The sequence below is a fragment of the Lysobacter fragariae genome (assembly GCF_054779775.1).
On sequence record NZ_BAAGXP010000002.1, the window covers coordinates 280,462 to 338,132 of the forward strand.

The 57,671-nt window shown below is 67.2% G+C and carries 48 protein-coding genes and 1 pseudogene (1 of these 49 running past the window's edge); 23 read left to right on the forward strand and 26 right to left on the reverse strand.

The features are described 5' to 3' along the window. The 12 genes from groL to glnE form a co-directional block, all read left to right on the forward strand. Positions 1 to 1,007 carry the 3' portion of a chaperonin GroEL gene (groL, locus tag ACYVD7_RS03905; RefSeq protein WP_460759302.1) on the forward strand. Its footprint begins 634 nt before the window's first position, so the window shows 1,007 of its 1,641 coding nt (coding positions 635-1,641); its start codon lies beyond the left edge, outside the window; the stop codon is at positions 1,005 to 1,007. Positions 1,008 to 1,594: 587 nt separating this feature from the next. Beyond that, complete coding sequence (locus ACYVD7_RS03910; RefSeq protein WP_460759305.1) at positions 1,595 to 1,855, forward strand: hypothetical protein; 261 nt, start codon at positions 1,595 to 1,597, stop codon at positions 1,853 to 1,855. 324 nt (positions 1,856 to 2,179) lie between these two features. Continuing rightward, positions 2,180 to 2,497, forward strand: a complete 318-nt coding sequence (locus ACYVD7_RS03915; protein ID WP_460759308.1) for a hypothetical protein — start codon at positions 2,180 to 2,182, stop codon at positions 2,495 to 2,497. Positions 2,498 to 2,969: 472 nt separating this feature from the next. After that, on the forward strand, positions 2,970 to 4,574 hold the full coding sequence (locus ACYVD7_RS03920; protein WP_460759311.1) for a flavin monoamine oxidase family protein: 1,605 nt from the start codon (positions 2,970 to 2,972) through the stop codon (positions 4,572 to 4,574). Between the two features lie 578 nt (positions 4,575 to 5,152). Next, positions 5,153 to 5,854 carry an HAD family hydrolase gene (locus tag ACYVD7_RS03925; protein WP_460759313.1) on the forward strand — a complete coding sequence of 234 codons (702 nt, stop codon included), beginning with the start codon at positions 5,153 to 5,155 and terminating at the stop codon, positions 5,852 to 5,854. 51 nt (positions 5,855 to 5,905) lie between these two features. Next, positions 5,906 to 7,198, forward strand: coding sequence for a hypothetical protein (locus tag ACYVD7_RS03930; RefSeq protein ID WP_460759316.1), 1,293 nt, complete (start codon positions 5,906 to 5,908; stop codon positions 7,196 to 7,198). Positions 7,199 to 7,238: 40 nt separating this feature from the next. Then, positions 7,239 to 7,808, forward strand: a complete 570-nt coding sequence (locus ACYVD7_RS03935; protein ID WP_460759318.1) for a uracil phosphoribosyltransferase — start codon at positions 7,239 to 7,241, stop codon at positions 7,806 to 7,808. An 80-nt stretch (positions 7,809 to 7,888) separates the two neighbouring features. Next, positions 7,889 to 8,599, forward strand: coding sequence for a nucleotidyltransferase family protein (locus tag ACYVD7_RS03940; RefSeq protein WP_460759321.1), 711 nt, complete (start codon positions 7,889 to 7,891; stop codon positions 8,597 to 8,599). Then, positions 8,583 to 9,719, forward strand: a complete 1,137-nt coding sequence (locus ACYVD7_RS03945) for an HlyD family secretion protein (protein ID WP_460759323.1) — start codon at positions 8,583 to 8,585, stop codon at positions 9,717 to 9,719. Before ACYVD7_RS03940 ends, ACYVD7_RS03945 begins: the two co-directional genes overlap by 17 nt. A gap of 12 nt (positions 9,720 to 9,731) precedes the next feature. Next, positions 9,732 to 11,330, forward strand: coding sequence for a DHA2 family efflux MFS transporter permease subunit (locus ACYVD7_RS03950; protein ID WP_460759326.1), 1,599 nt, complete (start codon positions 9,732 to 9,734; stop codon positions 11,328 to 11,330). 561 nt (positions 11,331 to 11,891) lie between these two features. Then, on the forward strand, positions 11,892 to 13,313 hold the full coding sequence (locus tag ACYVD7_RS03955) for a S8 family peptidase (RefSeq protein ID WP_460759328.1): 1,422 nt from the start codon (positions 11,892 to 11,894) through the stop codon (positions 13,311 to 13,313). Positions 13,314 to 13,396: 83 nt separating this feature from the next. After that, positions 13,397 to 16,225 (forward strand): bifunctional [glutamate--ammonia ligase]-adenylyl-L-tyrosine phosphorylase/[glutamate--ammonia-ligase] adenylyltransferase, encoded by a 2,829-nt coding sequence (gene glnE / locus ACYVD7_RS03960; RefSeq protein WP_460759331.1) that lies wholly within the window; start codon positions 13,397 to 13,399, stop codon positions 16,223 to 16,225. 65 nt (positions 16,226 to 16,290) lie between these two features. On the opposite strand, the gene ACYVD7_RS03965 is transcribed toward glnE, so the two are convergent. The 3 genes from ACYVD7_RS03965 to ACYVD7_RS03975 all read right to left on the reverse strand — a co-directional run bounded on the left by ACYVD7_RS03965 (position 16,291) and on the right by ACYVD7_RS03975 (position 18,698). Then, entirely contained in the window at positions 16,291 to 17,232 is a 942-nt protein-coding gene (locus tag ACYVD7_RS03965) for a hypothetical protein (RefSeq protein ID WP_460759333.1), read from the reverse strand. Further along, a complete protein-coding gene (locus ACYVD7_RS03970) occupies positions 17,229 to 17,555 on the reverse strand; it encodes a hypothetical protein (RefSeq protein ID WP_460759336.1) in 327 nt (108 codons plus the stop codon). Before ACYVD7_RS03970 ends, ACYVD7_RS03965 begins: the two co-directional genes overlap by 4 nt. 168 nt (positions 17,556 to 17,723) lie before the next feature. Next, entirely contained in the window at positions 17,724 to 18,698 is a 975-nt protein-coding gene (locus tag ACYVD7_RS03975; protein WP_460759339.1) for a mitochondrial fission ELM1 family protein, read from the reverse strand. Positions 18,699 to 18,796: 98 nt separating this feature from the next. Between ACYVD7_RS03975 and ACYVD7_RS03980 the strand changes: the two genes are divergently transcribed. The 7 genes from ACYVD7_RS03980 to ACYVD7_RS04010 all read left to right on the forward strand — a co-directional run bounded on the left by ACYVD7_RS03980 (position 18,797) and on the right by ACYVD7_RS04010 (position 24,677). Then, the gene (locus tag ACYVD7_RS03980) at positions 18,797 to 19,387 is read left to right on the forward strand and encodes a malonic semialdehyde reductase (RefSeq protein ID WP_460759342.1); all 591 of its coding nucleotides are present in this window, start codon (positions 18,797 to 18,799) and stop codon (positions 19,385 to 19,387) included. A gap of 99 nt (positions 19,388 to 19,486) precedes the next feature. Next, a complete protein-coding gene (locus tag ACYVD7_RS03985; protein WP_460759344.1) occupies positions 19,487 to 20,083 on the forward strand; it encodes a YceI family protein in 597 nt (198 codons plus the stop codon). Between the two features lie 36 nt (positions 20,084 to 20,119). Then, positions 20,120 to 20,818, forward strand: coding sequence for a pirin family protein (locus ACYVD7_RS03990; RefSeq protein ID WP_460759347.1), 699 nt, complete (start codon positions 20,120 to 20,122; stop codon positions 20,816 to 20,818). A gap of 271 nt (positions 20,819 to 21,089) precedes the next feature. Further along, a complete protein-coding gene (locus tag ACYVD7_RS03995; protein WP_460759350.1) occupies positions 21,090 to 21,287 on the forward strand; it encodes a zinc-finger domain-containing protein in 198 nt (65 codons plus the stop codon). 90 nt (positions 21,288 to 21,377) lie between these two features. Then, complete coding sequence (locus ACYVD7_RS04000; protein ID WP_460759352.1) at positions 21,378 to 22,490, forward strand: glycosyltransferase; 1,113 nt, start codon at positions 21,378 to 21,380, stop codon at positions 22,488 to 22,490. Beyond that, entirely contained in the window at positions 22,462 to 23,775 is a 1,314-nt protein-coding gene (locus tag ACYVD7_RS04005; protein WP_460759355.1) for an O-antigen ligase family protein, read from the forward strand. The genes ACYVD7_RS04000 and ACYVD7_RS04005 overlap by 29 nt, the downstream gene beginning before the upstream one ends. Continuing rightward, positions 23,772 to 24,677: a lysophospholipid acyltransferase family protein gene (locus tag ACYVD7_RS04010; RefSeq protein ID WP_460759357.1), complete on the forward strand. Its 906-nt coding sequence runs from the start codon at positions 23,772 to 23,774 to the stop codon at positions 24,675 to 24,677. The genes ACYVD7_RS04005 and ACYVD7_RS04010 overlap by 4 nt, the downstream gene beginning before the upstream one ends. 182 nt (positions 24,678 to 24,859) lie before the next feature. Here the strand turns inward: ACYVD7_RS04010 and lpxL are convergent, their stop codons facing one another. Further along, positions 24,860 to 25,804 (reverse strand): LpxL/LpxP family Kdo(2)-lipid IV(A) lauroyl/palmitoleoyl acyltransferase, encoded by a 945-nt coding sequence (gene lpxL, locus ACYVD7_RS04015; RefSeq protein ID WP_460759360.1) that lies wholly within the window; start codon positions 25,802 to 25,804, stop codon positions 24,860 to 24,862. Positions 25,805 to 26,151: 347 nt separating this feature from the next. Here lpxL and waaA point away from each other — a divergent pair, with 347 nt between their 5' ends. Continuing rightward, positions 26,152 to 27,450, forward strand: coding sequence for a lipid IV(A) 3-deoxy-D-manno-octulosonic acid transferase (gene waaA / locus ACYVD7_RS04020; protein ID WP_460759362.1), 1,299 nt, complete (start codon positions 26,152 to 26,154; stop codon positions 27,448 to 27,450). A 120-nt stretch (positions 27,451 to 27,570) separates the two neighbouring features. Here the strand turns inward: waaA and ACYVD7_RS04025 are convergent, their stop codons facing one another. The 3 genes from ACYVD7_RS04025 to ACYVD7_RS04035 all read right to left on the reverse strand — a co-directional run bounded on the left by ACYVD7_RS04025 (position 27,571) and on the right by ACYVD7_RS04035 (position 30,548). Further along, the gene (locus ACYVD7_RS04025; protein ID WP_460759365.1) at positions 27,571 to 28,998 is read right to left on the reverse strand and encodes a TolC family outer membrane protein; all 1,428 of its coding nucleotides are present in this window, start codon (positions 28,996 to 28,998) and stop codon (positions 27,571 to 27,573) included. A gap of 19 nt (positions 28,999 to 29,017) precedes the next feature. Further along, on the reverse strand, positions 29,018 to 29,704 hold the full coding sequence (locus ACYVD7_RS04030) for a protein-L-isoaspartate O-methyltransferase family protein (RefSeq protein WP_460759367.1): 687 nt from the start codon (positions 29,702 to 29,704) through the stop codon (positions 29,018 to 29,020). Between the two features lie 172 nt (positions 29,705 to 29,876). After that, positions 29,877 to 30,548 (reverse strand): TetR/AcrR family transcriptional regulator, encoded by a 672-nt coding sequence (locus tag ACYVD7_RS04035; protein ID WP_460759370.1) that lies wholly within the window; start codon positions 30,546 to 30,548, stop codon positions 29,877 to 29,879. A gap of 114 nt (positions 30,549 to 30,662) precedes the next feature. Here ACYVD7_RS04035 and ACYVD7_RS04040 point away from each other — a divergent pair, with 114 nt between their 5' ends. Then, entirely contained in the window at positions 30,663 to 31,793 is a 1,131-nt protein-coding gene (locus ACYVD7_RS04040; protein ID WP_460759372.1) for an efflux RND transporter periplasmic adaptor subunit, read from the forward strand. Positions 31,794 to 31,812: 19 nt separating this feature from the next. Further along, positions 31,813 to 35,028 (forward strand): efflux RND transporter permease subunit, encoded by a 3,216-nt coding sequence (locus ACYVD7_RS04045; protein WP_460759375.1) that lies wholly within the window; start codon positions 31,813 to 31,815, stop codon positions 35,026 to 35,028. Positions 35,029 to 35,195: 167 nt separating this feature from the next. Here ACYVD7_RS04045 and thrC read toward each other — a convergent pair whose 3' ends face one another. The 3 genes from thrC to thrA form a co-directional block, all read right to left on the reverse strand. Then, a complete protein-coding gene (gene thrC / locus ACYVD7_RS04050) occupies positions 35,196 to 36,479 on the reverse strand; it encodes a threonine synthase (protein ID WP_460759377.1) in 1,284 nt (427 codons plus the stop codon). A gap of 236 nt (positions 36,480 to 36,715) precedes the next feature. Continuing rightward, complete coding sequence (locus ACYVD7_RS04055) at positions 36,716 to 37,651, reverse strand: homoserine kinase (RefSeq protein ID WP_460759380.1); 936 nt, start codon at positions 37,649 to 37,651, stop codon at positions 36,716 to 36,718. Positions 37,652 to 37,749: 98 nt separating this feature from the next. Continuing rightward, the gene (gene thrA / locus ACYVD7_RS04060; RefSeq protein ID WP_460759382.1) at positions 37,750 to 40,278 is read right to left on the reverse strand and encodes a bifunctional aspartate kinase/homoserine dehydrogenase I; all 2,529 of its coding nucleotides are present in this window, start codon (positions 40,276 to 40,278) and stop codon (positions 37,750 to 37,752) included. 73 nt (positions 40,279 to 40,351) lie between these two features. On the opposite strand from thrA, the gene ACYVD7_RS04065 reads away from it, so the two are divergent. Beyond that, on the forward strand, positions 40,352 to 40,498 hold the full coding sequence (locus ACYVD7_RS04065) for a hypothetical protein (RefSeq protein ID WP_460759385.1): 147 nt from the start codon (positions 40,352 to 40,354) through the stop codon (positions 40,496 to 40,498). A 313-nt stretch (positions 40,499 to 40,811) separates the two neighbouring features. Here ACYVD7_RS04065 and leuB read toward each other — a convergent pair whose 3' ends face one another. The 16 genes and pseudogenes from leuB to ACYVD7_RS04145 form a co-directional block, all read right to left on the reverse strand. Beyond that, positions 40,812 to 41,915, reverse strand: coding sequence for a 3-isopropylmalate dehydrogenase (gene leuB / locus ACYVD7_RS04070; RefSeq protein ID WP_460759388.1), 1,104 nt, complete (start codon positions 41,913 to 41,915; stop codon positions 40,812 to 40,814). After that, positions 41,905 to 42,564 carry a 3-isopropylmalate dehydratase small subunit gene (gene leuD / locus ACYVD7_RS04075; protein ID WP_460759390.1) on the reverse strand — a complete coding sequence of 220 codons (660 nt, stop codon included), beginning with the start codon at positions 42,562 to 42,564 and terminating at the stop codon, positions 41,905 to 41,907. The genes leuB and leuD overlap by 11 nt, the downstream gene beginning before the upstream one ends. Further along, a complete protein-coding gene (leuC, locus tag ACYVD7_RS04080; protein ID WP_460759802.1) occupies positions 42,564 to 44,009 on the reverse strand; it encodes a 3-isopropylmalate dehydratase large subunit in 1,446 nt (481 codons plus the stop codon). The genes leuD and leuC overlap by 1 nt, the downstream gene beginning before the upstream one ends. 83 nt (positions 44,010 to 44,092) lie before the next feature. Next, entirely contained in the window at positions 44,093 to 45,643 is a 1,551-nt protein-coding gene (locus ACYVD7_RS04085) for a 2-isopropylmalate synthase (RefSeq protein WP_460759804.1), read from the reverse strand. A 35-nt stretch (positions 45,644 to 45,678) separates the two neighbouring features. Continuing rightward, positions 45,679 to 46,827 (reverse strand): threonine dehydratase, encoded by a 1,149-nt coding sequence (locus tag ACYVD7_RS04090; RefSeq protein WP_460759807.1) that lies wholly within the window; start codon positions 46,825 to 46,827, stop codon positions 45,679 to 45,681. Between the two features lie 27 nt (positions 46,828 to 46,854). Then, on the reverse strand, positions 46,855 to 47,799 hold the full coding sequence (locus ACYVD7_RS04095) for an aminotransferase class IV (RefSeq protein ID WP_460759393.1): 945 nt from the start codon (positions 47,797 to 47,799) through the stop codon (positions 46,855 to 46,857). Then, a complete protein-coding gene (locus ACYVD7_RS04100) occupies positions 47,790 to 48,026 on the reverse strand; it encodes an ACT domain-containing protein (RefSeq protein ID WP_460759395.1) in 237 nt (78 codons plus the stop codon). The genes ACYVD7_RS04095 and ACYVD7_RS04100 overlap by 10 nt, the downstream gene beginning before the upstream one ends. A 148-nt stretch (positions 48,027 to 48,174) precedes the next feature. After that, positions 48,175 to 49,845, reverse strand: a pseudogene (gene ilvG, locus ACYVD7_RS04105) (acetolactate synthase 2 catalytic subunit); the annotation flags it as partial. Beyond that, the gene (gene ilvC, locus ACYVD7_RS04110; protein WP_460759397.1) at positions 49,845 to 50,864 is read right to left on the reverse strand and encodes a ketol-acid reductoisomerase; all 1,020 of its coding nucleotides are present in this window, start codon (positions 50,862 to 50,864) and stop codon (positions 49,845 to 49,847) included. The pseudogene ilvG and the gene ilvC, both read right to left, overlap by 1 nt. A gap of 108 nt (positions 50,865 to 50,972) precedes the next feature. Continuing rightward, complete coding sequence (gene ilvD / locus ACYVD7_RS04115) at positions 50,973 to 52,760, reverse strand: dihydroxy-acid dehydratase (protein WP_460759400.1); 1,788 nt, start codon at positions 52,758 to 52,760, stop codon at positions 50,973 to 50,975. A 103-nt stretch (positions 52,761 to 52,863) separates the two neighbouring features. Next, positions 52,864 to 53,022: a hypothetical protein gene (locus ACYVD7_RS04120; RefSeq protein WP_460759402.1), complete on the reverse strand. Its 159-nt coding sequence runs from the start codon at positions 53,020 to 53,022 to the stop codon at positions 52,864 to 52,866. A 208-nt stretch (positions 53,023 to 53,230) separates the two neighbouring features. Further along, complete coding sequence (locus tag ACYVD7_RS04125) at positions 53,231 to 54,625, reverse strand: leucyl aminopeptidase family protein (protein WP_460759405.1); 1,395 nt, start codon at positions 54,623 to 54,625, stop codon at positions 53,231 to 53,233. Next, a complete protein-coding gene (locus ACYVD7_RS04130; protein ID WP_460759408.1) occupies positions 54,622 to 55,350 on the reverse strand; it encodes an HAD family hydrolase in 729 nt (242 codons plus the stop codon). The genes ACYVD7_RS04125 and ACYVD7_RS04130 overlap by 4 nt, the downstream gene beginning before the upstream one ends. Positions 55,351 to 55,565: 215 nt before the next feature. Then, positions 55,566 to 56,561, reverse strand: a complete 996-nt coding sequence (locus ACYVD7_RS04135) for an AI-2E family transporter (RefSeq protein WP_460759809.1) — start codon at positions 56,559 to 56,561, stop codon at positions 55,566 to 55,568. Between the two features lie 144 nt (positions 56,562 to 56,705). Further along, positions 56,706 to 57,116: a hypothetical protein gene (locus tag ACYVD7_RS04140; RefSeq protein ID WP_460759410.1), complete on the reverse strand. Its 411-nt coding sequence runs from the start codon at positions 57,114 to 57,116 to the stop codon at positions 56,706 to 56,708. Continuing rightward, positions 57,113 to 57,643, reverse strand: a complete 531-nt coding sequence (locus tag ACYVD7_RS04145; protein WP_460759413.1) for a phage holin family protein — start codon at positions 57,641 to 57,643, stop codon at positions 57,113 to 57,115. The genes ACYVD7_RS04140 and ACYVD7_RS04145 overlap by 4 nt, the downstream gene beginning before the upstream one ends. Positions 57,644 to 57,671 lie beyond the last annotated feature (28 nt).

A 57,671-nucleotide genomic window follows, 5' to 3' on the forward strand; every position in this document is an offset into this window, starting at 1 on the left:
AGGCCGAGCTGGATGATCCCTTCATCCTGCTGCACGACAAGAAGATCTCCAACGTGCGCGAGCTGCTGCCCGTGCTCGAAGGCGTCGCCAAGGCCGGCAAGCCGCTGCTGATCGTCGCCGAGGAAGTCGAAGGCGAAGCCCTCGCCACGCTCGTCGTCAACACCATCCGCGGCATCGTCAAGGTCTGCGCAGTGAAGGCTCCGGGCTTCGGCGATCGTCGCAAGGCGATGCTGGAAGACATGGCCGTCCTCACCGGCGGCACCGTGATCTCCGAAGAAGTCGGCCTGCAGCTCGAGAAGGCCACGATCAAGGATCTGGGCCGCGCCAAGAAGATCCAGGTCTCGAAGGAGAACACCACGATCATCGACGGCGCCGGCGAACACACCGGCATCGAAGCACGCATCAAGCAGATCAAGGCGCAGATCGAAGAGACCTCTTCGGACTACGACCGCGAGAAGCTGCAGGAGCGCGTGGCCAAGCTCGCTGGCGGCGTTGCCGTCATCAAGGTCGGTGCCGCTACCGAAGTCGAGATGAAGGAAAAGAAGGCACGCGTTGAAGACGCGCTGCACGCCACCCGCGCTGCCGTCGAAGAAGGCATCGTCCCGGGCGGCGGCGTCGCGTTGATCCGCGCCAAGGCCGCGATCACGGGCCTGAAGGGCATCAACGAAGACCAGAACCACGGCATCGCGATCGCGCTGCGTGCGATGGAAGCCCCGCTGCGCGAGATTGTCACCAACGCCGGCGAAGAACCCTCCGTCATCCTCAACAAGGTGATCGAAGGCAAGGGCGCGTTCGGCTACAACGCCGCTACTGGCGAATACGTCGACATGCTCGAAGCCGGCATCCTGGATCCGACCAAGGTCACGCGTACCGCGCTGCAGAACGCCGCGTCGATCGCCGGCCTGATGATCACGACCGAAGCGATGGTCGCCGAGCTGCCGAAGAAGGACGAGCCGGCGATGCCGGGCGGTGGCGGCATGGGTGGCATGGGCGGCATGGATTTCTGATTGCCGTATCACCCCGTTGCGGTGCCGGGTTCGAGCGACCCTGCGTCGTTCAATCCGGCGCCGTCAACAACAAGGATCCCCGCGAAAGCGGGGATCTTTTTTTGTGGCGCGAACGCACAGCGGCACGCTCGCCAGATCTTCAAGCCGCCCGCACCAGCGCCGGTGTTGTCATCGCGTCATCAACGGTGCCGCGGATTGGCCAGTGGCATGGAATGGCGGTCGTCGGATTCGCGGTTAGGCGCACGCACGGGTTAACCCGTTTCTGCGGCGACCGATGGCCTAGGGTGCATGGCGCCGGGGCCTCGGCCGCCAATCCGCAAACACGCAGGATTCCAGGCAAGGCGCTGCGCATGATCCTGCTTGTGGACGCCCCCCTAGGTAGCGGCGCGGTGGTGAAAATTCTTCAGGGCGGAAATTCCTTCGAGATCCCGATCGAGGATTCGGAGACGATCCAATTCGATGTCATGTGACCGATAAATCCGTGTGTGTCGGGCGGCAGCCCGGGTAAGCGCGGCGCCTCGGGAGTTGGCACGCGGCGGCGGCGCACAGTGACGCGTTGAGCCGTTCGCGACCGGAGGGAGGCCGCGGTGCTGCCTTCAGCCTGGCCACTGCATCGCTACACGCGCAACAGGAAAAGCCCCGCAGTGATGCGGGACGTTCTGTTCGCAGGCAGTACGTTGTTGGCGGCACGCCATGCGCGCATTGCCTTCAAGGATTCCGCCATCCTTTGCAAATTCGGATGCGATACGGAAGGTCGGTTGCCCGCGCTGCATGAATTGGCGCGACGCCATGCACGCGTTGCCTTGCAGGCGCTGAATACGCACAAGTCCTGCCATGCGATGCCATGACGACGTCGTGCGTTGCACCGTCTGTCGGAAGCGCAACGCGCAGTGACGTTAGTCACACCACTTCCGGCACTGTAATCGCGACCGCCAGAAGTGGAATAACAACATTGCCGACGCAGCGCGTTGGCGGTCCGCAGGGGATGGTCCCTTACGGGTCGTTCCAGGAGTGCATGGCGAACCGCGCGAGCCCCTTCCCCTTGTTCCACGGCAGCATGCAGGCGTTGAAGTTGAACGCGTCCATGCCGCCATCGCCGTCAATCGCGTATCAACGTCGTGCATCGGTTTGATCGAGGGCGTCCTCCGGGCGCCGCAAACGAGGACACCGAGATGAAACGCAAGTTGATGACAACCCTGCTGCTCGCGCTGGTCGCGGGCGCCGCATCCGGCGCGGCCTCCGCCGGTACCCCGCCGGGTGCTTCGCTGGCCCGCGCCGTTGGCATCACCGAGCACGAAGTCCGTGCGCTGATGGGCTGGTCGCCGCTGACCTACTACGAGTTCCGCCAGGATCATTCCCGCACCGCGGCCAAGATCATCCGCAAGCTGGGCCAGGAACGTTATGACGCGCTGATGGCCGGAAAGCCGGTCCTGATCGAAGGTGAAGAGAACGGACGCCGCGTGGCATACGAAGTTCAGCTGGAACGTTGAAGTCCAGTTGGAAGTTGAACCCGGCATTTTGCGTGGCGGCCCACGCCACGCAATGGAGGTTGCCGGTGATGGTCGGTCAATCGGGGCGGCACTGAGTCGTGACGACTTCACGTCGAAGCGGCTCTTGCCGTCCCTCGTGTGTTGCCGGCCCGATGAGTTGAAAAACCAGGGCGGGCGTAGGTGGCGTGCAGGGCGCCACGCCCACGTTCGTTGACTGCATTGCTTGCTGGCACCGTTACCAGCGGGCGTGTTCGCGCCGAAGCAGCTTTTGGGGAACGGGCCCCTCGCACCCCCGTGTTGCCGGCTGTCCCCGATATCGCCGGATTGGCGTTTTCCGTTATGGCGAAAGTAGATGGCGCTGCCTTGGGGCATGGCGCTACGGGATGTCCGCGTTGGGGCAATCCGCGCCGTTGTTGCTTGCTGCGGGCGTTTTGCCGGCAAAAGGCTTGACCTCACGGATGGAAGGGGACGGATGGCACGCACTCAGCTTTTCGCGCTGCTGCAGCGCGCCGCGCGCATCGCACGCGCATCCACGCATGCGGACGCGCCGCTGGATGAATTCCTTGAGCAGGGCCGCGCCCTCCGCGTCGATGACACGCGCCGGCGCCTGCTGCAAGGCGCGGGAGCGGGGCTGGTGCTCGGCGGTTGCGCGCAGCTGCCACGTCCGATGACGCCAGCGGGCGAGGAAGTCGTAATCGTCGGCGCCGGCATCGCCGGACTCACTGCTGCGTGGCGCCTGCGCCAGGCGGGTGTGCGCGTGCAGGTGTACGAAGCGCAAGGGCGGGTGGGCGGGCGCATGCCCAGCCTGCCCGGACACTTCCCCGGACAGCAGGCGATCGAGCTGGGCGGCGAGCTGATCGACACCGACCACACCCGCATCCGCACGCTGGCGACCGAGCTGGGACTGGTGCTCGACGACCTGCTCGAAGGCGATGGCGACATCGATACCTGGTATTTCGACGGCCGCGCCGTGGGCGAACGCGAGATCGTCGAAGCGTTCGTTCCGGTCGCCAGGGCGATCATCCGGGATGTCGAATCGCTCGGCGATGGCGACCTGGACCAAAGCGATGCGAACCCAGCCTTCGTCGCGCTGGACAAGTTATCGATCGCGCAGTGGCTGGGTCGCAACGGTGTCGACGGCTGGCTGCGCAAGCTGCTGGATGTTGCCTACACCACCGAAATGGGCCTGGAGATCGACCAGCAGTCCGCACTCAACCTGCTCACCTTCATCGGCACCGACGATCCGGATGCGTTCCGCATCTTCGGCGTCAGCGACGAACGCTTCCACGTACGCGGCGGCAACGACCTGATCCCGCATGGCCTGGGCGATCGACTGTCCGACGCGATCCACGGCGGCCACGCGCTGGAAGCCATCAGCGCGCGCGGCAGCGGCTATGCGTTGTCGTTCCGCAAGGACGGTGCTTCCAGCGAAGTGCGGGCCCGCCACGTCATCCTCGCGCTGCCCTTCACCCTGTTGCGCGACGTGCGCATCGATGCCGACCTGCCCGATCGCAAGCGCAGCGCCATTGCGAACCTCGCCTACGGCACCAACGCCAAGCTGATGATCGGCTTCGACAGCCGGGTGTGGCGCACCCATGGTGCGAATGGCGCGTCGATGAGCGACCTCGCCTTCCAGACGACGTGGGAAACCACGCGCAAGCAGGCCGGAACCGGCGGCGTGCTGACCAATTTCACTGGCGGTCGCCACGGCGTCGAACTGGGCGAAGGCACCGCGAAGCAGCAGGCCGATGCCGCGGTCGCCGCGCTTGACCGCGTGTTCCCCGGCGCCGCCGCCGCGCGCACCGGTGCACGTGAAGCGCGCATGCACTGGCCATCGCAGCCGTGGGTGCGGGGCAGCTACGCCTGCTTCCGCCCGGGTGACTGGTCGACCCTGCGCGGCGTGATGGGCGAGGCTGTCGGTGGCCTGCACTTCGCCGGGGAACACTGCGCGCTGGACACCCAGGGGTTCATGGAGGGTGGCTGCGAATCGGGCGAGACCGCGGCGCGTGAGGTTCTGGCGCAGTTGGGTCTCGTTGCCCGGGCGTTTCCGCGACTGATCCGGGCCCGCGCGACCTGATCGTGAACCTTGGGCCCAAGCCCACGGTTTGTGGGCAGCAGTGAACGGCAGCAGCCTCGCGCCCTCAGTAAGGACTCGATCCGCGAGCCAACCGGCCCCGCGTATGAGCAGCGCCAACCTGTCGGCCCGGACTGCGGCTGGAGGGTGATGTCTCGCGTCTTGCTCAGCGACGACCAGGTCCTCATCCACGACGTGGCCGAGCGCTGCCCTAACTCATTGCCGCGCAATGAATTCGAGAGGCGCTTGCGGTTCTCTTCTCCGAGTTGCCGCAGCCGGCGAAGCTCGACACGCCCCTGAGCAACTTCACTTGGTAGGGCTAGGTGGAAGCGGGTTCACCACGACCTGATTGCATTGGATCTCGACAAACAGAGATCGCACCGGCGAAAATATCCCGACGCGGCGGGACGTTGCTTTGCGGTCGCGGATATCAGCATGCTGCTTTGCCTCCTTGTGGTTGGTTCAACCACACATGTTGAAGCGGGTGGTCTCTCGTTACACAGGACTGGATGCAGTGCTTGCCACTGCACGCGGAATGCTGTCGTCCGCCCAGATCCACTTTGTCAAAAGGAACATGACTCATGAAAAAACCCCTTTTCATCTTCGACTACGACGGCACGCTTTGTGACACGCTCGAGGCGATTTCGGGTTCACTGCTTTCGACATTCGCGGAATTCTCCAGCTCCGTGCCGGCGCAGGACGACATTTCGCGACTGATCGGAACCGGAAAGACGCTCCAGGAAACGATCAACGAGCTGCGTAGTACCGAAGAAGGTGCGTTGGATGACGATGCGCTCAAGCAGTGGGTCGGCTTCTATCGACAGCGTTACGCCGAACACGGCGAATCCAAGGTGACGCTCTTCGACGGCGCGAAAGAAACGCTTTCCAGCCTGCGTGAAGTGGGCGATCTCGTACTGCTCAGCAACAAGGGAATCGAGGCCGTGGAAGGTTCCCTCAAGCGCTTCGACATCCGCAGCTACTTCAGCCTGGTGCTCGCGGAAGAGCCGGGACAGCCCAAGAAGCCCGACCCCGCGGTTTTTGCCAATCGCATTGCGCCGGTGTTCGTCGGCGTTCGCGCCGAAGACTGCATTGTCATCGGCGACACCTCCGCGGATCTCGAGTTCGCTCGCAACATCGGCGCCACGGCGTGCTTCGCCGAATACGGGTTCGGCGAACGGTCTTCCTGCGATGCCGTCGGATACCAGTTTGCGTTTTCGCACCTGAGTCAGCTCGCCGACCGCTACGTCGAGGAGCACCCGTTCGAATTGGTCGAGGCCGACTAAGCGAGGACACAGGGACGGGTCACACGGATACGACATGGCAAGGAAGCTGAAATGAATGCCCACGCGAAAACGGGGCGCGATGTTCCATTGCAGTCGGGAGCTGCCGCACCGCGGCTTCCGGTCTTGCATGCCGTGGGCGGAGCAATCGGAACCGGCAGGGCGGAATGGCTGAAACCAGAGCCGCCCTTCCTGCCGCAGCTGTCCAACCTGTCCCGCGTGTTTCCGGTGGTCGATGCGTTTCGGGCAGAGTTCAATGAGTGCGTCGATGCGGCATTCGAGCACTTGTTCCACTCGCGTCCCTTCCTGCGATCGCTGGCGCCCGCCCCACTCTGGCGGTTGGCGCTGAGTGCGCAGCGCTACGGCGCGATCTACTTCCTGGGCCGCCGCGATGCGGCGGGCGCCGCCGAGATGGCGCGCGATTGTCCGGAGTTGCTTGATGCGCTGGGGCGGGAACTCTCGACCGATCAGCTGACCAATCGGCTATTCAACTTCGCGATCTGCGCTTGGATCCATGGCCGCGCCGACCGCAGGCGTTACTCCCCGATCAGACTCCCGCGCAACGGCATGATGGCCCGGGACCGCAACGCGGTTTTCGTGAACCGGAGGAACTTCGATGGCATTACGCCCGCCGATGTCTTCGACTGCGGCGACGCGCTGTACGACCTCCACGACTTCGTCCATTACCTGTGCGCCTGCATCTCTCCGGAGTTGTACGGATGCAAGTACTTCGGCCCGTTTTCCAAGCTGGAGCGGGATCTGCAGGCGCTGATTCGCGACCACCGTCATCAGGATGAAGCCCCGACGTTGTTTGGCGACAGCCTGATGTTCCGACAGCTATCGCTGGGGCTCTTCGATGCTCTCCAGCACAAGGGCGAATCCGACCGGCAACTCGTAGAAGCGATCAGCCTGGAACTCGCACGCTATCTGCGTGCCGAAACCGGACTGTTGCAGCCGGCAACCGGGCGGGTGGTGCATGCGCCGCATCCCCTGGACGTGCGTTCGCTGGCCGCCCTGAGCCAGAACAAGGCCTACGAGCACACGGCATCGGAGTGCGAGGAGCTCGTGTTCGTACGCGGCGCGCCTTCTGCGCCCGACACGCTGTCGCCGCATGGCACCGCCGAGCGCATCGCATTGATGACGCGGCTACCGATGCAATATCACGAGCGCAGGAACTACTTGCGACACCGTGCACACAAGCGCGCCTATCTGCTCCACGCCCGTCACCTCAGACAGTCCTGTGCCGACGACACGCTGGACGCGGGAATACTCGACATGGTCATCAACAACCTGACTTTCGCCGACTACCTCGCAGGTTCGCGCCTCGACCTGTTCGAGCAGCTTTAGGTAATCCACGGGCGCGACGCCCCAGCACGGAAAGATCACGATGCATATTCATCTGGTGGATATCCCCGAAATCGCGACGACTCTGGAGGAGTTCAGCTCCCCGGACTGCAATCAGTTGAACGCACAGCGACTCATCGCCGACATGGGTTCCACCCTGGGCCAGCGGATCAGAAGCCAATCGGTCGCGTTTGATTACCTGTGCCCCATCCTCAGGGCCGGATTGCCGCTGGCGGTGGGGATCAGCCGGCATTTTCCCGAAGTTGCCGTGGCGCCGATCCATGCCAAGCGGCTGACCAATGCCCAGACGATCGCGGTGGAGCGGATCGCCGCGATCCGCGACGACAGCACGTTGCTGCTCGTGGACACCATTGCGGCAACCGGCGGTACGCTGGCGACGCTCGGTCGCCTGCTGAAGGAAGAATGGGAAGGGTTGCGATTGCTGGCTGCCGTTGGCTACGCGTCGCCTGAAGCGCTGGGCAGGCTGGAGGGAAGCGGTGTGTTCGACACGATCTGGGTCGGACGCGTCGCCGATGGCGTCGATGCCCAGGGGTATCTGTTTCCCGCCACCAACGGAGATGCGGGCGACAAGATGTTCAGAGGCATGTTCTGAACATGGAGAGGCGCTCGCTGCACGCACTGACGGACTGGCCGGTTGCCGGTTCGAACGGTGCGCAAGTCACCGTCGGCGCATTGCTGGATGCGTTCGCCTCCGCCGGACACGAGGCCTACGTCTGCGGCGGTGCGGTGCGCGATGCGCTTGCAGGAGACGACATCAACGATGTCGATATCGCCGTCGGTGCGGCGTTGCCGCGGATCCGCGAGGTCACCGCACAGTTATTGGGCGAAGACAGCACCAGCGCGTATCTGCCGCGTTTTGGCGTGCTGAAAGTCGGACCCGACGGTCACGGAATAGACATCGCCATGCTGCGCACGCCGGACGACGTGTCGGATGCGCGAACGTTGTCCGAGGTCGTCTATTCGCGCATTGGCACGCTGGAGCAGGATGCGCGCAATCGGGATCTGACGATCAACTGCGGCTTCTGGAGCCATCGCCACGGCTTTATTGATCCTCTGGGATGCACGGAAAGACACATCCTGGAGCGCGAGTTCGAGATTTCTGCCGACACGAGAAAAGTAGCGATCGATCCGCGCCTGAGCTTCCGCTGCCTGCTGTTCCAGGCGCGCGGATATCGGATGCGGCCGGATGCACGACGTCACATCACCGCGCGGCTGGGCCCGGACATGCTCTCGTTCGCCGACGGACTCCACGACTACCTGCACACCCTGGTCCGAGGATCGACGGACACGGCCGCTGCTATCTGTCGCGCGGCAGACGGGCTGGTCGAACCGGAGGTCGCCGCACAACTGGCCGAGGCGTGCGCACATGTCGGACGGAAGTAGCACCCCTGGTGCCCGCGCGGAACCGCGCATCGATTCGATTTCCAACGCGCGGCGCAAGCGGCAGGCCACACTCGTCCTCAGCGCAACCGCGATCGTCGCGATCGCTGCCTGGATGTATGGGAGGTACACCAATCTCGTCCTGGATGACGCGCGATTCATGGGCTTGCCAGCCCTGCTTGCCAGCCCCTGCGATTGCAGCGTTTCCGCCGTGCTGGCCACGGAAGCGTCCAGGTCCACTGCCGGCACCACGGTCGTGGTTCTGGATTCGGAAGAACTGGAGTACTCGCTGGTTGAAGCGCAGGCCCGGGTTGACGCCGCGCAGGCGACGGTTGCGCGCCTGACGCAGGAAATAGTCGCGCTCAAGGGCGAGGTTCGGCGCGAAGCGCTCAGCATTTCCGCCGACGCAGCGAGTGCCGGCGAGGCACTGGACATCAGCGCCGAGACGCTGGAACTGAGCGAACACAAACTGACGCGCGCGCGTCAGCTGCTGGCCGATCAGCTGGTGTCGCGCAGCGACTTCGAACGCACAGAGGCGGAATTGCTGGAGGCACGCCGGGCCCACAACTCTGCCAGCATCCATGCGCGTCAATCGCTCATCGAGCGCGGACGCGCCAGCGAGAGTGCGGCGCTCATCGCGGCCCGGGGGATGGAACTTCAGGAGCGTCGAGCCGAGCTGCGTGCCCTCGGGGCGCGGGTATCGCAGATCCGATCGCAGCTCGCGCGGCGTCGTGTCAGATTGCCCTTTGATGCGACGGTCGACCGCGTGTTCGTCCATCCGGGCGACCGCGTGATGGAGGGACGTCGGCTCATGCTCGTACACGATCCCAGGGCCGTCTACCTGGAGGCCAACATCCAGGAAACCGACCTGCGGTATGTCCACGCCGGCATGAAGGTCGCCGTCAGCGTGGATGGGCTTCCCGATCGGGATTTCGAGGGCGTGGTAAAGGCCGTGGGCACGTCGACAACCAGCCAGTTCGGATTGTTGCCGGCGACAGCCCCGAATGGAAGCTTCGTAAAGATCGTCCAGCGGATTCCCGTCCGGATCGCCGTACGCGTGCAGGAAGGACTGCTTCGTCCGGGCATGCAGGCCGAAGTGCGCATTGCGCGTTCGATCCTGTAGCAGTCGAATTCCATGTCGGGCCAGGCATCCGGGCAAGTCACGAACGCGCATCGGGCGGGCTACGTCTGCCTCGCCATCGCCGTGACGTTTCCGCTGGTCGTCGGTTTGACGATGGCCAACGTCGCCCTCCCTGCCATCATGCTTTCGATGGGCATGCGGCTGGAGCAGGCGCAGCTGCTCAGCAGCGGCACCCTGCTCGCCGCCACGATCAGCGCGCTGGGCGCCAGCCATGCGTGGAAGCGGTTCGGTCCGCGAATAACGGTGACCAGCGCCCTTGGCATCTTCCTGCTGGGAAGCGTCGTCAGCGCGAGCGCACTGTCGCCGGAGATGCTGATCCTTGGTCGCATCGCGCAGGGCGCGGCGGCTGGCTTCATGCAGCCGTTGTCGCTGTTGCTGGTGGCGCCACTGTTCCCGCCGGATCGACGCGGCACGGCCATGGGGCTGGTAGGTATGGGCATGCTGCTGGCACCCGCAGTAGGGCCCATCTATGCCGGCTGGATGGTCGATCAGTTCGGGTGGAGAGCCATGTTCCTCTCGCTTTGCCCGTGGTGCCTGGCTTGCCTGCCTTTCGCGCGCCGGATGTTGTCCGGCGCCGGCGGACGAACCGATGATTTCGATTGGTCGGGGCTGCTGTTGCTGACCACCAGCCTGGGCTGCGCGATGGCGAGTCTCGCCTTGCACGCGCAGGACGCGAAGACGATGGCGGATCTGCTGCTGGGAACCAGCCTGATTGCCGGAACGTGCTTCACTGCCCGGCAGATACTCAATCCGCAGGCTCTGATCAGCCCAGGCCTGTTCGCCAGGATCGACTTCAGCTTCTGCTGCCTCGTACTGCTGGTCCTGGGCTTCGGCATTTTCGGTTCGGTGCTGCTTGTTCCGCTGTTCCTGCAGACGGTCGCCGGCTTCACGCCTGCGGCGGCTGGCTCTGTGCTGCTGCCTGCAGGGATCGCCATGGCCCTGGCGTCTCCCGTGTGCGGTCACGCCTGCGATCGGTGGTCGCCAATCGCCATGCTGTCGATCGGCCTGGCGTTTTTTTCGCTTTCGTCGTTCCTGCTGGCCGCCACGGCGGCGACTGACAGCACCTCGGTCTGCTTGTGGGTGATGCTCGGCCGCATCGCACTGGCGATAATATTTCCAGCGATTTACGCGCTCAGCCTGTATGGCCTGCCCGCCGCAGAACTGCCGCAGGGATCCAGTGTCGTGAACTTCATCCGCCAGTTGGGCGGTGCCTTCGGCACGGCGCTACTCGTGGTCGCCATCGGGCATCAGGAAGCGCAGTGGGTCGTGTCGTTCCAGGACGGAGCCCTGGCCGATGCAAATGTGCTGGCGGCCCAGGCCACGCTCGCCGAAAACGTTGCTTCGTTGGTTCATGCCGGCGACATGGGCGGCACGACTTCGGCCCTGCTCGGCGTGGAAGTGTTGGCGACGGCGCGCGCGCAGGCCTTCCGCGACCTCTTTCTCATCACCGGATGGATATTCGCGGCCTGTGCCGCGCTGGCGCCGGTTCCCGCCCTGTGGATCCGGGCGCGGATGCAGCGACAGGCGGCTACCAGGGAGGCCTTGCAGAGCGCGGCGTCGCTCCAACTGAGGCCGTGGAGAAGGAGCAGCTGAAGCTGCCTCTAGCTACGTCAATAGATCAAGTGAACGCCTGGCCTTTTGGCGGGGCTCTTTCATTTGCGCTGGGGAGGGATGCTCGCGAGAAGCTCACCGCCTCATCTGCATCCCGTTGACCAGAGTTCTGTACGACCGAATTTCGCCAGAGTCCGCGCATCCGGCACAAACTTCGCCTTGAGCCCAGCCTGGGGCGATTCTTGAACCGCCAAGTATTGTTTTGCACTGCAGCGTGCAAAAGCAATAACGCTTCCTTCACGATCGGCCCGCATCCCGACGTGGGGGAGGGAGCAAAGCCCGCTACCGGTTACGACCGTTAGCGGGCTTTTTTATGTCCGCAGCTTTTGTCCGGTGTTTCTGCGGCCAGCGCGCTGCAGCGGCGCGTCGCCCAGGTTTGCGACGGAGCGCGATGCCGCGTTCTTTTCGCCGGCGCCCGCGCCCCTGCAAGCCACACGCAGGCGGATTGCTGCGCTGCAGCGAGCAGTGCTCGACGGGTTAACCCTAAGCTGCGCGTCGCGTGACGCCCGTCACGTTTCCGACAACTCCAGGATCATTCCCCCAATGAGCAAACTCCTTCCGGCCCTCGGCTTGGCCGCAGGCCTGTGCGTCGCATCGCTTTCCACCCAGGCGGCTCCGGGTCGCTACCTGGTCGTGTTCAAGGCCGACACGTTGCCGGCCGACGCCGCTGCACGCGTGACCGGCAAGGGCGGCAACCTGGCGCGCGCGTTCCAGCAGATCGGCGTGGTGTCGGTGACGGGCGATGCCGCCTTCGCCGCGCGCATGGCCAAGGATCCGTCGGTGCTGTCCGTGGGGCCGGAACTGGCCTTCGCCGCCCCGGAAACGCTGCTCACCCCGCTGTCCGAAACCGACGCCAACGTCGAAGCCGCTCCCACCGCTGCCGACAACCTCTACGCCGCCTACCAGTGGGACATGCGCCGCATGGGCGCACCGGCCGTCTGGGCACGCCTGCCGGTCGCGGCAACCGCGCCGCGCGTCGCCGTGCTGGACACCGGCGTTATGGATGACCATCCCGACCTCGTCGGCCAGGTCGATACCCGCGTCTCCACCAGCTACTGCAACACTGCGGGTGGCGCCAACGGCTCGGCGAGCTATCCGATCTACGCCAGCCTGATCGATTTCGACGTCAATCCGGACGTTTGCACGCCCGTCGCGCCGAACTACCAGACCCACGGCACGCACGTCGCCGGCACGATCGCCGCGAAGTTCGGCGGCGGCCGCGTCGTCGGCCTAGCACCGGACGCCAAGATCGGCGCGTACAAGGTGTTCGACCGCCTGCGCTACACCGACGCCACCGGCACGCACGACGTGGTGAGCGGCTTCGATGGCCCGATCTTCGCCGCGATCATCCAGGCCACGCAGGCCGGTTATGGCGTGATCAGCATGAGCCTGGGCAGCCACATCGAACACGCAGGCAAGGACGGCGCCGCGTCGTGGCATGCGTGGGATCGCGTCGCCAAGTGGGCCAACCGCGCCGGCGTGGTGATCGTCTCCTCGGCTGGCAATGACGCGGTCAATGCCAACGGCAAGATGGCGCACATCCCGTCCGACCTGCCCACCGTGGTGAATGTCTCGGCGACCGGCAGCAGCAACCTGGTGGTGAGCGGCGGCGTGCTGAAAGCGGCGCCGGGTTCGGACGTGCTGGCGTTCTACTCCAACTACGGCGCCGCGGTGGACGTGGCCGCACCGGGCGGCGACTGCGGTCCGAACGAATCCGTGTGCCAGGCGCCGTACCTGATCCTCAACACGATCATCCAGTCAAATGGCACGCCCTGGTACGGCTTCCTCGCGGGTACGTCGATGGCGACGCCGCACGTCAGTGCGGTCGCGGCGTACGTGCGCAGCATCCATCCGGGCTGGTCGCCGGGCGAAGTGCGTTCGTGGCTGAAGACCACCGCGCAGCCAATCGGCAGCCGCCAGGCGTTCGGTGCGGGCATGGTCGATGCGGATGCCGCCGCGCGCTGAGCGGCCGTTCCATCCGTAGTACCGGAACGGGCGGCGCGAGCCGCCCGTTTTCGTCGGCCGTCCCGATAGGGTCTGCATCGCGCATGACACAATCGCCCGCGATGACCGACGCGACCCTCCATCAGCTCGCCACGCGCGCGCTGCAGCGCCTGCGCACTGCTTCCGCGACCTGTGCCGCATTGGTGGACGATCCGGCGACGGCAACCCGGCTGCAACGCCTCGCCATCACCAGCGACTTCGCCATCGACACGCTGGTGCGCCAGCCCGAGCTGCTGCCGCGGCTGGTGGCCGATAGCGCGACACCCATGCCGGCGCCGCGACTCACGATCGAGAACCGTACCGACTGGCCGGCACTGCTGCGCCGCCATCGCACCGCCGAATCCACGCGCCTGGTGTGGCGTGATGTGTTCGGGCTGGATGACGTCGACGACACCCTGCGTGGCGCGACGTTGCTGGCGGAAGCGTGCCTGGAGATCGCGCTGGCGGCGCTGGAACAGGACCATGCGGCGCGCCACGGCGTCATCCGCGACGTCGACGGCAACGCGCAGCGCCTTGTGGTGTTCGGGCTCGGCAAGCTGGGCGGCGGCGAGCTCAACTTCAGTTCCGACATCGACCTCGTCTACACCTACGAGGCCGATGGCACATCCGACGGCGCACGCCCGCTGGCCGCGGAGACGTATTTCGCCCGGCTCGGGCAGCAGCTGCACAAGCTACTGGACGAAGTCACCGCCGACGGCTTCAGCCACCGCGTCGACCTGCGCCTGCGGCCGTACGGCAACGCCGGCCGCGTGGCGTGGTCGTTCGCGGCGATGGAGCAGTATTTCCAGCAGGAAGGTCGCGACTGGGAGCGCTATGCCTGGCAGAAGGCGCGGCCGGTTGCCGGCGACATCGCGGCTGGCGAACGATTCCTGGAAACGCTGCGCCCGTTCGTCTATCGCCGCTATCTGGATTACGGCGCGCTCGATGGACTGCGCACGATGAAGGCCGCGATCAGCGCGGAAGTGGCGCGCAAGGAACTGGCTGACGACATCAAGCGCGGTCCCGGCGGCATCCGCGAGATCGAATTCCTCGTGCAGGCCTTGCAGCTGATCCGTGGCGGTCGTGAACCGCAACTGCGCGAGCGCCGCTTGCAACCGGCGCTGGCGCGGCTGGTGGAAGCGCACCACGTCACCGAGGAAACCGGCGAAGCGCTGGCGCAGGCGTACCGGTTCCTGCGTCGCATCGAGAACCGCCTGCAGATGCTGCGCGATGCGCAGACCCACGCATTGCCCGAACGCGACAACGATCGCGAACGCATCGCCGCGGCGCTGGGGCATGCCGACTGGAACGCGCTGCTGGCCGCGCTGGACACGCATCGCGCGCGCGTCACCGCCGAATTCGAATCGCTGCTCGCGCCACGCCGGCAAGCGGCGGCGCCGGATGCGCTCGATGCGTACTGGCGTGCGCTACCGGACGCCGGTGATGCCGCGGTGCTGGTCAATGCCGGATTCGATGAGGCCGACCAGGTCGACGGCCTCCTGCGCGACCTCGCCCGCAGTCCCAACGTGAGGACACTGTCGGACGCCGCGCGTGCGCGCCTGGATCGCGTGTTGCCGGCGTTGCTGCAGGGCGCGGCGGGTTCGCAGCAACCGATGCTGGCCTTGCGGCGCCTGCTGGCATTGCTGCAGAATGTGTTGCGGCGAAGTGCGTACCTCGCCCTGCTGGATGAGCAACCCGCTGCGCTGCAGCGCCTCGTCGACGTGGTATCGCGCAGCGCGTTGTTGGCCGAGCGGCTGGCGTCGCATCCATTGCTGCTCGATGAGCTGCTCGACGCACGCGTCGCCGGTCCGTTGCCAGGTCGCGAGGAATTGCGTGCGCATTGCATGGACGTAGCCGGCAACGACGACGCCGAAGCCACGCTGCAGGCGCTCAATGAAGTGCGGCAGGCGCTGAGTTTCCGCATCGCCATGGCCGTGCGCGACCGTCGCCAGTCCGCGGGGGACAGCGCGCGGCAACTGGCGTGGCTGGCCGATGGGGTGATCGGACGCGTGCTTGCGCTGGCCGCGCACGAGGTCACCGCGGCGCATGGCGCCATCGAAGGCGCGCGCTTCGCCGTGCTCGGCTACGGCAGCCTCGGTGGTGAGGAACTGGGCTTCGGTTCCGACCTGGACCTGGTGTTCCTCTACGACGCACCGCGCGGCAGCGACGGCAGCGAATCGCATTCCGACGGCAAGCGACCGCTCGACGCCACGCGCTGGTTCGCGCGCCTGGCGCAGAAGATCGTGGCGTTGCTCGGCGCGGTCACGGCGGCGGGACGCCTGTTCGATGTCGACGTGCGCCTGCGCCCTGACGGCGCCAAGGGACTGCTGGTGTCGTCGTTGGCGAGCTTCAGCGACTACCAGCGTGAACGCGCGTGGACGTGGGAGCACCAGGCGCTGGTGCGTGCGCGCGGCGTCGCGGGCGATGCCGGCCTGTGCGGCGACTTCGAGCGCGTGCGCGCCGACACGCTGGCGCGCCAACGCGAACGCGCGCAGGTGTGCGAGGACGTAGTGGCGATGCGGCAGCGCATGCGCGCCGAACTGGATCGCAGTGACGCGGCGATGTTCGACCTCAAGCAGGGCGAAGGTGGACTAGTCGACCTGGAATTCCTGCTGCAGGCGTTGGTGCTGGCCAGTGCCAACGCCCACCGTGGGTTGCTGCTGTCACCGCGCAACACGCCGGGGTTGATCGAAGCGCTGGCGCGGGCCGGGCTGCTGGATGCCAACACCGCTGCCGCGTTGCATGCCGCGCACGCGACGCTGCTGGCGCGCGGGCTGGAGTGCACGCTGGATCGGCGGTCACGGCGGGTCGCGGCGGATGCGACGGTCGACGCCGCGCGGGAAGCGATCCGCGCGGCGTGCCAGGCGCAAGGGCTGGCTTTCGGCGAGCCGTAAACTCCTTTGCAGCCCTTCTTGGCCTGGAATTAGCGCCGGTCCGGCGGCAGGCCCTTGTCGTACCCCTATCGCTTTGGCTGCGGCTCGGTTGATTGTGCAGCGCAGATCTTCGCGATGCGTTCGACTGCGGCCATGTCGGTCGCCGACTTGGACGCGACGGCCAAGGCGTTGAAGCAGCTCGTCGACGCGGTTGCCTGCTCCGTGTAGGCGTGCTCCAGACCGCGCGAGATGTTCTGCGACGCGACACCAGTAGCGAATATCTTTCCCAGTCGGCTGGCAACCTGGCTGGTACCGGCGTCGGCCTTGGCGTTGAAGCTGCCGAACACCGAATACGAGTCGCCTTGCGTCGAGCCGCCGATCTCGTTTGCAAGCGTGGCAAACCGACTGGACTGGTTCTCGACTTCCCGCTCCCGCTTGGCGACCAGCTGACGGGCATTTTCCAGGGCTAGTTCCGCGGCACTGTGTTTCTCATCGAAGGATGCGAGGGTCGCATTGTCTTCGTCCGAAAGCGCTGTCGCGTCGGGCGATCCGGCGGAAATCGCATCGTGTTTCCGGCGGGCATCGTCATGCCGGGCGATGAGTTCGCTGCGTCGCCGTTCCGCTGTGCTTACCTCACCCTGCGCGGAAAGCAGGTCGGACTTGGCTTTGTTGAGGTCCCCGGCGATTTCGGTCAGCTGCCGGGTCTTCTCGCGACTTTCGTCCGCCGACAGGTCGCTGCTGGCCTTGCCTGAGTGGGCGCTCCCCGAGATCACCTGCACGCCGTAGATGGGGCCATCGCATGCCATGTCGGAGCGCTGGTCGCACGGCCTTGCAACCGCGACCGGCACATACGCCGCATCCACCTGCTTGTAGCCCAGGTTGAAGCCGATGCCCGGGGACTCCGTCGACGTGGTGCTGACATCCAGGCCGTAGGACACTTTCGACACGTACACCAGCGGCGCCTGCTGCAGGCTGGCGCAACCGGTAACGAGCAATGGAACAAGGACGACGCATCCAATCGTTTTCATTTTCCTTCCCCTGGTTCTACGCATATCCGTGACGGAGGGATTCCGCCGCGTTCGAGAATTCCGACGAGTTCGGCCGCCTGCGCGGGCGTGTTGCCGAGCAGGACCACCTGGCAATGCGTGTCGCCATTGGGCGCGAACAGCGCGACCTGGCGCAGCCGGCCCACGGTGAGGGAATTGGGTGTCGCGAAAACGCCGAAGCCGCTGCTGCGGATGGCGATGGGGTAGAGGGACAGCTGCTCGACGCGAGTGCCGAACAGGCCGCGCGCGGTAATGCGGCGTTCCCCGGAATCGACGGTGACCGTGGCGCAGCCGCCCAGCGCCATGGCCAGGGTGGCCAGTGCCAGTCGTGGGAATCGTGCTGTCCGCGATCCGTGCATGCGCTGTATCCCTGCGCTGGTGAGTCTGCGTCCCGCCGTTGCCTTGCCTTGATGCTCCTCCCGCCGAACCGCGGACGTCAAGCGCGGTCGCAGGGCGCGGAGATCAGCAGGTGATCATGCCTGCAGCCGCTGACGCACCAGCGCGGCGACGCGCGCGGTCTCGCGCAGCGGCGTTACCGCGTAGCCATCCAGAGCATCGTCGCACGCATGCACTCGACCGCTGGCGATCAGGGCGTTGACGAAGCGCCGCGGCCGCCCGCTGATGCGCGGCACGCCGGCGGCGAACACGGGGGCGTTGGTCGCGGCGGCTTCGGAAAGCATGTTCACCGAATCGGCGGTGCAGATGATGCGATCCGCCCAGCCAAGCAGGCCCGGATAGGGATTCACGCCATCGCCGCCGTCGCACCAGACCACGCCGGGAAATTTCCCCAGTCGTTCGCGCAGCCGTGCATGCGCAGCGATCGGCGTGCGTCGTGACGTCGTCGCCAGGATGCTGCCACCGTCGCGCTGCAGGCGCGATTCGAGCCAGCGCAGGAAGTCATCGAATAGCCGGTCGTCGAACGCGGCATGCGCACTCGGCCCGCCCAGCAACAATGCCGTACGTGGCTGCGGCAGCGCCGCGAAGGCGGCGAACGCGCTGCGTGCGGCCGCCAGCCACAGGTCGTCGACCGGATTCAGGCTGCCGGTGAGCGTGATGACATTTTCGCCATGCAGGTCGTCGTGCGCCGGTGCGATGACGAGGTCCCAATGCCGCGTGTCTATGCGCGGATCGAGGATCTGCACCGCCTGCGCGCCGCGCTGGCGCAGCAACCGCGTGGCGAGTGCGGCCTGGCGACCGCAGCCGATGGCCAGCATCGGGTCGGACGCCGCGGATTCCGCGCCGCGCTGGGCCAGCAGCTGGGCGAATGCGTCGCCGAACGCGCCCGCGGCGCCCGGCAATGCGCGTGGTGCCGCCCAACGCCACGGTGCGCGCGGCGCCAGCGTCCAGTCGCGCGCGGACGCGGCGAGGGCGGTGGCGAGCGCCTGCGCCTGCCGCACGTTGCCGGCATGGCCATCGCTCAAGGTCCAGATGCTGGGGCTTTGTTGCATGGGGACGTAGGTCCGTTCCGGTGCGTATGCATGTGGTTTGACGCGGCAGACTCTACACTTCCCGCCCTTGGCCGAACCCGGCCCCAGGAGATTCGTTGATGCATCCGAGCCTGTCGGCCGACGCCCTCGACCAGCTGTTCCGCACCGCGCGCACCCACAACGAGATCGGTGGCGAAGTCAGCGATGCGCTGATCCACCAGCTCTACGACCTGCTCAAGTGGGGGCCGACCACGGCCAACTCCTGCCCGGCGCGGTTCGTGTTCGTGAAGTCGAAGGAAGGCAAGGAAAAGCTCGGCGCCGCGCTGGACCAGGGCAACCACGCCAAGACCATGGCCGCGCCGGTGACGGTGATCGTCGCGTACGACATGGCGTTCTTCGAGAAGATGCCGTACCTGTTCCCGCACACCGATGCGAAGTCGTGGTTCGACAGCAAGCCTGAATCGGTGATCGAGACGATCTGCCTGCGCAATGGCAGCCTGCAGGGCGCGTACCTGCTCCTGGCCGCCCGCGCGCTGGGCCTGGATTGCGGGCCGATGTCGGGTTTCGACAACGCCAAGGTCGACGCGGCGTTCTTCGCCGGAACGACGTGGAAATCCAACTTCCTGGTCAACCTGGGCTACGGCGACGCGTCGAAATTGTTTCCCCGTTCGCCGCGCCTGGCCTTCGACGAAGCCGCGATCATCGCCTGACGCGAAACTTTCCGCCCCTTTCGTGCCTCTTGTGCACACCCGCGTTGAAACGCTGCAACCAGCCATCAACACTCATCCCCCACTACAAGGAGTAGACCCATGTTCAAGCCGTTGATCCTCGTTTCCGCCCTGCTGCTGGCCGGCAATGCCGTCGCCGCGCCGGTGTCGTACAAGATGGACCCGAACCACACCTCCGTCGTCGCCAGCTGGAACCACTTCGGGTTTTCCAACCCGGTTGCCAATTTCGATGCCGTCGATGGCGTGATCGTCTATGACGCCGCCAACGTCGGTCAGTCCTCGGTCAAGGTCACCATCCCGTTGTCGGGCCTGGACGCGCACGTCGCGGCCTTCAACGAACACCTGCGCAGCGCCGATTTCTTCGACGCCGAGAAGTTCCCGACCATCACCTTCAACAGCACCAAGGTCGAAGCCGCCGGCGACAACAAGCTGCGCGTGTCCGGCGACCTGACCGTGCACGGCGTGACCAAGCCGGTCGTGCTGGACACCACCATCAACAAGCTGGGCGTGCACCCGCTGGGTAAGCGCGAAGCCGCCGGCTTCAGCGCCACCACCACCATCAAGCGCACCGACTTCGGCCTGGGCCTGTACGCGCCGAACGTGAGCGATGACGTCACCATCTCCATCACCACCGAGGCGATGGTGCCCAAGCCGGAAGGCGAAGGCGAAAAGAAGTAACCACGCACCACTGAAGCAAGCAGCAAGAAGGTCCCCGTGATCATCGAGCGACCCGCAAGCGCGCGCGGCCAAGGCCGCGCCGAATGGCTCGACAGCCGCCACACGTTCTCGTTCTCGCGCTATTACGATCCGGCGTGGATGGGATTTGGCGCGCTGCGGGTGATCAACGAAGACCGCGTCGCACCCGGCGCGGGCTTCCCGGCGCATCGCCACGCCAACATGGAAATCCTCAGCTACGTGCTGGAGGGTGAACTGGCGCATCGCGACGACAGCGGCGGCGGTGGCGTGATCCGCGCCGGCGAGCTGCAATGGATGAGCGCCGGCCATGGCATCGAGCACAGCGAGTACAACGGCAGCGATACGCAGCCCGTGCACTTCCTGCAGATCTGGATCCAGCCCGACCGGCTCAACGCGAAGCCCGCTTACGCGCAGCGCGCACCGCTGACCGCCGCCGACGACGGGCGCTGGGTGCTGTTGGCATCGCCCGATGGCGCGGAAAGCAGCATCGCCATCCGCCAGGACGCGCGGTTGATGGTGGCGCGGCTGGCGCCTGCATCGCAGCTGGAGCGCAACCTCGACCCCGCACGTCGCTACTGGCTGCAGGTGGCGCGCGGCGCGGTACGCGTGGCCGGGCGCGAACTGTCGGCCGGCGACGCCCTCGGGTTTGTCGAAGAGGGCGTGCTGGTCATTGCGGCCACGGAAGCGGCGGAAGTGCTGCTGTTTGACTTGCCGTAGGGCGGGTCTCGACCCGCCGCAGGGAGCCCGATGGATAGTCGCCGCGGCGAATCCTGCTTCGCCCCGGTCACGTTGCCTTCGCGGTAGCGCCGATAGCGGGTGCGGGCGGGTGCCGACGGCGGGTCGAGACCTGCCCTACGCCATCCCTGTGTGGCAGGTCGAGATGTGCACGATGCGGTTCCGGCGCATCCGTAATGCCAACCCGCATCCGTGCGGCGGGTCGAGACCCGCCCTACAATGGCGGCCCCAAGCATTACCGTCGCATTTCGCCATGACCGCAGCCCAGGACCACCCCACCCAGGCCAACGCCGAGCAGCGCTACGTCGTCGGCCGCGCCGACCTGCCGCTGAGCTGCCCGCTGCCGTCGATGGCGCTGTGGAATTCGCATCCGCGCGTGTACCTGCCGATCGAAGCCGAGCGCGAGTGCAAGTGCCCGTACTGCGGCGCGTTGTTCGTGCTGGAAGATTGACGCACCAACCGTGCGTGGAACCCGCCGTTTGAGCCGCACGCACTGGCAGGATTCCGGTTCCATCCGTTTTGAATGCGGGAGCGCGCGCCGATGCGCTCCCTGACCGTCGTCCAACTGCTGCCCGCGCTGGAATCCGGTGGCGTCGAACGTTCCACGCTGGAGATCGCGCAGGCGCTGGTCGAAGCCGGCCATCGCGCGATCGTCGTTTCCGCGGGCGGCCGACTGGTGCCCAAGCTGCAGGCACTCGGCGCACAGCACATCGCCCTCGACATCGGTCGCAAATCGCTATTGACCTTGCGCCACGTGCGCACGCTGCGCGCGTTGTTCGCGAGCGAGCGCGTGGACATCGTGCACGCACGCTCGCGCCTGCCGGCGTGGCTGGCGGTGCTGGCGCTGCGCGGCATGGCCGCAAGCAGGCGACCGCGCTTCGTTACCACGGTGCATGGGCTCAATTCGCCTTCGACCTACAGCGGCGTGATGACGAAGGGCAAGCGTGTGATCTGCGTATCGCAGACCGTGCGCGACTACGTCGTGCAGCATTACCCGCGCACCGCTGCGGACAAGTTGCGGGTGATTCCGCGTGGCATCGATCCGGCGATGTTCCCGCAGGCATCGCAACCGGATGCCGGCGCGCGGCACTGGGCCACGACGCTGCATCCGGCCTTGGCAGGCGAGGGCCCCCTGCTGCTGCTGCCGGGTCGCGGCACGCGGCTGAAGGGCCATGCCGATGCGCTTGCGCTGCTCGCGCAGCTGCGTCGCGACGGCAGCGACGCGCGCCTGTGGCTGCCCGGTGCGCGCGAAGCCGGTCGTGAGGCCTACATCGCCGAGCTGGAGCGCGAATGCACGGCGCTGGGCATCGCGGCGGTCGTCGCATTCACCCCGCCCACCGACCAGATCGCCCGTGCCTACGCCGCCAGCGACCTGGTCCTGCAGCTGTCGCGCAAGCCGGAAGCCTTCGGCCGCACCGTCATCGAGGCACTGTCCGTGGGTCGCCCGGTGCTGGGCTGGGCACATGGCGGTGTCGGCGAACTGCTGGTCCAGTTGCAGCCGCAGGGGGCGGTCGCGCCCTTCGATGCCAACGCGCTGGCGTCCCGCGCACACGCGTTGCTGGCGCAACCACCCGCGCCGCCGGCTACCATTCCCCACACGCTGCGCGCGATGCAGGAGAACACGCTTGCCGTCTACGCCGAACTTGCTGACTGAACACGGCGACACCGCCGCAGGCTGGCGCTGGGCGCCGGCTTGGGTGCTGGGCTTCGTCGCGCTGTGGCCGGCGCCGGGTTATGCCGAGGCCGTGCTCGCGCTGGGCGCGCTGGCGGCGATCGTCAAACTGCTGCTGTCGCGCTTCCGCGGCGGCGCGCAGCTGTTGAGCAACCAGGCCTGGGCGCTGACCAGCGTGCTGTTCTGCGCGTACTGGCTGCCGGAACTGGTTTCCGCGTTCGACAGCATCGACCGCGCGCATTCCTTCGCGCAGACCGCGGAAGACCTGCGCTACCTGCCGTTCCTGTGGCTCGCTGCGTCCGCTGTGGCGAACGAGCGTGGACGCCGCCTCACGTTCGGCGGCCTGGCGGTGATCGTTGGCGTGTGGACGCTGGACGCACTGGCGGAAGTGGTCTTCGGCACCAGTCCGCTGTTCTTCGGCATCGACGCGCTCAAGCACGTCATCAGTCACAAGGCGATGTGTCCCCCGGCGGAAATCCTGGAAGCTAACCGCCTCAGCGGCGTGTTGGGACCGTGCAACCTCAAGCTCGGCCAGGTGCTGGCGAGCCTGTCGCCGTTCGCGCTGTATGCGGCCGGGCGTCGCTTCCACACGGTCGGCTGGCTGCTCGCCGCGGCGATGGTGGGCGTGGTGCTGCTGCTGACCGGTTCGCGCGCGTCGTGGATCACCTACGCGCTCGTGCTGGCGGTGTCGGGCTGGCGCCTGCTGGGGTGGAAGAAGCTCGTGGGCGTGTTCGCCGCGGGTGCCGTCGCGCTGGTTGTGTTGACCTTCACCGCGCCGCAGGTGCGCGATCGCATCGAACGCACCACGCACGCGCTCAGTGGCGATGAGCAGGGCGTGGACACCGCATTGTCCGGTCGCGCGCGCATCTGGGGAGCGGCCGCGTGCATGGCACGCACGCATGCGTTCAACGGCGTAGGCGCGCGCGGCTTCCGCGAAGCCTTCCCCGCCTGCGATCCGGATCCCACCAAGCCGCCGGCATGGGGCGCGGGCCCGGCCTTGCACGCACACCAGATCCTGCTGGAAGTACTGAGCGAAACCGGCGGCTTCGGCCTGCTGCTGTGGTTGGCCGGCGTGGCGCTGGCGTGGCGCGCATGGCGTTTCGCCGACGAAGCGGCCCGCGACAACGCACGCCCGGCGATGCTGGCGTTGGCGGCCACCGTATTCCCATTCAACACGCACCTCGCGTTCTACTCGACGTTCTGGGGCGGGCTGACGCTGCTGCTTGCCGCGCTCTACGCCGGCAGCCTGCTGGCGCGCAGTCGATGACCCAGCGCGAAGCGCCGCGCTGCTGGCTGATTCCTGCGTTGAATGGTGTGGCCGCGCTGATCGCGCGGCTGCCGCAATCGGTGCTGCTCGGTCTCGGCGGCATGCTCACCATTGTGTTGTGGCCGCTGCTGGGCAAGCGCAAGCACTACGCGCGGGTGAACATCGCGCTGTGCTTCCCCGAACTCGATGCCGTCGCGCAGCGCAGGCTGCTGCGCGCGAACATGCGCGCGACGATTACCGGTGCGCTGGAGCTGCTGCGCGGCTGGTACGCGCCGTCGTCCCGGCTGCGTGGCGTAGTCGACATCGTGGGCCTGGAACACCTGCGCGCCGCACGCGCCAGCGGTCGTGGCGTGCTGCTGTTCACCGGACACTTTCCGCACTCCGAGCTTGGCGGACGCCTGTTGTGCGAGGTGCTGGGCGAACCGATCAATGTCGTCGTGCGCCCCAACAACCATTCCTGCATCGAACGATTGCTCGATGGTGCGCGTCGTCGCGTGTTCGCCAATACGATCGCCAAGAAGGACACGCGCGGGCTGATGCGCACGTTGGCCAAGGGCGGTGTGGTGGCGTATTCGGCCGACCAGAATTTCAACTACCAGAGCGCGTTCGTTCCGTTCTTCGGCGTGCCTGCGGCCACGCTCACCGCGACCGGCGAACTGGTGCGCCGGGTCAACGCGGTGGTGTTGCCGTACTGGTTCCAGCGCGACGCCGACGGCCGCTACCGACTGCAGATCGATGCGCCGTGGCCGAATTGGCCCAGCGACGATCCCGTCGCCGACGCCGCGCTCTACATGCGTGAACTGGAAAGCGTCGTGCGCCGCCACCCCGAGCAGTACCTGTGGGTGCACCGACGCTTCAAGACGCGACCGCCGGGCGAAGCGGATGTGTACCGGCGCCGGTGAGGTTGCGTCGGGCCTTGTCGTCCTGAACGCAGTGAGGGATCGGCCCGCGACTCAGTCGCAACATCGGAGTTATCGATGCCGCGCCGGCGGCTGCTAATGCCGAGCTGCGGAGTGCACGAGGCCCCGACTTGGTCGGAACATCGGAAATGGTCGATGTCCCGCCACGGGCAACGCGACCCACTTCAGCGGTACAACGCCCCGCGCCCATCCGGCTGCCGCTTGAAGCGGCGATGGATCCACAGGTACTGCGCTGGCGCATCGCGCACCATCGCCTCGATCGCCGCCATCACCCGCGCGGTGTCCGCGGTGGCGTCCTTTGACGGGAACGCCTCGAACGCGGGTGACAGGCGCAGCGTGTAACCGCCATCGTCACGGCGCACGTGGGCGAAGGCGAGCACCGTCGCACCGGACAATCGTGCCAGCTGGTGCGTGGACGTCAGGCTGTACGCGGGCCGGCCGAAGAACGGCACGAACACGCTCTCGCCGCGACGCGTGTCCTGGTCCGGCGCGAACCACAGCAGGCCTCCGGATTTGAGGTGCTTGAGCGCAGGTCGCAGCTCCTCGCGCCCGAACATTGCCGTCGCGTAGCGCAGCCGCCCGCGCTTCACCGACCACTCCATCACGCCCTGGTCATGCGGACGGTACATGCCAGCCAGCGGGGCGTAGTCGCACATCAGGCGGGCGGAGATTTCCAGCGTGGTGAAGTGACCGGAAACCACTATCACGCCGCGACCGTTCGCACGCGCGGCTTCCAGGTGCTCCAGGCCTTCGACCTGCAGGCCATGGCGCAGCGCGGCGACATCGCCCCACCAGGCGCGGGCGAATTCGAACAGGCCGATGCCCAGTTCGGCGAAACAGCGACGCAGCAGCGCATCGCGCGCGGCGGCGTCGAGTTCGGGAAAGCACAGCTCGATGTTGCGCGCGGCGACGAAACGCCGCTTCCGCAGCATCACGCGCAGCAATGCACCCACGCCGCGACCGAGCATGCGCTGCAGCGGCCACGGCAGTCGCGCCAGCAACCACGCGCAGCCGATGCCCAACCAGCCCGGCCAGGTGCGCGGGCCGCGTGGCGCCGGTCCGGGGTTGTTGGGCCCGATGGGCGCGGCGGGGTCGAGATGGTCGGCCATGCGTGCAGTTTAGCGGGGCCGACCCTCGACTCAGTTGGAGCATCGGAACCATCGATGCCGCGCCGGCGGCCGGAAATGCCGAATTGCGGGCTGTTTGCCGTCAACACCGCACCGGCCCTCGACTCAATCAGAGCATCGGAACTATCGATGCCGCGCCGGCGGCCGGCAATGCCGAACTGCGGGCTGTTTGCCACCAACGACGCACCGGCCCACGACTCAATCAGGACACCGGAACCATCGATGCCGCGCCGGCGGCCGGCAATGCCAAGCCGCGGACGCCTTGCCATAGCCCGAGCAAATCGCACCACCCCAACCCCATCCTCCCCACGGATCGCTATCCTTCGCCGATGCCCGCAAAGATCGACCTGTTCGAACGCCCGCTCCGCGTCCTGTATTCGGTCGCGCTGTATCTGCTCGCGCCGATCACGATCTACCACCTGATCTGGCGCGGCTTCCGCCAGAGCGCGTACCTGCAGCGCTGGCCTGAGCGCTACGCCGTGTATCGCGACGCGCCGCACGCGCGGACGTTGTGGGTGCACGCAGTGTCGGTGGGCGAGGTCAACGCCGCGTTGCCGCTGGTGCAGGCGCTGCGTCGCGGCCGGCCCGACCTGCGCCTGCTGGTCACCACGATCACGCCGACGGGTTCGCAGCGCGTGCGTGCGCTGTGGAAGGACGAGGTCGAACATGTCTACCTGCCCTACGACCTGCCGGGCGCGGTCGGCAGGTTCCTCGACCACTACAAGCCGATGGCCGCGCTGATCATGGAAACCGAGCTGTGGCCGAACCTGCTGTTCGGCTGCCGCGACAGGAGTGTGCCGACCTACATCCTCAACGCGCGGCTGTCGGCGCGGTCGCTGCGTGGCTATCAGGTACTCGCGCCGCTGGTGTCGCGCGCACTGCGCACGGTACGCACCGTTGCCGCGCAGACGCACGCGGACGCGAGGCGCTTCATCCGCCTCGGGGCGGCGCCGGAGCAGCTGCTGGAAACTGGCAACCTCAAGTACGACGTAAGCATCGCGCCCGCGGTCGCGGAATTCGCGCAGGAATGCCGCACGCACTGCCACGGTCGCCCCGTATGGATCGCGGCGAGCACGCACGAGGACGAGGAAGCCGCGGTCATCAGTATCCACCGACGCCTGCGCGAACGCTTTCCCGACCTGCTGCTGCTGTGGGCACCGCGCCATCCCGAGCGTTTCCGTGCCGTGGCGGAGCACGCCCGCACGTCGGGTTGGCAGGTGTCGACGCGATCGCGCGCGCGCTGGCCGCAAGCCGGCGATGCGTTGTTCGTTGTCGACACGCTGGGCGAGCTGGTCAACTTCTACGCCTGCGCGGACGTCGCCTTCGTCGGCGGCAGCCTGCAGGCGATCGGTGGCCACAACCTGTTGGAACCCGCTGCCAGCGGCACCGCGATCGTGACGGGTCCGCACCTGCATAACTTCGCGGAGATCGCCAGCAAGCTCGAACACGCCGGTGCGTTGCGCATCTGCGCCGACGCCGACGCCGTATCCGCGGCACTGGCCGAACTTCTCGCTGATCCGCAGGCGCGCGAAGCCATGGTGCAGGCCGGCCATGCACTGGTTGAAACCGGCCGCGGCGCGCTCGCGCGGACGATGGCGCTGCTGGAGCCGGTGTTGCGGAGCGGTTGAAGCTGCGTTCGGTTCCCGGTGATGTTCCGGCGCTTGGCTCCTTCAACCCACCAGCAGCGACCGATCTCCGGAAACAACAAAGGCGGCCATGGCCGCCTTTGTTTTCGCAACGTCGCAGTGTTACTTCAGCGGCGACTGCACCGCGGCTTCGGCGTTCACCGACAGCAGGCGGTTGACGTCCTGCACGTCCTCGACGTCGAGCGTGCCGGCGGCCTGTTCGAGCAGCAGGCGGTTCTGCAGGAAGTTGTAGCGGGCCTGCGCGTAATCCTGCTGCGCGCTGAAGAGGTTGCGCTGGTTGGCCAGCACGTCGAGCACGGTTCGGGTACCCACTTCCAGACCGACCTGCGACGCCTCGTACGCGGCACGCGCGGACACCAGCGCCAGGCGGCGGGCCTCCACTTCGCTGATGCCTGCGACCAGGGTCTGGTAGGCGTTGCGGGTGTTGCGTTCCAGCGCGCGCTTCTGCCGTTCCAGTTCGTCCTGCGCGACGTCGCGGCGTGCCAGCGCCTGGCGCACGCCGGACTGGGTGGCGCCGCCGGTGAAGATCGGCACCGACAGGGTGATGCCCACCTGCGGGCCGCGGCTGCGCGTGTCGACCGGACCGGAGAGGGAGCCCCAGCCGCCGCTGAATTCGGTGTCGCCCCAGCTCTTGCGGTCGTTGTAGCCACCGTTGAGGTAGAGCGTCGGGTAGTGGCCGGCGCGGGCGGTGGAGACGTCGGCATCGGCCGACTTCACCTGGAATTCCTTCGCCTTCAGTGCCGGGTTGTTCTCGACGGCGCTGCTGACCCAATGGTCGATGTCGCCCGCTTCCGGCAGCACCGGCTGGAAATCTTCCGGCAGGCCCTTGAGGTTGTGCACCGGCTGGCCGGTGATCTCGCGCAGCGCCTGGTAGGCGTCTTCGACCGAGTTGCGGGCGAGGATGGTGTTGGCGCGCGCGCTGTCGTACTGCGCGCGGGCTTCGTGCACGTCGGTGATCGGCGCCAGGCCGACTTCCAGGCGCTTGGAGGCGAAGTCGAACTGCTTCTTCAGCGCGGTTTCGGCGGCCTCGGCGGCAGCCAGCGTCTCCAGCTGCACCAGCACGGTGAAATACGCCGCGGAGGTGCGCGTGATCAGCGCATCGCTTGCCGATTCCAGCGCGAAGTCGCTGGCCTGGCTCAGCGCGTTGGCGCTGCGCAGGCGGGTGATGCGGCTGTGGTCGTAGACCATCTGCTGCACGTTGACGCCGAGGTCGCGCGTGGTCGTCGTCGTGGTGGTGTCGCCGCTGACGAAGACGTCCGGCGTCGCCGGGTTGTTGTCGGTATCGACGAAGGACGAATCCGGGCCGGTGCTGCGCGAGCGCGACAGCGTCGCGTCACCGCTGATCTGCGGCAGCATCGCCGCACGCGCCTGCACCGAACCCTCGTGGGTGACCAGGCGGTTGGATTCCTCGGCGGAGAACTGCGGGTCGCCGGCGCGCGCCAGCTCGTAGGTCTGCAGGAGGTCTTCGGCGTGGGCCGCGGTGGGCAGCAGGGCAAAGGCCAGGGCGAGTACGAGGGGGTGACGGCTCATGCAGGTTCCTTGTGTGTCCTTACAACTCGAATGTGGCCGCCGGCGCGGTGCCGACGAGATAGGGGAGGTCGGTTTCGAAAAGTGATTCAACAGCCGGCGATTCGACAGCCGGAGATTCGATGCGCGTGGTGCCCGAAGCGTTGCGCACCAGCACCGCTTCCATCGCCGGCGAGCGGCCACGGACGATGAACATGCGGCCGCCGGGGGCGAGCAGCGCGGTGAACTGCGCCGGGATCTGGGCAACAGCGCCGGTGACGCAGATCGCCGCGAACCGGCGCGACGTCTGGTACTGCAGGGCGTCGGTGGTGACCACCGCGACATTGCCGATGCCTTGCTTGGCAAGGTTGGCGCGGGCGGCGTCGGCGAGGTCGGCATGGATCTCCAGGCTCACCACTTCGCGTGCAAGGCGACCCAGGCACGCGGTGAGGAAACCGCTACCGGTGCCGATTTCCAGCACATCGTCGGCCGGCGACAACGCCAGCGCCTGCAGCGCACGGCCTTCGACCACCGGCTTCATCATTTCTTCGCCGTGGCCCAGCGGCAGTGGCAGGTCGGCGTAAGCCAGCGCGCGGTGCGCGGCGGGAACGAAATCCTCGCGCGGCACGGCGCCCAGTACGGCCAGCACGCGCGGATCGAGCACGTCCCACGGCCGAACCTGTTGTTCGACCATCAGTTCGCGGGCCTTGGCGTAATCGAGCGTGCTCATCATCGGGGGTTCTGGGTGGGTTGCGCGGGGCGCCAATTCTAACGATCTGGGCTGCCGACCGGCGCGCAAAGGATGGCTGGCCGGGTCATGGGTGTTTTAGTGCCATAAGTAACCAGTACTCCCGGTGCGGCGGTCTTGCGGGCCACGTCGCGGCCTGCCCACGCCCTGCGAGCTAGCCGCCGCGACCGGCCGCGTAGGCACGCAGGAAGAAGTCCACCGTGCCCTGTACGTGGGCGTCGACGTCTTCCGGCGAGAAGCCATCGCTGCAGCCGCACAGCAGGCGCATGTGCAACTCGCCCTTGAGCAGGCAGAAGAACTGCGACGCGGCGAGGTGCGTGTCGGCAATGTCCAGGGCGCCGGCGCGGACTTCTTCCTGCAGGAATCCCTCGAACGCCTCGCACACGCGCTGCGGCCCGGCTTCCCAGAACAGCTGCCCCAGTTTGGCCGGCGGCGGTTGCGTGGTGACGACACGGTGGATGGCGAGGGCTTCCTCGCTGGTGATGAGCGCGAAGAAGGCGTTGCCGATGCTCAGCAGCTGCTCGCGCAACGGCCGGCCGGGGACGAACTGGAACAGGCCGGTGGCCAGTTGTTCCTCGCACTTGGCGCTGATGGCGGCGGAGAACAGCGTCTCCTTGTCGCCGAAGTGGCTGTAGACGGTGAGCTTGGAGACGCCGGCCTCGGCGGCGATCTGGTCCATGCTCACGCCCTCGAAACCATGCGCGGTGAACATCCGCTTGGCGGCGTCGAGGATCGCCGCGCGCTTGCCCAGGTCCTTGGGCCGGCCGGGGCTGGACGACCTTGGCAGGTCGTCGCGGGCAGCGGTGGGCTTGGTCGGGGAGCTCATGCAGGAATACTAGACTAATCGGTTTTGTAAATATACAGTACTGGCAAGTTCACTAATGCCGCCGTTCAAGGCGAGGGCTCCGCCGCCATGCGTACTGCTTCCCTGACTACCTATATGAGCGGTGCCGTCCTGGCGCTGGCCGTGGCCGCACTGGCCGGCTGCGGCAGCGATGCCAAGACCGCTGAGGCGCCGCGCCCCGTGCTGGTCGCGCATCCGGGTGGTGGCCCGGACGCTGCGCTGACTGCCTATCCCGGCGAAATCCGCGCCCGCGAGGAAAGCCCGCTGTCCTTCCGGGTCGGCGGCAAGCTGGTGCGGCGCGATGTCGATGTCGGCGCGCACGTGCACCAAGGCGACCTGCTGGCGGTGCTCGATGCCGGCGACCTGAGCGCGCAGGCCCGCGCCGCGCAGGCACAGCTCACCGCCGCCGAAGCCGAGCTCGCCCGAGCCCGCGCCGACCAGGCCCGTTTCGCCAAGCTCGCCGGCCAGCAGCTGGTCAGCCGTTCCACCCTCGACGCGCAGAACGCCGCGGCCACCGCCGCCCAGGGACAGGTGAACGCTGCCCGCGCCAATCTCGATGTCGCACGCAACCAGGCCGGATACACCCAGTTGCGCGCCCCGCGCGACGGCATGATCGCCAGCCGCGCCGCCGAGGCCGGGCAGGTCGTTGGTGCGGGCCAGACCGTCTTCACCATCGCAGCCGACGGTGGCCGCGAAGTCGCCATCGCCCTGCCGGAAGCACGCATCCGCGAATTCAGCGTCGGCCAGCCGGTGCTGGTCGAACTGTGGAGCGCGCCGGATCAGCGACTGCCCGGCACGATCCGCGAGATTTCTCCTGCCGCCGATCCGCTCGCGCGCACCTACGCCGCACGCGTGAGCCTTGCCAGCGACGCCGGCAGCGTCGTCGACCTGGGCCAGAGCGCCCGCGTCTATGTGCAGCAAACCGGCGAGCGTGCGGCGATGACGCTACCGCTGTCCGCGATCCAGCGCGGTGTCGGCAATGCAACGGCGGTGTGGGTGGTGGATTCGACGACCAGCAAGCTGCACCTGGCGCCCGTGCAACTCGGTGCGTTCGCAGAAACCACCGCGCCGCTGCTGTCCGGGATCAAGCCCAGCGACTGGATCGTCGTTGCCGGCGGTCACCTGCTGCGCGAAGGCCAGCAGGTCGCCCCCGTAGATCGCGACAACCGCCCGGTTGCACTGACGTCGACTGCGCCTGCCGGCGCGGTTGCGACGACTTCCAAGTAATCGCGCAAGGATCGTCGACATGCGTCGTTTCAATCTGTCCGAGTGGGCGCTGAACAACCGCAGCCTCGTTGTCTACGCCATGCTGCTGCTGGCCCTGATCGGCGCGTGGTCCTACCGCCATCTGGGCCAGTCGGAAGATCCGCCCTTCACGTTCAAGGCGATGGTGGTGCGCACGCTGTGGCCGGGCGCGACCGCCGATGAAGTCTCGCGCCAGGTCACCGAGCGCATCGAGAAGCAGCTGATGCAGACCGGCAAGTACGAGTTCATACGCTCGTACTCGCGTCCGGGCGAATCGCAGGTGATCTTCATGGCGCGCGATTCGCTGCGCTCGAAGGAAATCCCCGACGTCTGGTACCAGGTGCGCAAGAAGATAGGCGACATCCGCCCGACGCTGCCGCAGGGCGTGGTCGGTCCGTTCTTCAACGACGAATTCGGCGACACCTTCGGCAACATCTACGCGCTGACCGGCAAGGGCTTCGACTACGCGGTGCTGAAGGACTACGCCGAGCGCGTGGAACTGGAACTGCAGCGCGTGCCCGATGTCGGCAAGATCGAGCTGGTCGGCCTGCAGGACGAGAAGATCTGGATCGAGGTCAGCAACACCAAGCTGGCCACGCTCGGCATTCCGCTGAGCGCAGTGAAGGACGCGTTGGAACAGCAGAACGCGGTGGTGCCGGCGGGCTTCTTCGAGGCGCCGACCGAGCGCGTGCAGCTGCGTGTGAGCGGTGCGTTCCAGTCGCTGGAAGAGATCCGCGATTTCCCCATCACTGCGGGCGGTCGCACCATCCGCCTGGCCGACGTCGCCACGGTGACGCGCGGCTTCAGCGATCCCGCCGCGCCGCGCATGCGCTTCATGGGCGAGGACGCGATCGGTATTGCCGTCGCGATGAAGGACGGCGGCGACATCCTCAAGCTTGGCCAGACGCTGGAAGGCGAATTCACCCGCCTGCAACGGTCATTGCCCGCCGGCATGGAACTGCGCAAGGTCTCCGACCAACCTGCCGCCGTGCACGAATCCGTCGGCGAGTTCGTCCGCGTGCTCACCGAGGCAGTCGCCATCGTGTTGCTGGTGAGCTTCTTCTCGCTCGGTCTGCGCACCGGCATGGTGGTGGCGGTATCCATTCCGCTGGTGCTGGCGATGACCTTTGCGGTGATGAACTACTTTGGCATCGGCCTGCACAAGATTTCGCTGGGCGCACTGGTGCTGGCGCTGGGCCTGCTGGTGGACGACGCGATCATTGCCGTCGAGATGATGGCGATCAAGATGGAGCAGGGATTCTCGCGATTGAAAGCCGCGAGTTTCGCCTACGAAACAACGGCATTTCCGATGCTCACCGGCACGCTGGTGACCGCGGCGGGCTTTCTGCCGATTGCCACCGCGGCATCCTCTACCGGCGAATACACGCGTTCCCTGTTCCAGGTGGTGACCATCGCGCTGATCGTGTCGTGGATCGCGGCGGTGCTGTTCATTCCGTACCTCGGCGACAAGATGTTGCCTGACCTGCACCAGCCGCAGGCCGCCAAGCCTGGTTCGCCGCTCGCACGCTGGAACGCCATGCGCGCCAATGCGGCCGACCGCTGGCCGGCGTTCGCGAGCGTGCTGGCACCGCCGCCGCCGCACGATGCCGCGCATGATCCCTACGCGACGAAGTTCTACGTCACCTTCCGCAACGTGCTCGACGCCTGCCTGCGCCGACGCTGGCTGGTGATCGGACTGACCATCGCGACGTTCGTGGTGTCGGTGCTGATGTTCCGCTTCGTGCCGCAGCAGTTCTTCCCGGACTCCACCCGCGTCGAACTGATGGTCGACATGGAGATGGCGGAAGGCGTCTCGCTGCGCGCCACCCAGGTGCAGGCGGCCAAGCTGGAGAAGCTGCTGGCCAATCGCGAAGGTATCGACAACTACGTCGCCTACGTTGGCACCGGTTCGCCGCGCTTCTACCTGCCGCTGGACCAGCAGCTGCCGCAGACCAACTTCACCCAGTTCGTGGTGCGCGCCAAGGACATCCATGCCCGCGAAGAACTGCGTGCCTGGCTGATCCGCGACGTCGCGCCGCAGTTCCCCGAGCTGCAGTTGCGCGTCACGCGCCTGGAGAATGGTCCGCCGGTCGGGTATCCGATCCAGTTCCGCGTTTCCGGCGAACACATCGATCGCGTGCGCGCGCTGGCCAAGCAGGTCGAGGCCGAAGTCCGCAAGAATCCCAACGTCACCAACGTCAACCTGGACTGGGACGAGCCCAGCAAGGTGGTGAAACTGGTCATCGACCAGGATCGCGCTCGCGCGCTGGGCGTGAGCTCGTCGCAGGTCGCCAACTTCCTGTCCGGTTCGCTGTCGGGATTGAACGTGAGCACGTACCGCGAAGGCAACGAGCTGGTGCAGATGCTGCTGCGCGGCCCGGCCGATGAGCGCGCTCGCATCGACCTGCTCGGCAGCCTGTCCGTGCCGACGACGAATGGCCGCTCGGTGCCGTTGTCGCAGGTGGCCAAGCTCGAATACGTGTTCGAGGACGGCGTGATCTGGCATCGCGATCGACTGCCGACCGTCACCGTGCGCGCCGACATCCGCACCGCGCTGACGCCGCCGTCGGTGGTGGAGCAGATCGAGCCCACGCTCAACGACATCCGCAAGTCGCTGCCGGAAGGCTACCTGCTGCGCACTGGCGGCACCGTGGAGGATTCCGCGCGCGGCCAGAACTCGATCAAGGCCGGCATGCCGCTGTTCCTGCTGGTGGTGGTGACGCTGCTGATGCTGCAGTTGCGCAGCTTCTCGCGCACCGCGCTGGTGCTGCTGACCGCGCCGCTGGGCCTGATCGGCGTGACGCTGTTCCTGCTGGTGTTCCGCGTGCCGTTCGGTTTCGTCGCGTTGCTGGGCACGATCGCGCTGGCCGGCATGATCATGCGCAACTCGGTCATCCTGGTGGACCAGATCGAGCACGACATCGCTGCCGGCAACGATCGCTGGCACGCGATCATCGAGGCCACCGTGCGCCGCTTCCGCCCGATCGTGCTGACCGCACTGGCCGCGGTGCTCGCGATGATCCCGTTGACGCGTTCGGCGTTCTTCGGGCCGATGGCTGTCGCGATCATGGGCGGGCTGATCGTCGCCACCGTGCTGACACTGCTGTTCCTGCCAGCGCTGTATGCGGCGTGGTTCCGCGTCAATCCGGCGGAAAAGCAGCACGCACCGACGCCGCCGATCCAGGCCAGTCCCGCCGGAAACCTGCCGTCACTCTGACCCTCTTTCGCGACCGGGCCGCCCGCCTGGCTCTCCCCCCTCCCGACCTACGGGCGGCCCGGCCGCGATCCTTGCTGCAGTTACTTCCAACTGTCATTCCGAGCGAAGCGCGGAATCCGCTTTCGGCTCAACGCGCGCGTGAGCCTGCGTCGCGGTTGCGGCAACAGTCAGTCTTCAAGCCGCTCGCGCAGCGCGGCATCGTCTGCCGCCAGTGCTTCCGCGTGCGCCGGGCGGTCCAACCATGCCGCCAGTCCCGCTGGCGGCTCGACCCGATGACCCGCCAGCGGCTCGACGATCGTGTCGAACTTCGCCGGATGCGCGGTGGCGACGACGGCCCACGGTCGCGTATCGCCGCGTTCGCGTAGACCTTCCAGCACATGCAGGCCAACGGCCGTGTGCGGGCAGGGCACGATGCCGTGTCGTGACGGTGCGGCGGAGATGGTGGTGCGAATGGTCTCGTCGTCCACGCTGAAGGCCTGCATCGACGCGCGCAGCTCCGCATCGCTGCCGTGCCACCAGCGCAGGCGCTCGAAATTGCTCGGCGTCCCCACGTCCATGGCATTGGCGAGCGTGGCGATGCTTGTGCCTGGCGCGTAATCGGCGCCAGCGAAATAGCGCGGAAGCACATCGTTGGCGTTGCTGGCCAGGACGATGTCGCCAATCGGCATGCCCATTCGCCGCGCCAGCCAGCACGCCAGCGCATTGCCCAGGTTGCCGGTGGGTATGACGAAGTTGAGCGCAGCGTCGTGACCGCTGCGGAACTGCAGCGCCGTGTGTGCGTAGTACGCCATCTGCGGCAACAGGCGACCCAGGCTGATGCTGTTGGCCGAGCTGAGCGTCATACGCGACCTCAGCGACGCATCGTTGAGCGCCTGCTTCACCATCCGCTGGCAATCGTCGAAGCTGCCGGCGACACGGAACGTGCGCACGTTGTCGCCGAAGCAGCCCAGCCCGTGTGCCTGTCGCGGCGACACGCGTCCGTCCGGATACAGGATCGCCACGTTGAAGCCGGGCCGTTCGTTGAACGCGGCGCCAACTGCCGCGCCAGTGTCACCCGACGTGGCGACGAGGATGGTGACTGGTTGGGCCCTCGGATCGCGCAGGCGTGCCAGCGACCCGGCAAGAAACCACGCGGCGTAGTCCTTGAACGCGGCCGTCGGGCCGTGGAACAGCTCGAGCAGGTGATCGCTCGGACCATTGAGGTCGCGGAGCGGTGCCGGGAAGTTGAAGGCCTCTTCGCAGATTGCCAGCAACGCGTCGCGCAGTCGCGATTGCGCGAAATAGGGCTGGAGCAGCGCGTGTGCCGTCGCCGCCAGCGTGGCGCGCGGCGCGTCTAGTTCGCTACGCGGTATGGATGCGGGAACGTAAAGCCCGCCATCCGGCGCGAGACCAGAGGCGAGGGCGACGTCGATGGAGACGGCAGACGAGCCGCGGGTGCTGATGAAGTCCATGGAATGATCCGGTCAAATTGCTTTGCCCCCTCCCTTTTGCGCAGCGAAGGGGAGGGCCGGGGAGGGGTGCCTCTGATGTTGCGGTGGATCTTTCCAGTCGTCCCGGCAAATCCAGACAGGGCTAGTAATCCAGGGCTTCGTATCAAGGGCTCGAGGTCCAACCTTGCGGGGAGTGCGCCGCAAAGAAGCACCCCTCCCCAACCCTCCCCTTCGCTGCGCTAAAGGGAGGGGGCAGTTCAGGGCGCTATAACATCCGCACGCGGCCCGTTCACCGGCGATACGTGCGCATCGCTGTCGAGCCCGGCCTCCGCAAACGCCGCCTGCATCGCGCGCGAGGCGGTGGTCGCCTGATCCGCAGTGTCGAACCAACCGAACACCGTCGGCCCTGCACCGGAGATGCTCGCGCCGAGCGCGCCATGCGCCATCGCGGCCGCCTGTACTTGGGCGAAGCCGGGAATCAGCCCCGCGCGCCGCGGCTCCACCAGCACGTCGCGCAGGCCTTCCGCGATCAACGCGCGATCGCCGCGCGCCAGTCCGGTGAGGAACAACGCCAGGTGCTCGCTCTGCTGCACGAACTCGCCCAGCGGATACGGCGCAGACAACGCCGCGCGCGCACGGCGTGTTTCCAGTACGAAATGCGGATGGACGATCGCGCAGTGCAGGTCCGGCGCCGACAGCGGGATCGCACGTGTCGGCGTGGCCAGCACGACGCCGCCGAACAACATCGGCGCGACGTTGTCCCCATGCACGCTGCCGCTGGCGACTGCTTCGCCAACCAGCGCGAGCAGGTACAGGTCATCGCGGCTCAACGGCGCATCCAGCACGGCATTCGCGGCCACCAGCGCGGCCACACAGGAAGCGGCCGAGCCGCCCATTCCCGAGCCCAGTGCGATGCCCTTGTGCAGGCGCAGCTCGAAACCGTGGGCGATGCAGTGGCGTTCGCGCAGCTCGATGAGCGCACGGCCGGCGGTATTGCGCTCGGCTTCCAGCGGCAGCTCATGCGCGCCAAACACGTCGCCGTCGATGCCGACGATGCGAACCTCTGGCGCAGCGATGCGTGTCACCGTCGCGGTGTCGCCCGGTCCGTGGATGGTGTGGCCGAGCAGGTCGAAGCCGACACCGATGTTGCCGACACTGGCGGGAGCGAAGGCGGTGGCTTGGGTTGCGGTCATGGGGTCGTGTCGTGGGTGCGTGTCCTTCGACTTCGCGCCGTTGGCGCTACGCTCAGGACGAGCGGTGGTGGGGGCATCGCAGTCAGTGGCACGATCGCTCATGGGCGTGCTCCCAATGCCTGCGCTATCGAGAGGATATCGCCGAATACGCCCGCGGCCGTCACGTCCGGCCCCGCGCCTGGCCCTTGGATCACCAGCGGGTTGCTGGCATAGCGCCGGGTACGGAACTGGATCAGGTTGTCGGTGAGCTGGCTGTGCAGGCTGGCGTGACCGGGATCGGGCGATACGAGGCCGACGCTCGCGCGCCCTTCGCGGCCGTCATCGGAGATGCTCAATCGGGCGAGATAACGCAGGGATCGACCTTCGCTGCGTGCTGCATCGAGTCGCGCCTGCAGCGGAGCATCGAGCTCATGCAGCCGGGCGAGGAATTCGTCGCAACTGATCTCGCGCAGCGCAACGGGCACGAGGCTCTCGATCTCCACGTCTTCCAGCGAGATCTCGTGGCCCGCCTCGCGCGCCAGGATCACCAGCTTGCGCGCAACGTCGACACCGGACAGGTCGTCGCGCGGGTCCGGTTCGGTGTAGCCCAGCTCGCGTGCCTGCGCGACCAACTGCGAGAACGGCACGCTGCCGTCGAACTTGTTGAACAGCCACGCCAGCGTGCCGGAGAACACGCCTTCGACTTCGGTCAGTTCGTCGCCGGTATCGAGTTGGCAACGCAGGGTCTGGATCACCGGCAGGCCGGCGCCGACGGTGGCTTCGTAGCGGAAGTGACCGCCATGTCGGGTTGCCGCACGTATCGCGCGATAGCGTTCCAGTGGCCCACTGCCGGCGCGCTTGTTCGGCGTGACGACGTGGATGCCCGCAGCCAGCCACTGGGCGTAGTGGGCGGCGACGTCATCGCTGCCGCTGCAGTCGACGATCATCGCGTGCGGCAGGTGCTCGGCGCGCACGTGCGTGGCGAAGCGATCCAGGTCCAGGTCTTCGCCGTGTTCGAGCGACGAAACTGCATCCGCCGGATCCATCGCCCGCGGGACCAGGTGCATCCGCCGGCTGTTGGCGATCGCACGCAGACGCAGGTCGAGGCCGCCCGCACCTGATTCGGTGGGTTCAGTGCCGTTGTAACGCGGCGCCGCCTGCGCCAGCTGTTCCAGCAGAGCCCGACCGACATTGCCCGGACCGATCACCCCGACCGACAGCGTCTGCGGCGACAGCCAGAACGCCGAATGCGCGGCGCGCAGGCCGCGCGTGGCGTCCTGCGCGGCGATGGCGACGGAGATGTTGCGTTCGCTCGCTCCCTGCGCGATTGCGCGGATGTTCACGCGCGCCTGGGCGAGGCCCGAGAACAACTGCGCCGACACGCCCGGCGTGCCAACCATGCCGTCGCCCACTGCGGCGAGCACGGCGATGTCGGGGGTGATGCGCACGCCTTCCACCTGGTCATCGGCGATCGCGTCGCGAAATGCGGCGTGCACCGCCATGCGCCCGCGCTCGGCCTGGTCCGCGCGCAGCACGCAGCAGATCGAGTGTTCGGAGGATCCTTGCGAGATCATCGTCACCGACACGCATGCGGTGTGCAGCGCGGCAAACATGCGCTCGGCTGTGCCGGGCACGCCGATGAGGCCGGCGCCGGTGAGTTCCAGCAGCGCCATGTCGCTGACCAGGCTCAGCCCCTTTACCGGCGACGCTGCAGGATCGGAGGTTTCTGTGATCAGTGTTCCCGGTGCTGCCGGATTGAGCGTGTTGCGGATGCGGATCGGCAATCCGGCGTGCATGGCGGGTGCCATCGTCTGCGGATGCAACACCTTGGCGCCGAAGTAGGCCAGCTCGCAGGCTTCCGCGTACGACATCGAATCCAGGCACACCGCGTCGGGCACCAGTCGCGGATCGGCGCTGAGAACGCCGTCGACGTCGGTCCAGATGGTGAGTTCGTCGGACTCGAACAGCACCGCGAAGATCGCCGCGGAATAGTCGCTCCCGTTGCGGCCGAGCGTGGTGACAACGCCCTGCTGGTCACGAGCGATGAAGCCGGTGACGACGACGTTGGGTTCGTGATTCGTTGCGCGCCAGGTGGTCAGTCGTGCGCGACTGGCGTCCCAATCGACGCCGACGCCTAGTTCGCCGGGATGCACCACCAGCACGTCGCGTGCGTCCAGGCGCGTCCAGCCTTGCGCAGCGCCGCCGAGTGCGGTAAGCAGCAGCTTCGACGACCAGACTTCGCCGCTGCCCTGCAGGGTGGCAAACCATTCCGGCTTGCGTGAGGGTGTCGAGAGCAGTCTGTTCGCGGCTTCAAACTCGGCTGCGAGCCAAGCCGCGAGTCCCTGCGCGTCGTCAGGATCGAGTGTCGATGCGGCCGCCAGGTGCCTCTCGCACAGCTGCGACCAGCTGTCCGTCCAGGGCTGCTTGTCCAGTGCCGCCTGCGCCAGCGCCGTCAAGGCATCGGTGACGCCATGCATGGCCGACACCACGGCCATGCATGGCTGCGATGACGTCAGCAACGAGGCGACATTCCGGTAGCGATCGGCGTTGGCCACGCTGGTGCCGCCGAATTTGTGCGCATGGCACGACGCGGCGCGCGCGGAGGCGCGTGATTTCGCCTTTGGCGATTGGGAGGGCAAGAGGGACATGCAAGGGCTCCTGTGAGCCCCGCGAACGACCGGAGGGGTTGCCCCGCATCCGGATCGGATGCGGAGCGGGGTGATGGATTCTCAGTCCGACACGCCCAACCGCACCCGCCACCTGGTGGTGGTCGTGGTAGTGCGGGTGGTGGTAATCGCGCGCACGCCGGACTGCGCAGCGGTGCTGCGGGTCGGCGCGGTGCGGGCGGAAAGGCTGGACATGGCCTAGTGATAGCGGGCGGGGTGGGGGGATGTCAAATAACCAAAATGGGTGATTCGGGTCCTTCGACTTCGCTGCGCTACGCTCAGGAAGAGCGGGTGCCGGGTGCGGGTTAGCTGCCTGCTCTTCATTCCGAGTGCGGCGTCAGGCGTGGCGATCAGCCACGCAGTCGACGGGAAACCTGCCCGACCGACCGCCGCTCGCCCTGAGCGGCGTACCGAGCCGAAATCGGCAGGAAGGGGCGCATCCCAACACCGCTCATCCTGAGCCCTTCGGCTACGCTCAGGGCGGGCTCCGCGCCGCAGGCGCGAAGTCGAAGGGCTCAGTCACGCAGCTCCGCGACGTGACACGGCAGTTGCAGCTGTTCGATCACCGCCGCCGTGGCCGCACGCGTGCCGATCGCCGACCCGCCGCGAACCAGATCCGCGGTGAGCTGGCCTGCATCCAGAGCGGCCGACACAGCATGCTCGATGCACGCCGCTTCGGCTTCCAGTCCCAGCGAATACCGCAGCAGCAACGCCGCGCTGAGGATCGTGGCATACGGATTGGCGATGCCCGTGCCGGCGATGTCTGGCGCGGAGCCGTGGATCGGTTCGTACAGGCCGACACGGCCTTCGCCCAGCGACGCCGACGGCAGCAGTCCAAGGGAACCGGCCAGCATCGACGCCTCGTCCGTGAGGATGTCGCCGAACATGTTCTCGGTGACGACCACGTCGTACTCGCGCGGTTTGGCGAGCAGGTGCATCGCCATCGAATCCACCAGCTGGTGCTCCAGCGTCACATCAGGAAATTCCTCGCGCACGACCTGCGTCGTGACTTCCCGCCACAGTCGCGAGGTCTCCAGCACGTTGGCCTTGTCGACGGAGGTCAGGCGACCGCTGCGCTGCACCGCGAGGCGGCAGGCGTGGCGCACGACGCGCTTGATCTCGCCAGCGCTGTACTCGCACAGGTCGTTGGCAGTTGCATTGCCGTCAGGGCCGACGTTGCGCTGCTTCTGGCCGAAGTAGATGCCGCCGGTGAGTTCGCGCACCACGATCAGGTCCACGCCCTGCAGCAGGTGCGGCTTGATCGGCGACGCGCCAAGCGCAACCGCGTGCGGCTTCACCGGACGCAGGTTGGCATACAGGCCGAGCGCCTTGCGGATCGCCAGCAGGCCCTGTTCCGGCCGCACTTTTGCCTTGGGATCCGACCATTTCGGTCCGCCGACGGCGCCGAGCAGCACGGCATCGGCGCGCGATGCCGCGGCTAGCGTGTCGGCGGGCAGCGGCTCGCCGGTGGCGTCGATGGCGGCGCCGCCAATGAGCTTTTCCTCGAAGCGGAAGTCGTGGCGGTAGCGTGTGGCGATGGCGCGCAGGACTTCGACCGCCGCGGCGGTGACTTCCGGGCCGATGCCGTCGCCGGGCAGGACTACGATGTCAGCGTGCATGTTGGGACCCAGCATTGGCGTTGTGTTGTGCGATCTGTCGTGCTTCGAAGCGCGTGCATTCGGAACGCGTGCTTTCGGAGCGCTTGTTCTCAAAGCAGGAAATCGCGTCGGATTGCTTGAGCAGGTAGCCGAGCTGGTCCACGCCTTCGAGCAGGCAGGTCTGGGCGAAGGAATCGAGCGGGAACGTGAAATTGCGGCCGTCGGGCAGCGTGACGCTGCGCGCCGCGATATCGACATGCAGCTCGATGCCGGGCTGATCGAGCAGTTCATCGACAACGACATCGTCGAGCACGATCGGCAGCAGGCCGTTCTTGAGCGAGTTGCTGCGGAAGATGTCCGCGATTTCGCTGCTGATCACCGCGCGCAGACCAAGATCGGTGAGCGCCCAGGGCGCATGTTCACGCGAGGACCCGCAACCGAAGTTGCGGCCGGCGACAAGGATCCGTGCGCCGGCATTCGAAGGCTGGTTGAACGCGAAGTCCGGGTTGGGCGATCCGTCCGCCAACCGGCGCCAGTCGTTAAAGGCGAATCTGCCCAATCCCTTGCGCTCGGTGGTGGTGAGGAAGCGCGCCGGAATGATCTGGTCGGTGTCGATGTTGCGCTCGCGCAGCACGACGGTGCGCGAGGTCAGTCGGGTGAAAGCGCTCATCACGCGGCCTCCGTCTGCAGGGGCATCCGTTCCGGAGGCGTGTTCAGGAACGCGCGCGGATCGGTGATCTCGCCCGTAACCGCACATACGGCAGCGGTCAGCGGCGAAGCGAGCACGGTGCGCGCGCCCTTGCCCTGGCGCCCTTCGAAATTTCGGTTGCTGGTCGAAACCGCGAGCTGGCCCGGGCCGACCAGATCGCCGTTCATCGCAATGCACATCGAGCAGCCCGGCTCGCGCCATTCCGCGCCGGCGGCACGCACGATCGCGTCGATGCCTTCGGCTTCGGCTTCGCGCTTCACCTGCTCGGAACCGGGCACCACCAGCGCACGCACGCGCGGATGCACGCGACGGTTGCGCAGTACCTCGGCGGCGGCGCGCAGGTCGCTCAGGCGCGAGTTGGTGCAGCTGCCGATGAACACCACGTCCACCGGCCGCCCGGTCACGGCGGCACCGGCGTTCCAACCCATGTACTGGCGCGCCTTCGTCTCATCGCTGTCGTCGTTGGCGGGCACGTGGCCATCGAGCGCCGCGACTTGGCCGGGATGCGTGCCCCAGGTGATGGTCGGCGCGATGTTGCTTGCGTCGATGTGCACTTCGCGATCGAAGTGCGCGCCGTCGTCCGTGCGAAACTCACGCCAGCGCTCGACCGCACGGGCGAAGTCGTCGCCTTGCGGCGCACGCGGTGTATGCGCGAGATACTCGAACGTTGTTTCGTCCGGTGCGATCAGGCCCGCGCGTGCGCCGGCCTCGATCGACATGTTGCAGACGGTCATGCGTTCGTCCATCGACAGCGCGCGGATGGTCGAGCCGCGGTATTCGATGACGTGGCCGGTGCCGCCGTTAACGCCGATCACACCGATCACGTGCAGGATCAGGTCCTTGGCGGTGACGCCGTGGCCGAGCGCGCCATCGACGGTGATCGCCAGTGTCTTCGGCTTGCGTTGCAGCAGGCATTGCGTCGCCATCACGTGGCCGACTTCGCTGGTGCCGATGCCGAAGGCCAATGCACCAAAGGCACCATGCGTGGCGGTGTGGCTGTCGCCGCAGACGATGGTCATGCCGGGCTGGGTCAGGCCCAGCTCCGGACCGATCACATGCACGATGCCGCGATGCGCGCTGTCGAAGTCGAAGAGTTCGACGCCGAAGCGTGCGCAGTTCTCGCGCAGGGTCATTACCTGGTGGCGTGTCTCGTCGTTTGCGTACGGCAGGACTCCGTTCGCATCCGCCGGCAGCGTTGGGGTGGAATGGTCAGGCGTGCCTTTGGTGCGCTCGGGTCGACGTAGTTTCATGCCACGCGCGTCGAGTTCGGCGAAGGCCTGTGGCGAGGTGACTTCGTGGATCAGGTGCAGGTCGATGTAGAGCACGGCCGGCGCGGTGTCGCTTTCCGGCGTGACCAGGTGGGCGTCCCACAGTTTGTCGAAGAGGGTTCTGGGTTGCATGGTTATTCCGTAGGGCGGGCCCTGGCCCGCCGTTGTGACGTTTGGAGAAATGGATGGCGTGATGTCGGGATGGCGGGCCAAGGCCCGCCCTACGCGGTCGCGGCGATGCGGCGTGGCTCCTTCGCCCGCAATGCGCGGTTGGCGATATCGAGCCAGGCGTGCGCGCTCGCTTCGAGGATGTCGGTGCTCGTGCCCGAGCCGGTGAACTCGGTGCCGTTGACACGCGCGGTGACGCTGGCCTGGCCCTGGGCGTCATCGCCCGTGGTCACGCTCGAGACCTGGTAGCTGTCGATCTCGATCGCCATACCGGTTGCGCGAGCCAGCGCCGCAAACAGGGCGTGCACCGGCCCATCGCCGACGGCGGCTTCGTTGATCGTCCCGCCGTCCACGTCCAGCAGGCGCACGCTCGCGGTCGGCAGGCTGTCATCGCTGATGCCGGTGCTGACGTGCCAGCGCACCAGGCGATAGCCACGCGCGCCGCGGGTGTCTGCGCCGAGCACGAGAGCTTCCAGGTCGGCGTCGAAGACCTCCCGCTTCTTTTCCGCCAGCGCCTTGAAGCCGGCGAATACCGAGTTCAATTGCGCCTCGTCGACGTTGAAGCCCAGCGACTGCAGGCGATCGGCCAGCGCGGCGCGGCCGCTGTGCCGGCCCATCACCATCTGCGACTGGCTCCAGCCCACGTCTTCCGGACGCATGATCTCGTACGTGCCGCGGTGCTTGAGCATCCCGTGCTGGTGGATGCCGGATTCATGCGCGAACGCGTTCTGCCCGACGATGGCCTTGTTGCGCTGCACGTGCATGCCGGTGATACGCGAGAGCAGGCGCGAAGCCGGCACCAGTCGGCGCGTGTCGATGCGGGTATGCGCTTCGAAGTAGGCGCGGCGCACGTTCAGCGCCATGACCAGCTCCTCCATTGCGCAGTTGCCGGCACGCTCGCCGATGCCGTTGATGGTGCATTCGACCTGACGCGCGCCGCCTTCGATCGCGGCCAGCGAGTTGGCGACGGCCAGGCCCAGGTCGTTGTGGCAGTGCGCGCTGAACACCGCGTGTTCGGCATTGCGGACGTTGCTGCGCAGGTACTCGAACAGCGCGCGGATCTCGGCTGGCGTGGTGTATCCGACGGTATCGGGAACGTTGAGCGTGCGGGCGCCGGCTTCGATCGCGGCATTGAACACGTCGACCAGGAATTCCGGTTCGGTGCGCAGCGCGTCCTCGGCGGAGAACTCGATGTCGTCCACGTATTGCCGCGCCAGCTGGACGCCGCGTACCGCGCGTTCGATCACCTGGTCGCGGTCCAGGCCAAGCTTGTGCTCGCGGTGCAGCGGACTGGTGGAAATGAAAACGTGGATACGTGGGCGGTGCGCACCTTCCAGCGCCTTGGCGCAGGCCTCGATGTCGCCGACGTGGCAGCGCGCGAGCGTGGCGATGGTCGCACCACGGACGTCGCGCGCGATGGTCGCGGTTGCGGCTACATCGGCGGCGGAGCTGGCGGGAAAGCCGGCTTCGATCACGTCGACGCCGAGTTCGGCGAGCGCGTGGGCGAAGCGCAGCTTCTGCGCGGCGGTCATGCTGCAACCGGGCGACTGCTCGCCGTCGCGCAGGGTGGTGTCGAAGATGCGGATCGGAGTGGGTGCTGGGATCGCGGCGTGCGCTACGTCGCTGGGAATCGGATCGTTCACGTCAAACAGTCCTCGGTTGGCGTGGTAGTGGAAGCAGGAGGTGTGGTGGTGACGCGCGGACGGGCTGCCGCGACGACATCCGCGCCAGGCGCGACCGTCGTCGGGACAGCCGGTCTAAGTCGCGCCTGCATTCCGGTCCTTGCGGCCGATTCGTCCAGTACCGGGTTGGCGAAGCCCGCGGCGGCCAATGGTTCCTGCACGCGGCGGCGCGGCTTGCGTGGCGGACGCGGCCTCACGTCGCACAGCAGGGCGGCAAGCACGCCGGCATCGACATTGCCGCCGGACACCACCGCGCATTTGCGCTTGCCGGCGACGCGTCTGCCGGCGGCCAGCGCCAATGCGCCCGCGCCTTCGGCAATGACGTGTTCTTCCAACGCAAGACGCACCAGTGTTTCGCGCAGCTCGGCCTCGCGCACGATCACCACGTCATCCAGCAGCTCGCACAGGACGCGCTGGGTGAGCGTTCCCGGCTGTTTCACGCGTACGCCGTCGGCCAGTGTCGTGGCGGGCTCGCGCACCGCGAAGTCGCCGCGTAGCGCTCGTGCCATCGCATCCACGTTCTCGACCTGCGCGCCGATCACGCGCACGCCCTGCGATTTCAGCGCCAGGACGACGCCCGATGCCAGCCCGCCGCCGCCGATGGGTACGAGCACCACGTCCGGCATCAGCGCCGCCATTTCCAGGCCGACGGTGCCCTGGCCTGCGATCACATCGGGATCGTCGAAGGCGGAGAGCAGGCGGTAGTCGTGCTGCGTTGCCAGCTCGGCGGCGAACGCTTTCGCCTCGTCGTAGCTGTCGCCGTGCAGACGCACCGTGGCGCCCCAATGCGCCACGCCGGCCACTTTGGTTTGCGGCGCGCAGCGCGGCATCACCGTGATCGCCTGCATGCCGAGCCGGTACGCGGCCCATGCCAGCCCCTGCGCATGGTTGCCGGCCGACGCCGCGATGGTTGGACGCAGGTCGCCGCGTTCGCGGGCGGCCAGCAGCGCGTTCATCGCGCCGCGCACCTTGTACGAGCCGGTGCGCTGCAGGTTTTCCAGCTTCAGCCAGCAGCCGAAACGCTCGGCGTAATGCAATGGCGTGGGGTTGAGGTAACGACGCAGCCGCGCCTGCGCCGCGAGGACATCGGCGGCGGTGACGGGCAGGGTGGCAGCTACGTCGCCGTCCATGGCTCAGACCCGGGTCAGCCAGTGGGCGAAGCGCGCGTCTTCGCCGCGCACCACGCGCTGGTACTGCTGCGCCAGTTCGCGGGTGAATCCGTGCTCGTCGAAACGGCGGTCGTCGAGTTCGTCAACCGGCGTGACTTCGGCGGCGGTGCCGCAGACGAACACCGCGTCGGCTTCGATCAGCTCGTCGTAACGCACCGGACGCGACTGCGCACCGGTCAACGCGATCACGGTGTCGCGGGTGATGCCGGCCAGCGCGTCGCGGTGTTCGACGGCGGTGACGCGACCGTCGCGGACCATGAACACGTTGGCGCCGGTGCATTCCACGACACGACCCTGGTCGTCGACGAATAACGCCTCGTTGAAACCACGCTGCTTCGCCTCGTGCTTGGCCAGGATTGAATTGACATAGGCGCCGCACAGCTTCAGTGGCGGCAGTGAGGTCGCGGGATTGCGTCGCCACGACGAGGTGCCCAATCGCACGTGCGCACCGGCCAGGTGCACGTTGGTCGCGAAGGTCGCGACCATCAGGTGCTTGCTCAGCGGCGCGACATCGAGCCCGATCGACCCGGTGCCGCACCAGGCCAGCGGACGCACGTAGGCGTCGCGATGGCCGTTGCGGCGCAGGACCTGCAGCGTGGCTTCGGTCGCTTCGGCGACATCGAAGGGGATGCCCAGCAGCTCGCAGCCCTTGCGCATGCGCTCCAGGTGTTCGGGCAGGCGGAATACGGCGCTGCCACCGTCTGTGGTCGCGTAGGCGCGGATGCCCTCGAACACGCCGCTGCCGTAATGCATGGCGTGCGTGGTCAGCGGCGCGCTGTCGTTGCCGGCATCGATGAAGCGGCCGTCGAACCAGATCTGCGGTGCGTCATTGGCGCGAACGTCAGCATCGGCATCGCTTGCCTGCGATGCAGCCGCTGTTTCGTCCAGCACGGCATCGTTCAACGGCATGGCGAAACCTCCACCGCGAGGCAGTCGTACAGCTTCGCCAGCTGGTTCTGCAGGGATTCGGGTTCGCGTTCGCCTTCGACGGTCATGCGCAGATGCCAACGGTCGCCGTCGGGCTGCGCCTCGCCATCGACACTGACCGGCGCGAAGCCGCGGCGTTCCGCGGTGCCCAGTACACGGGCGAGGGCACCTTCGGCATGGCGCAAAGTGAGATCAAGCTGGTAGCGCATGGGTGCTCTCCTGTGGGGTGGTGGCGGTGGAGGTCGTGGTTGTCGATGCAGCCGGTGTGGTGTCGGCCTGTTCGCTTTCGATTTGCGGATCGGGCCTGCTGTCATCGAGCCTGCAGTCATCGAGCCGGCTGTCATCAAGCCTGCCGTCATCGAGCATTTCCGCGTTGCTGCGATTGGGTGGCACCAGCGGCCACACGTTCGCGGCCTGGTCGATGGCGACATGCAGCAGGGCAGGGCCCTTCGCGTCCAGCAGCGCCTGCAGCGCAGCTTCGACATCGTCGGCACGATCGACGTGCAGCGCCTCGATGCCGAATGCGGCAGCGACCGCGCCGAAGTCGGGGTTGTCGGACAGGTCGATTTCCGAATAGCGCTTGTCGAAGAACAGTTCCTGCCACTGCCGGACCATGCCCAGCGCCTGGTTGTCGAGCAGCACGATCTTCACCGGCACGCCGTAGCGGCGCAGCGTGGCCAGCTCCTGCACGTTCATCAGGAACGAGCCGTCGCCGCTGACGCAGACAACGCGTGCGTCCCGTCGTTGCATCTGCGCACCGATCGCCGCGGGCAGGCCGAAGCCCATCGCACCCAGCGCGCCGCTGGTGAGGTGCTTGCGCGGATCGTCGAAGCGCCAGTGTTGCGCGACCCACATCTGGTGCTGGCCGACATCGCAGGCGACCACGGCGTCGGGCGCGAGCTCCGACAGGCGCTTGAGCAATGCGGGGGCGTACACGGTCTCGCCGGGCGCGTCGTAGCGCGCGGCGTGGTCGCGTGCGCGCTGCTGGCAATGCGCACGCCACTGGCGCCGCGCCGCGCCGTTGCGACCGTGCAGGTGTGCGGCACAGGGCAGCGTCAGCTTGGTCAACGTGATGGCGATGTCGCCGCGCACGCTGGCGTCGGCATGGCGCAGCTTGCCGATCTCGCAAGCGTCCAGGTCCATGTGCACGACGCGCGCGTTCGGGGCGAACTCGGCCAGCTTGCCGGTGGCGCGATCGTCGAAGCGCGCGCCGACCACGATCAGCAGATCGCTTTCCTGCACGGCCAGGTTCGCCGCGCGCGTGCCATGCATGCCCAGCATGCCCAGGTTGAGCGGATGCTGTGCCGGCAGCGCGCCCAGTCCACGCAGCGTCAGCACCGACGGGATCTGCGTCGCATCGACGAAAGTGCGGAACGCCTGCACCGCGTCGCCCAATGCAATGCCGCCGCCGCCGTACAGCACCGGGCGCTGCGCCTGCGAGATAAACGCGAGCGCTTCGTGCAGCGATGCGTCGACCGGCGCGGGAACGGCATCAGTGGGCAGCGGCGCGTGTTGCGGGAGGTGCGCGGCGCTCGCGATCTGCACGTCCTTGGGCAGGTCGATCAGCACCGGGCCGGGGCGACCGGAGCGCGCGAGCCGGAACGCTTCCTCGACGATGCGCGGCAGGTCATCGACGCGGCGCGCGATGAAGCTGTGCTTCACCATCGGCATCGTCATGCCGAACACGTCCAGTTCCTGGAACGCGTCGGTGCCCATGAGCGTGGTGGCGACCTGCCCGGTGATCACCACCATCGGCACCGAATCCAGCATCGCGTCGGCGATGCCGGTGACCAGGTTGGAGGCGCCCGGACCGGACGTCGCCACGCATACGCCGACGCGCCCACTGGCCCGTGCATAACCGTTCGCGGCGAAGGCCGCACCCTGCTCATGGCGTACCAGGACGTGCTTGAGATCCTGTACACCGTGAAGGGCGTCGTAGAACGGCATGATCGCGCCGCCGGGATACCCGAACAGCGTGTCGACACCCTCCGCAACGAGCGCTTGCACCAGCCAGCGGGCGCCGTTCATCACGCCGCCTCGCTCTGCGCTTGGCGCGTTTCGGTCGCCGACTTGGTTGATGCCTGCGGCGCCGTCGACAACCACTTCATGTTGGCGCGCAGCTTCTTGCCGACCGCTTCGATCGGGTGGTCGAGGTCGGCCTGCTTCATCGCCTTGTAATTGGCGTTGCCCGCGGCGTACTCGGCGATCCACTGGCGCGCGAAGGTGCCGTCCTGGATTTCCGCGAGCACCTTCTTCATTTGCGCGCGGGTGCTGGCGTCGACGACGTAGTTTCCGCGGGTGAGCGCGCCGTATTGCGCGGTCTCGCTGATGAACTCGTGCATGCGGGTGATGCCGCCTTCGTAGAACAGGTCGACGATCAGCTTCAGTTCGTGCAGGCACTCGTAGTAGGCGACTTCCGGCTGGTAGCCCGCTTCGACCAGGGTTTCCCAGCCGGCCTGCACCAGTTTCGTGGCGCCACCGCAGAGCACGGCCTGCTCACCGAACAGGTCGGTCTCGGTTTCTTCCTTGAACGTGGTCCTGATCGCGTTCTGGCGCGCGCCACCGATGCCGGCGCAGTAGGTCAGCGCGAGTTGTTCCGCATTGCCGCTCCTGTCCTGATGAACCGCGTAGACCGACGGCACGCCGCGGCCGATTTCGTATTCGCGGCGCACCAGCGCGCCCGGCCCCTTCGGCGCAACCAGCACGACGTCGAGATCCTCGCGCGGCGTGATCTGGCCGTAATGCACGTTGAAGCCGTGTGCGAACAACAGGCATGCGCCCGGCGCCATGTTCGGTTCGATCACTTCGCCGTAGAGCTGTGGCTGGACCATGTCCGGCGTCAGCACGGCGACAAGTTCAGCGCCTTTCACCGCTTCGGCCGGCGTCTTCACGGTGAAGCCGTCGGCTTTCGCCTTGAGCTCGGTCGGTCCGCCGGGACGCAGGCCGATGGTGACGTCGAAACCGGAATCGCGAAGGTTGAGAGCGTGCGCGCGGCCTTGGCTGCCGTAGCCGACGACGGTGATCTTGGGTTTGTGTGCGGTGGTCATGGGGTGGTCCATTGGTGGGTGGTGGTCAGTTGCGGGTTTTCTTCGCGTCGTCCCGTGTGCAGGAGGGCGCTGCGATTTCGGGGTGACGATTCACGCGAGTGGCTGGTTTCAGACAAGAAGCAGATCCCTCGCTTCGCTCGGGATGACATCGGTGAACGGGTCGGGTTCGTCCTGCGTTCCAGCGCCGCTGGCGCGTGAGCGGACGGAGTCGAGCGGACCGGGCGCGGTGACGGCGCCACGCGAGGCGGAACCGACCGCGCGCGCGTACTTGGCCAGCACGCCGGTGGTGACGCGCGGTGCCATGCGCGCGACCGGGCGCGTGGCGAGGTTTGCGTCGACATCGATGCGGCGCGTGGTGACATCGATGCGCACGGTGTCGCCTTCGCGCAGCTTCGCGATCGGGCCGCCGCGGGCGGCTTCCGGCGCGATGTGGCCGACCATGAAGCCGTGCGTTGCGCCGCTGAAACGACCGTCGGTGATCAGCGCGACGTCATTGCCCAGGCCCTGGCCGACGAGCGCCGCAGTCACGGCGAGCATCTCGCGCATGCCGGGACCGCCAGCGGGACCTTCGAAGCGGATGACGACGACATCGCCGGCGCGGATCTGGCGTGCCTGCACGGCGGCGAAGGCGGCTTCCTCGGAGTCGAAGACGCGCGCGGGGCCTTCGAAATGCTCGCGGCCGTGACCGGCGAGCTTGAGGATGCAGCCTTCTGGCGCCAGGTCACCGTAGAGGATCGAATAGCCGCCGCGCGGCTTGATCGGATGCGCGACGCTGCGGACGACGTCCTGCGCTCCGGGCGCCGGCACATCATCGAGCTCGGCAAAAAAGCTGCGGCCGGTGACCGTCGGAATATCCTCGATCAAACCGGCCGCCCGTAGTTCGCGCGCCACCAGTGCCGTGCCGCCGTGCTGGAACATCTCCGCGGCGGTGTAGCGCCCACCCGGTTTCAGGTCGGCGATCACGGGCGTGCGCGCGGCGGCTTCGAATTCCTCCAGGTCGAAGGCGACGCCGGCTTCGTGCGCAATCGCCAGCAGGTGCAGTGCGGCATTGGTGGAACCGGCGGTGGCCGAGACCGCGCGCGCCGCGTTGCGCAACGCGACGGGGGAGAGGATGTCGCGCGGACTCGGGCCGCCAAAGCGCAAGCGTTGCATCACCATCTCGCCGCAGGCGCGCGCGGCCGCGGGCTTGTCGGCGTGGATGGCGGGAATGTCGTTGAGTTGCAGTGGCGACAGGCCGAGGAAGGTCAGCACCATCGCCATCGTGTTGGCGGTGAACTGGCCGCCGCAGGCGCCCGCACCCGGGCAGGCGTGGGATTCGATGCGGTGCAGCTCGCTGTCGTCGATCGTGCCGGCGGCGTGCGCGCCGACTGCTTCGAACACGTCCTGCACGGTGAGCGTACGGTCGTCGTCAGCAGCCGATTTCGTCGCCTGCGCGGCACGTTTCGGACAGTGCCCCGGCATGATCGTGCCGCCGTACAGGATCACGGTCGGGATGTTGAGGCGCGCCGCCGCCATCGCCGCGGCGGGGATGGTCTTGTCGCAACCCACCAGCATCACCACCGCGTCGAGGCAGTGGCCGTTGACTGCGAGTTCGATCGAGTCGGCGATGGTTTCGCGCGAGACCAGCGACGCGCGCATGCCTTCGGAACCCATCGCGATGCCGTCGGTGACGGCGATCGTGTTGAACTCGATCGGCGTACCGCCGCCGGCGATCACGCCGGTGCGCACGTGCTGGGCGAGATCGCGCAGCGTGAGGTTGCACGGCGACACGTCGGTCCACGTGTGCACGACCGCGACCAGCGGCTTGGCGATGGCGGCATCGTCGAGCCCGGTGGCGCGCAGCATGGCGCGTGCGGGAGCACGTGCGGGGCCTTGCTTGATGGCGTTGCTTCTCACGAACTGGTCTTCCTTCGATGGAATTCCAGGCCGTAAAAACAAAAACCCCGCGCCTTTTCAGGCGCGGGGTCTGTGTTTCTAGACCTGGGTTGTGGTGTCTTGCTTACACGAACCCGTATTCCGCGCTGATTGAGCCGGTAATAAGTACGAGTACGGTAATAAGCGCGACGGTGGCGAGCGTCACGAGCGCGGCACGCAGCACGAACGCCTGGCCTTGCGGCTGGGCGAGGGCGGTCTGCGGGTGGTTGCTGCGCTGCGTCATGACCTTAGAGGACCACGCGCTTTGCGGCGGTGTCAACAGGCAGTGCGGGGTTTATCGCCAAACTTCATAAGTCGGGTGGCGACAAAAATCGTTGCGGGTGAAACGACCGGACTTGTTCAGCGAGCCGCAGCGCCTGTTCAGGGCGCTCCAAAACTTCCCGTCATAACCGCGGGCATGACGCGCAACAACTGTAGTCTCGAAGTGCCCTTCAGCGACCGGCGGCGCGTTGCTCCAGCATCGCAAATGCCGCCCGCAATCCCTGCGCCTCGCCGCCCGCCGGCTTGCCCGGACGGTCGCTGTCGTTCCAGCTGTAGACGTCGATGTGCGCCCACTTCATCTGCTGGGGCACGAAGCGCTCCAGGTACAGCGCCGCGGTGATGCTGCCGGCCATCTTCGACGGCCCGCCGTTGGCGAAGTCGGCGATCGGACTGGTGAGGTAGCGCCAATACGGACGCCACAACGGCATGCGCCACAGCGGGTCGCGCCGCTCGATGCCGGCCTGCAGCCAGGCGTTCGCGGTGGCTTCGTCGTTGGCGTAGAGCGCGGGCAGGTCCGGGCCCAGCGCGATGCGCGCGGCACCGGTGAGCGTGGCGAAGTCGAGCAGCAGCTCCGGCGATTGCTCCGCGGCGTAGGTCAGCGCGTCGCACAACACGACGCGGCCTTCGGCGTCGGTGTTGTCGATTTCCACGCTGAGGCCGGCGCGCGTGGCGATGACTTCACCGGGGCGATACGAGTTGGGGCCCACTGCATTCTCGACTGCGGGCACCAGCAAGGTGATGCGCAACGGCAGCTTGCGCGCCATGACCAGCTCGGCCAGCGCGATCGCGTGCGCCGCGCCGCCCATGTCCTTCTTCATGTTGCGCATGCCGTCGGCCGGCTTGAGGTCCAGGCCGCCGGTGTCGAAGCACACGCCCTTGCCGACAATGGCGATGTGCGGATGCGATGCGTCGCCCCAGCGCACTGCGATCAGGCGCGGCGCGCGATGGCTGGCGCGACCGACAGCGTGGATGGCGGGGAAGTTCTTCGAAAGCAGATCGTCGCCGCTGGTGACTTCGATCGTCGCGCCGTGTTTTTCCGCGATCTCGCAGCACACCTGTTCGAGCTGATCGGGACCCATGTGCTCGGTCGGCGTGTTGACCAGGTCGCGGACACGGATGCAGGCGGAGAGTTCGTCGACGAGCGCGGCGCTGTCGGCGTCGACCAGCAGCGTTGCCGGCTGACGCAGCGGCTGCCGGTAGCGGCTGAAGCGGTAGGCGCCCAGGCCCCAGCCCAACTGCAGCGCGTGGCGTGCGGCGGGCTCCAGTGCAGCAGGCCCAAGGTCATCTGCCAATCGCCATGCCCGCGCCGGCAACGCGTGCGGCGCATGGCCATAGGACGCCGGATCCAGCGGGTCGCCCACGCCGATCACCGCGCCAGCGATGCCGCCGTCCGTGCCGGGCAGGAGCAATGCCGAACCGGCACTACCGTCGAACCCTTGCGCCGACAGCCATGTGGCCGTGGCGGGCGCCTGCGTCGTGAGCCAGTGCGCGAACGTTGCGCGCGTGACGACGTGCAGCGGCAGCGCGTCGGCGCCATCGAGGGTGAGACCGGAAGGCAGGGTCATGCGGCGGCTTCTTTCTGCGAAGTGGATGCAAGGTGCGCGTCGAGCCAATCGGCCAACGCGGTGAGTGATTCGAACTGCAGGTCCGGTCGCACGTCGTCGTGGGGCCAGCGCTGGCTGTCGCGATTGAGCCAGCAGGTGCGCAGCCCGGCGCGGGCGGCGCCCAGGACATCCATCTCGATGTCGTCGCCGACATGCAGCACTTGCGCGGGTACCGCACCCAGCCGCGAACACGCGGCGTGGAAGATGCTGGCCTCCGGTTTGGGGGCACCGTGTTCGCGCGCGCCGAGCTGGAAGGCGAAATGCATGTCCACGCCGATACGCGCAAGGTCGGCGTTGCCGTTGCTCAGCGCGGCCAGCGGCACGCGGGCGGACAGTCGCGCCAGCGCCGGCAGTGCGTCGGGGTAGAACTCGACGCGATTGCGCTCAGCGAAGAACGCCTCGAACGCGGCATCGACGTGCGCGGCCGGGTCGTCACCGGCCAGACGCATCGCTTGTTCCAGCGTCATCCGGCGCATGGTGCTGAAGTCGTGGACCAGGTGCGGGTGTCGCGCGTTGAGCTGGTCGCGCAATTCCCGCATCGCCGGGATCGGGAACTGCCGGGCGGTGCGCGGGCAGTTGGACAGCAGCCAGTCGTGCAGCACATTTTCGACCCGCGCCCCGATCGGCGCGAAAGGCCACAGGGTGTCATCCAGGTCGAGAGTGATGGCGCGAACGGCAAACGGCATGGGGTCATTCTAGCCGCCCTGCGCCCAGGCCGGCCCCGAGACCGGCGCCCTGGTCGTGGGTCGGAGAGCCGGTTGGCGCTGGCCGCGCCACTGATTGTGTAGGGCGGGCCTTGGCCCGCCATCGAGCTCCCACGATATGCAGGTCAGTCGCGGTGGTTGTTGATGGACGGTGGCCGGAGCGCAGGCGGGCCCAGGCCCGCCCTACGAGGCTGCAGCTATTCCAGCAGCCGCGCCCAGCCCTCCATCCCCTCGATCCGCGCCAGCACCAGCTTCATGCACACCAGCAGCGGCACCGCCAGCAGCAGGCCGACGATGCCCCACAACGCGCCGAACACCAGCAGCGCCAGGATCAGCATCAGCGGCGAGATCGCCATGCGCCGGCCCAGCACGATGGGGGTGACGATCTGCCCTTCCAGCGTGTGCAGGGCCAGGTAGATGCCGGCGGGGAACATGACCTGCCAGCCGTCGAGCGTGGTCAGGCCCATCAGCAGCATCACTGCGATGCCGATCAACGGGCCCACGTACGGCGCGAAGTTCAGCAGCGCGGCCATCGTGCCCCACAGCAGCGCGTCCGCCAGCGGAATGCCGAGCACCAGCAGTGCCAGCGCGAATACCAGTCCCACCACCAGGTTGATCACGCTGATCGCGAGCACGTAGCGCGACAGCTCCTGCTCCATCGAACGCAGGATGTCGACGGTGAGTTTCTGCTGGTGACGACCGGGCAGCAGCGCGATCGCGTTGCGCTGCAGGTTGCCGCCATAGACCATGAAGAAGAACGTCAGCAGCACCACTGCCAGCAGCGAGGCGAGCACGCGCGGCGTGGTGAATATGGCGCGATAGGGATCATCGGCCTCGGTGCGCACCACCTGTACCGGGCGCGATTCGCCGCCCGCGGCACGGGCGAGGTTCTCGGCGGCGCGATTGGCTTCGCGCACCGGCTTGATCATCTCGCGCAGCTTGGGGGCCAGCGTCTTGACCTGCGCAGGCACCTGGCCGACCCATTCGCGCGCCGGCTCGGCCAGTTGGGTCGCCAGCGTGCCGGCCAGCAGCAGGCCGCCGACCAGTACCACCAGCGCTGCCACGAACCGCGGGATGTGCAGGCGTTGCAGCGCGCGGATGATCGGATTGCCGATCAGCGCGAAGAACATCGCCAGCAATACCGGCACGATCAGTTCCCGCGCCAGCCACAACGTGGCGCCGACGCAGAACATGGCGATGACGACTGCGGCGGTGGACGAACGCGGCCGCGGTTCGTGCGCGGGACGGGCATCATTCGGGCCGTCCTGGCGTGCAGTGTCGGGCGCGGTGGGAGGCACGGGGATCCTGGGACGGTCGGTGCGAGTGTGACTACGAGGCTATCCGGAACGGCCAGCGTGTCGTGCGGTCGAGGCGGTCGCAATCGCCTCATCCGCGGTGCTGTCCGCGATGGACGCGTCCATGGACGCCTGGCCTTCGGCGACTTCCTCAGCGGCGTGCGCTGCGTTGCTGGCTTCGCTCGCCGCGGCTTGCGCGCTCACGCTGGAGAAGAAGCCCGACAACGCGGTGAAGACCTGGATCAGGTCGCCGCCGCGCGCGAGCCGGCGCAGCGGATTGGCGCGGCCGAACATCCAGCCCACTGCCAGTCCCGCGATCACCAGCCGCCCGGGTGTCCATGCCGCTTTCCAGGTGCCGGTCAGCTGCTGCCAATGCGCGACGGTGCGACGCTGGTGGGCTTCGAGCACGTCCTCGGCGCGGCGCACCCGGGTGATCAGGTGTTTGAAGCTCATGGCGTGGCGTCCGCGCCGGTGCCGGCTTGTGCGTCTGGCGCGCGCGCTTCACGCGCCGATCCGGACGCATCCGGACCCGGCAGGTCATCGTCGGACATCTCGCCAATGCCCAGCCGCGCCAGTTGCCGGCGCGTCGCTTCCAGTCGCGTGTAATCGAAGTATTGGATCGCCTGCCACGCGCCGAACACGGTGACGGCCAGGCTCAGCAGTGCGCACACCGCCAGCGAGAGCGTCCACGACCAGCCCAGCGCGTCGTGCAGCACCGCGGTGAGCGTTGCCATCAGCAGCATCCAGGTCGAACCACCGAAGGCGATCGCGACACCGGTGAATGCCAGCGCGCGGCCGAAGGCGCTGCGGGCCAGCGACAGGTCCGCGCTGACCAGCCTGCGCAGCGCCTTGGCCGCATCGACGGCGGCACCCAGGCTGTCGTGGCCGGCGCCACCGATCTGGCGCAGCGACTCGGCGAGGTCCGGCGCAGGCGATGCGCTCGGCTTCGCAGTGGGATCGTCGTCGCGCGGTTCGTCCAAGTTCGATCATCCGTAGGGCGGGCCTTGG

Excerpts from the sequence above, each read along its gene's own strand:
- ACYVD7_RS03930 (WP_460759316.1), top strand. The coding sequence starts at position 5,906 with ATGAATGCCCACGCGAAAACGGGGCGCGATGTTCCATTGCAGTCGGGA.
- ACYVD7_RS03995 (WP_460759350.1), top strand. The coding sequence starts at position 21,090 with ATGACCGCAGCCCAGGACCACCCCACCCAGGCCAACGCCGAGCAGCGC.
- ACYVD7_RS04025 (WP_460759365.1), bottom strand. The coding sequence starts at position 28,998 with ATGAGCCGTCACCCCCTCGTACTCGCCCTGGCCTTTGCCCTGCTGCCC.
- leuB (WP_460759388.1), bottom strand. The coding sequence starts at position 41,915 with ATGCACGCTGACATCGTAGTCCTGCCCGGCGACGGCATCGGCCCGGAA.
- ACYVD7_RS03920 (WP_460759311.1), top strand. The coding sequence starts at position 2,970 with ATGGCACGCACTCAGCTTTTCGCGCTGCTGCAGCGCGCCGCGCGCATC.
- ACYVD7_RS04140 (WP_460759410.1), bottom strand. The coding sequence starts at position 57,116 with ATGAGCTTCAAACACCTGATCACCCGGGTGCGCCGCGCCGAGGACGTG.
- ACYVD7_RS04120 (WP_460759402.1), bottom strand. The coding sequence starts at position 53,022 with ATGACGCAGCGCAGCAACCACCCGCAGACCGCCCTCGCCCAGCCGCAA.
- ACYVD7_RS03935 (WP_460759318.1), top strand. The coding sequence starts at position 7,239 with ATGCATATTCATCTGGTGGATATCCCCGAAATCGCGACGACTCTGGAG.
- ACYVD7_RS04130 (WP_460759408.1), bottom strand. The coding sequence starts at position 55,350 with ATGCCGTTTGCCGTTCGCGCCATCACTCTCGACCTGGATGACACCCTG.
- ACYVD7_RS03925 (WP_460759313.1), top strand. The coding sequence starts at position 5,153 with ATGAAAAAACCCCTTTTCATCTTCGACTACGACGGCACGCTTTGTGAC.
- ACYVD7_RS03970 (WP_460759336.1), bottom strand. The coding sequence starts at position 17,555 with ATGGCGCTGGGCGGCTGCGCCACGGTCACCGTCGATTCCGGGGAACGC.
- ilvC (WP_460759397.1), bottom strand. The coding sequence starts at position 50,864 with ATGACCACCGCACACAAACCCAAGATCACCGTCGTCGGCTACGGCAGC.
- leuD (WP_460759390.1), bottom strand. The coding sequence starts at position 42,564 with ATGAGCGCTTTCACCCGACTGACCTCGCGCACCGTCGTGCTGCGCGAG.
- thrC (WP_460759377.1), bottom strand. The coding sequence starts at position 36,479 with ATGGACTTCATCAGCACCCGCGGCTCGTCTGCCGTCTCCATCGACGTC.
- ACYVD7_RS03915 (WP_460759308.1), top strand. The coding sequence starts at position 2,180 with ATGAAACGCAAGTTGATGACAACCCTGCTGCTCGCGCTGGTCGCGGGC.
- ACYVD7_RS03950 (WP_460759326.1), top strand. The coding sequence starts at position 9,732 with ATGTCGGGCCAGGCATCCGGGCAAGTCACGAACGCGCATCGGGCGGGC.
- ACYVD7_RS04000 (WP_460759352.1), top strand. The coding sequence starts at position 21,378 with ATGCGCTCCCTGACCGTCGTCCAACTGCTGCCCGCGCTGGAATCCGGT.
- ACYVD7_RS03985 (WP_460759344.1), top strand. The coding sequence starts at position 19,487 with ATGTTCAAGCCGTTGATCCTCGTTTCCGCCCTGCTGCTGGCCGGCAAT.
- lpxL (WP_460759360.1), bottom strand. The coding sequence starts at position 25,804 with ATGGCCGACCATCTCGACCCCGCCGCGCCCATCGGGCCCAACAACCCC.
- ACYVD7_RS04040 (WP_460759372.1), top strand. The coding sequence starts at position 30,663 with ATGAGCGGTGCCGTCCTGGCGCTGGCCGTGGCCGCACTGGCCGGCTGC.
- waaA (WP_460759362.1), top strand. The coding sequence starts at position 26,152 with ATGCCCGCAAAGATCGACCTGTTCGAACGCCCGCTCCGCGTCCTGTAT.
- ACYVD7_RS04010 (WP_460759357.1), top strand. The coding sequence starts at position 23,772 with ATGACCCAGCGCGAAGCGCCGCGCTGCTGGCTGATTCCTGCGTTGAAT.
- ACYVD7_RS04095 (WP_460759393.1), bottom strand. The coding sequence starts at position 47,799 with ATGCCGTTGAACGATGCCGTGCTGGACGAAACAGCGGCTGCATCGCAG.
- ACYVD7_RS03965 (WP_460759333.1), bottom strand. The coding sequence starts at position 17,232 with ATGAAAACGATTGGATGCGTCGTCCTTGTTCCATTGCTCGTTACCGGT.
- ACYVD7_RS04100 (WP_460759395.1), bottom strand. The coding sequence starts at position 48,026 with ATGCGCTACCAGCTTGATCTCACTTTGCGCCATGCCGAAGGTGCCCTC.
- ACYVD7_RS04125 (WP_460759405.1), bottom strand. The coding sequence starts at position 54,625 with ATGACCCTGCCTTCCGGTCTCACCCTCGATGGCGCCGACGCGCTGCCG.
- glnE (WP_460759331.1), top strand. The coding sequence starts at position 13,397 with ATGACACAATCGCCCGCGATGACCGACGCGACCCTCCATCAGCTCGCC.
- ACYVD7_RS04055 (WP_460759380.1), bottom strand. The coding sequence starts at position 37,651 with ATGACCGCAACCCAAGCCACCGCCTTCGCTCCCGCCAGTGTCGGCAAC.
- ACYVD7_RS04045 (WP_460759375.1), top strand. The coding sequence starts at position 31,813 with ATGCGTCGTTTCAATCTGTCCGAGTGGGCGCTGAACAACCGCAGCCTC.
- ACYVD7_RS04065 (WP_460759385.1), top strand. The coding sequence starts at position 40,352 with ATGGATTCTCAGTCCGACACGCCCAACCGCACCCGCCACCTGGTGGTG.
- ACYVD7_RS03945 (WP_460759323.1), top strand. The coding sequence starts at position 8,583 with ATGTCGGACGGAAGTAGCACCCCTGGTGCCCGCGCGGAACCGCGCATC.
- ACYVD7_RS04035 (WP_460759370.1), bottom strand. The coding sequence starts at position 30,548 with ATGAGCTCCCCGACCAAGCCCACCGCTGCCCGCGACGACCTGCCAAGG.
- ACYVD7_RS04135 (WP_460759809.1), bottom strand. The coding sequence starts at position 56,561 with ATGTTCTGCGTCGGCGCCACGTTGTGGCTGGCGCGGGAACTGATCGTG.
- ACYVD7_RS04030 (WP_460759367.1), bottom strand. The coding sequence starts at position 29,704 with ATGAGCACGCTCGATTACGCCAAGGCCCGCGAACTGATGGTCGAACAA.
- thrA (WP_460759382.1), bottom strand. The coding sequence starts at position 40,278 with ATGTCCCTCTTGCCCTCCCAATCGCCAAAGGCGAAATCACGCGCCTCC.
- ACYVD7_RS03955 (WP_460759328.1), top strand. The coding sequence starts at position 11,892 with ATGAGCAAACTCCTTCCGGCCCTCGGCTTGGCCGCAGGCCTGTGCGTC.
- ACYVD7_RS03980 (WP_460759342.1), top strand. The coding sequence starts at position 18,797 with ATGCATCCGAGCCTGTCGGCCGACGCCCTCGACCAGCTGTTCCGCACC.
- ACYVD7_RS03975 (WP_460759339.1), bottom strand. The coding sequence starts at position 18,698 with ATGCAACAAAGCCCCAGCATCTGGACCTTGAGCGATGGCCATGCCGGC.